The following is a 57,671-nucleotide window of genomic DNA, read 5'->3' on the forward strand; positions in this document are numbered from 1 at the left end:
AAACCTGGAAGTGGTCAATACTTATGAAGGTACCCATGATGTACATGCCCTAATTCTAGGTCGTGCTCAAACAGGTATTGCTGCATTCTCCAACTAAATGCAGATCAACTTCTAGCCAGCAATGCTGGCTAGTTTGTTTTGGCTGACTTTAATTAAAGTCAGCAAATCAAGTTCTGGGATGGTTTTTTAAAATCTAGTCAGTTTCAGAATTAAAGCTCAATTAAACATTCTATGTTTCATTTAATTAATTAGGTGAAACATAAACTTTTAAAAGGCACAGGAGTGCCAGCAAAGTGTAAAGGACATTATGAATACGCTTAATTCACAACAAAATCTTCTACCAGAAGAAAATATGCCTAAGAAAAAGGTCTGGATTCTGGCTTTTGTCTTTTCATTTTTAGCGTTATTGGTAGATGGTGCAGATCTTGCACTATTAGCCTACAGTCTAACCAGCCTCAAACAAGAATTTTCTTTAAGTAGTATTCAGGCAGGTGCACTTGGTAGCTGGACACTTGCTGGTATGGCCATTGGTGGCTTTTTTGGTGGCTGGGCTTGTGACCGCTTCGGGCGAGTTCGGGTGATTGTTGTTGCGATCGCTTTATTCTCTTCATTAACCTTCTGGCTAGGCTTTACTCAAAGCTATGAAGAATTCAAATGGTTGCGATTCTTTTCAGCAATTGGCTTAGGTGCCCTCTATATTGCCTGTAATACGCTAATGGCAGAGTATGTGCCAACAAAATATCGTTCTACAGTACTTGCTGCTTTAATGACAGGTTGGACACTTGGTTCAGTCGTTGCCACTGTACTTGCAGGATGGTTACTTCCAGAATTAGGCTGGCGTTACCTTTACTATATCGCCATTGTTCCGATTGTTCTTGCCATTGGCATGTTCTTCCTGGTACCAGAACCACAAGCCTGGTTAAAGGCGCGTCAAGAGAGACTGGCAGCCAAAGCCAGCGGCGTGGTGCAGGAAAAACCGAAGAATACGTTTAAAATGATCTTTGCCGATGCTTTAAGCCGTCGCATGTTCATCCTCTGGTCGTTCAGTACCGCATTTTTACAGTTTGGTTATTACGGTGTAAGTAACTGGTTACCGGCTTATCTGGAATCAGATCTCGGTATTAAATTTAAAGAAATGACCACCTATATGATTGGGACCTTCCTGATCATGATGTGTACCAAAGTGATCGCAGGCATTATTGCGGATAAAATTGGCCGTCGTGCAGTATTTGCTTTCGGTACCATGGGCACTGCAATCTTTATTCCAATTATTGTCTTTGGCAACACACCGGACAATATCTTATGGCTGATGCTGTTTTTCGGATTCCTTTACGGTATTCCATATGGCATTAACGCGACTTATATGACTGAAAGTTTCTCTACCAAAGTCCGTGGTACAGCTACAGGTGGTGCTTATAACATTGGCCGTCTAGGCGCAGTATTGGCACCTTTAACCATCGGTTATTTTGCGCAAGGTGGCTCAATTGGTACAGGTCTACTCATCATGAGTGTGGCTTATTTTATTTGTGGTTTGATCCCGGCCACTTTCATTAAAAACCGTTTATTTGACCCACAAAAAGCTGACTAATTAATTAATCAAATATTTATAAAGACAGGAAGATGCTAGGAAGCAATTAAATGAATAAAATCACACAGGATATCGAAACTATACTCAAGCAGATTCCAGATGGTGCGCATATTATGACTAGTGGCTTCGGTCTGGCAGGACAGCCAATCGAACTGATTGAAGCTTTGATTGATATTGGTCCTAAAGATTTGACCATCATCAACAATAATGCTGCTTCTGGTGACCGTGGCCTAACCAACCTGTTATTGTCAGGACTGGTGAAAAAAATGATCTGTTCATTTCCTCGTGCCAATAACTCAAAGGTGTTTGAAGAGCTGTATAAAGCTGGAAAGGTTGAACTAGAGTTGGTACCACAAGGCAACTTGGCTTGCCGTATTCAGGCAGCGGGTGCAGGTTTGGGCGCTATTTTTACACCTACAGGATACGGCACTAAGATTGCTGAAGGCAAAGAAACCCGCCATATCAATGGCAAGGACTATGTACTGGAATATCCAATTCATGCGGACTATGCCTTGGTTTATGGTAATCAGGCTGATCAATGGGGCAATTTAACCTATCGTAAAGCAGCCCGAAACTTTGGCCCGTTAATGGCAAAAGCAGCCAAAACCACGATTGCCCAAGTGCATGAAATTGTAGAACTAGGCGAGCTTGATCCAGAGATTATCGTGACGCCGGGTATTTTTGTGCAGCATGTGGTGAAGGTAGGAGATATCAAATAATGACAATTCAAAAACGTACACGCGAACAGATTGTAGAAAAAGTTGCACAGGATATTCCGACCGGTTCTTATGTGAATTTAGGCATTGGCTTACCAACACGCGTTGCTGGTTATTTAAAACCTGAACAGGATATTGTCCTGCATTCTGAAAATGGTATTCTGGGTTTTACCGCTTTAACTGATCCTGAACAGGCTGATGATGATCTGATTAATGCCGGTAAAGAACTGGTCAGCATGCTCGATGGCGGCAGTTTTATGAACTCTGCGGATTCCTTCGATATTATGCGTGGTGGCCATTTAGATTTCTGTATTATGGGCGCCTTTCAGGTTGCTGTGAACGGTGATCTCGCTAACTGGCATACCGGTGCACTGGATGCGGTTCCAGCGGTGGGTGGCGCGATGGATCTGGCGGTTGGTGCTCGCTGTGTTTATGTTTGCATGGAACATGTCACTAAAAATGGCGAATCACGAATTGTGGAAAAGCTGACTTATCCAATTACTGGTAAAAACTGCGTTGACCGCATTTATACCGATTTGTGCATTATTGAACTCAAAGATAATCAGGCTTGGGTGCTAGAAATGGTGGATGGCTTGAGTTTCGAAGAACTTCAGCAACAGACAGGTTGCAAGTTACTTGATGGCCGTGCAGCTGCACAGTTAAAAGCATCTGTATAATAATTCTATCAATCATTTAAACATGATTAGAAATCGCAGCTTAGGCTGCGATTTTTTTATGTGTTGTATTTTTTGCGCTAAGTTATGCATTCTAAAAGCGGACATTTCTATTTTTAGCTTACAATTAAATTTTGTATAATCGCCATTATGTTAAATGAGGAGCTATTACATCTATTTTATAAGTTCTTATAGCTGTAAAAAATTCTTCTGTTTAAACTACATTTTTCATGAAATATAAGAAATTATTTATATGCTCAATCAAGAACTTGGACTGACTTTTAAAGGCTTAATGTCACTTATAAAGAATAATCCGCTAAACGAAACTTCTAAAATTAAATATGTACGTCACAAGAGCAATGGAGAATTTTCAGAACTTTTTGATAATGTATTCTTGAACATTGCTGAGCTAGAGGAATATCAGAGAATACAAAGTAAAAGTGTATTTAAAAATATTGATTACATAATATCTTTTTTGGGTACAGAAGGACAAAAATCTTTATTTTGGGGAGTATTTAAGGTCATAAATGAAAAATATAGTGAAAATAATCTTTATGAATATGAACTAGAAGAAATGCCACAATTTAGTGAACTTAAGTTCAGAGTGGTAGTTGACTGGGGGAGAGCTACTCTATCTTGGCATCAGCACTATACCTCTGATAAACAAATCATTGAAATATTGCCTAAAGGCTCTCTAGATAAATTTCCTGGCTATGAAAACGTTCATCTATCATGGAAAGAACTTACCAGAGTAATTAGAACAGACTCTTGGAAGACTGCATTACAGAATCAAAAGGCAGTTTATTTAATTACAGATATTTCTAATGGGAAAAAGTATGTTGGTTCAGCTTATGCTGAAAATATGCTTCTTAATAGATGGCAAAACTATGCACAAAGTCGTCATGGGGGAAATCTTCAATTAAAGCAATTGCCGTTAGAGCATATTGAAAATAACTTTTATTATTCAATTCTTGATATTTTTAAAGCTAAAACAGACGATAAAGTTATATTGAGTCGAGAGAGTTGGTGGAAAAATACGTTATTAACAAGAAGATTTGGCTATAACTCCAATTAACTATTTATTTAATCTTTATAAAAATAACATAATACACGTTATACGGAAGTATTTTTATTTATCTTTATAAATCATAGTCTTACCCTATAAAAAAAGCCCAATCATCACAGATTGGGCTTTTTTTATAATTTTTCATGTTTCAGGTTCAATGAATAAGCAATGTTCCACGATTTTATGTAGTCTCATTTAACTATAAACGGAAAAAATGTCCCGATGCAATAAGAATAAATATCCAAGTAATTATGGTTTAGTAACATTCTCTATTTAAGTGTTAAGTGAAAAAAGAATTCAATACTTGACCTGAAAATGATGCTGGCAGGAGCCGAGTTCTTTTTAAACTGGGGAGCATTTCTAAATTTCACAGCAAAGAATTCAAAATAGAAATGCAGAGATAATGTGTCATGTACTGCGCACCCAATCTTATATTCTATGAGTGCACAATGTATGAGTCTAAATCGATTAGGATTGGGACTGAATATTGACCAGATTGCGTTCGCGGCTTAGGTCATAGCGGTTAATACTAAAGATGAGCAGGGCAAAGCCAAAGCCCAATGCAACACAGGCTGACCAACCATACATTTTCCATAGGTTTAGCGATAGAAATGCACCGATCCCGGCACCTGAAAAATAACAGGTCATATAGATTGCATTAATACGGGAACGGGCTTGTACCGAGATTCGATATACCAGATTCTGATTTAACACATGCAGTGAAGAAATCCCAAAATAAGCGGGAATTAATCCAATGATATACACCCATAAATAGCTTTGCGCAAAAAATAACGGAATCCAGGCCAGAATTAAACCCATGGTAGCAAGTTGTGCAACCCATTTTTCCCGATGTCGACCAATCATTTTACCGGTCCATTGTGATGACCAGATGCCAACCACACCAACAATACCCATTAACCCAATCTGGAAATCATTAAAATGATAGGGTGCTTCCGCCAGTACAAAAGTCATGGTGGTAAAAATAATACTCAGCATACCAAAGCCCAAACCACCAATGATGCTACGTCGGATCAGCATGGGTTCGGTTTTGGCAAAGGTAAATAGTGAGCGATAAATCTGTAAGATACTCATTTGTAATTGGCTCTTTGCTTTAGGTAACTGATACCACATAGCGATACTGAGCAAGAGAATAGAACAGCCACTCAAAAGGTAGACTGCATGCCAGGACCATAGGGTAGAAATCAGTCCTGATACAGTCCGGGCAAACAGAATACCGACCAGTACGCCACTCATCAGCAGACCAACCACTTCAGCACTTTTTTCTCGTTGGGAAAGGTTGGCAGCAAAAGGAATCAGAATCTGGGTGGTAATCGAACAAAAAGAAGCGAGCAGGGTAAAACCATACAGCATATGCAGGTTGGTACTGGCAGAAAGTCCGATTAGCGCCAGTCCGGTACATAGCATGAGGCTGCAAATATAGAGGCGTTTTTCAAACAAATCGCCTAAAGGCACAAACAAGAATAACCCAGTGGCATAACCAATCTGGGTTAAAACGACAGTCCAACCAGACTCAGCCACACTGATATGCAGATCTTCTGCGATAGAATAAATTAATGGCTGGTTAAAATAGTTACAACCCGCGCAGAGTGCGCAGGTCATGGCCATCATAAACATAAATTTTCGTGAAATTTGCCCTTGGGCTGACATCCTTGTCTCCTAAGGCTTTAGAAACTATAAGTCGCTGATAAATTCACACGAGAAACATCCGCTTCTCGATTATCAAAAGTTTCACGTTTGCCGTGGTGATATTCTGCGCCCAGATTAACCTTTGGAACTGGAGAATAAATCACGTTAGCCATATAGTCAGTTAAACGTTTATTGGTTTCAGGATTCGCGCGTGCATAGTCGCTGGAATCATCAAAATCTACCACGCTGGCATTAATGCTACTACGTAGTTTTGGCGTAAATTTATGCGTAAAGCCGATATTTAAACTATTAAACTCATTGAGTAAAAGTTCGTTATTGATTGGATCGACTGAATAATCTCCACCCCAAGCAGCACCATCGGTTGTTGAACCTTGAGTCAAGAAAGCTGCAATACGCTGGTCACCGACCATATGGAAATAGTTACCCTGGATCGAGTTTTGATCATTGAGATGATAACGTCCACCAAGACCTACACCCCAACCAACTTTTTCAATATCACCTGTATCAGTTTGCGCCTGCTTTTGATTGACAAAGCCTTGAGCTAATAAATGCAGCGGACCTGATTGATGAATATATTTAGTGGTTAAAGCAGGCAAGGCAGAAGAGCGATCGCCACCAGCCATATACTCCAGACCAACATTCCAAGTATTTTCCGGATCAAGTTTGAAAGCATAGCTGACTTGAGGCGTACGTAGGACCGACCCACCCAGTAATAAGCTGTAATCGACAGCTTCAGTACTAATTTCTGGTGTCGACATTAATGACCAGGCCTGACCAAAAGTCCAGTTATAGTATTTTAAATGTGCATGACGGATACGTAGTCCACCATCGCCTTTACCATTATTGGTCCAGAAGTCAGCTTCTAAACGTGCAGAAACATTTGGATTTCCACCCAAGCCTTTAGCCAGGAAACCAATTCGGCTGGCAGCAGCAGTAAAATCTGAACGGGTAGAGTCAGGTTCAGTAAAAGGCACTTTATTAATCTGGTTAATAGTACGGCCACGAGCTTCAGGGGTACTTTTGAAATCAACTGCGCCATCAAAGCGAATCAATCCATAAACATCGACATTATCCACCATCGAACTCAGCGTTTTAGAGTCTTGTGCTTTGGCTTCTTCTTGCTGGTTCTTTAACGCAAGTTGCGCGGCTTTCTGCTGTTCCAGTTCGGCCTGGATTTGCTTTAACTGTGATTCTAAAAACTGCATCCGGTCTTCTGACGCTTCTGCTGAAAATGCCTGTGCTGAAGCAATACCACATAATGTTGCTAAAACTAATTTTTTCATTTCTTAATCCCTAAAGAAATTTTCTGATATCTAAGAAGGAAAATCTTTCCTTGTCGTTGCTCTCATTGCTAAATGCAGAGATGCTGACTTTTGAATAATGAATACGAATCTCGTTCAACCAAGAAACATCCTGTTCAGGTCAAAGGGTATGTATTCGATATTTAAAGTCATAAAAATATAGATGAAGGAGGGCAGTAAATTTACCGCCCTCTTGAGTTAAAAGTTATTCAGCTTTTTGTGGATCGTATAAACGGTCCTTAATAAACAGGGCAGGAATCAAACCGCATAGGAAGTAAGCTGCACCCATCACCAATAGACCCGTACCGATCGAACCATTCATCGCAAGATAACCAATCGTAATTGGAGCGAAGATTGCACCGATACGACCAATATTGAACGCACCGCCAACTGCTGTACCACGTACTCCAGTAGGGAAACTTTCGGTTAGATAGGTTGCATTAATGGCATATGGAATACCGTACAGGAATCCGAAGATCAGCATCAGTACACCAATATTATCGGCATTGTGCATATACACCACGACAGGAATAAACAGTGCTGTTCCCATGGTGCCGAAAGCAAATACGATACGACGACCAATTTTGTCAGCCACATAACCTGCAATGATTTTGGCGAACATCATGGTGATAAAAGTACCTACCATGTATAGCGCCATTTCCTTGAATTTAATGCCTAATTCAGCTTCAAGATAACTTGGTAACCAGTTGCTTACACCGAAATAACCGAATAGCAGGAAACCAGAGCTGAAAGACCAAAGGATGAACATCTTGCCATGGGTTTTATCTTTAAGAATGGTGATATATGGGTTGCCTTTTTTGGCATCATTATCCACGATCTGACCAGTTCTTTTCATTTCACGGACACGTTTCCATGATTCTGGCTCTGGCACCATAAAGTGCATTAGGATACCTAAAGCTAATGGAGCAATCGTGATCCAGTACAGCATACGCCAGCCGAATTCAGGAATGATCCAGCCTGAAATCATGGTAATCACCAATGAACCTAAAGTGAAACCGGTCATCAATGTTGCCAGTACCGTAGTACGGTATTTGGTTGGTACATACTCAGACATCAGAGTATTACAGGCAATATATAAACAGCCCAAACCTAAGCACGAAAGGGTACGTAAAATCGCAAACTCTTGATAAGACTGGGCAAAACCTGAATAGGCAGACAAGATTGAGAAGGAAATAGTGGCCAATACGATGACACGTACACGTCCAAACTTGTCACAGGCCCATCCGCCAATAAAGCCACCGATCCCCATACCCAAAAGAGAATAACTTCCCAAGGCACCGGCCTGTACAGAAGTCAGCCCCCATTCTGCTTTCAAACTGGTCAAGCTGAAGGCCAGAATACCAATGTCTGCACCGTCACATAGTAAAATCAAAAAAGCAAAGACAAAGGCCGTCATCCACAGGCGTTTAGGTGCCTGCTTAATGGTGCCGTCGGAGGAGACCCCCGTTTTAGTTTCCTCAGCTACGATGGTATCGCTTGTCATTCTTATATCCTCTATATATTAAAGTAGCATTCCTCTGCTACCGCTAAATCCATTTTCTTCCTCACGGAAAAGCATTTTCCTCATCTAAGGTCTAAGCGTCTGTGCGCATTCGCCCTGTTACGATCAGGCTGGATCTGATTTTTCCGTTTCACCTTGAGTAAAAAATCACTGAACAACGTAGTATCCTTATGACGGAAATTAATTTTTTTATTTTGTATTGTGGTTAATATTTACATAAATAAATAACCAAAATTCGAATTAAATAATTAATTCCGTATTGCGAAATCAATTAATCATAAAATAACCAACTGAACAAGAGTTTTTACTCTAATTTTTATTAAAAAATAACTTTTTTACGTTTTTGAGAGAAAAAATCTTGATTTATGGGTCTAGAAACCGTAGTTTTATATAAAATAAAATTTCGCTATACAAAATAAATGGAGATTTTTGATGGAACAGGTAGTTCAAGTAGAGCAAATCTCGACACATGTGGCGATGGTCAAGATCCATCGTCCAGAAGCTAAAAATGCCCTGAATACAGAAGTGCGCCAGAAACTGGCTGCGGCTTTTCTGCAATTGAATGACGATGAAAATATCCGTGCCATTATTCTCACTGGCGGTGAAACTGATTTCGCTGCAGGCGCTGACCTTAAAGAATTAGCCAATGCTGAAACGATCCAGATGATGCAACGTCGTACTGAGCGTTACTGGCAAGCCATTGCGCAGTGTTCAAAGCCGGTGATTGCAGCAGTAAACGGTTATGCATTGGGCGGTGGCTGTGAACTGGCGATGCATGCGGACATTATTATTGCCGGAAAAAGTGCCCAGTTCGGTCAGCCTGAAGTCAAAGTAGGGGTAATGCCGGGTGCTGGTGGTACACAGCGTTTATTCCGTGCCGTGGGTAAATTCCATGCGATGCGTATCATCATGACGGGTTGTCTGGTACCAGCGCCGGAAGCTTATCAGATTGGCCTGGTGTCTCAAGTAACGGAAGACAGTGAAACCCTGGCAACAGCAATCAAAATGGCTGAAGGTCTGGCAAAAATGCCGCCAATCGCGCTTGAACAAATCAAGGAAGTGGCTTTACTGGCTGAAGATGTGCCACTCAATGCTGGCTTAATGCTGGAACGTAAATCTTTCCAGATGCTGTTTTCTTCAGAAGATCAAAAAGAAGGTATGCAAGCCTTTATTGAAAAACGTAAACCAAATTATCAGGGACGATAAGCATGAGCATTCAAATTCAGAAAATCGGTATTATTGGCGTAGGCACCATGGGTGCGGGCATTGCCCAGATCGCAATTCAATCTGGTCATGATGTGGTGCTGTTTGATGCCAAAGCGGGTGCTGCTGAACAGGCACAGGAAAAGCTGGCTAAAACATTAGATACCCTGGCTGATAAAGGTAAATTCAGCCATGAAAAAGCTGCTGAAGATCTTGCTCATTTATCCATTGCCCAGCAGATCGAAGACCTGAAAGATTGCGATTTAATCGTTGAAGCGATTATTGAAAATCTGGAAATCAAACAAAAGCTGATGCAGCAACTGGAAGGTATCGTAAAACCGGAAGCAATTCTGGCATCCAATACATCTTCACTGTCTATCAGTGCGATTGCCGCCAATTGCAGCCAACCGGAACGCGTTGCCGGTTATCACTTCTTTAACCCGGTTCCACTGATGAAAGTGGTTGAGGTCATTGAAGGCTTTAATACCCGTGCTGATATTGTGGATGCGCTTACTCAGTTATCTACAAAAATGGGACATCGCCCGGTAAAAGCCAAAGATACCCCAGGATTTATCATTAACCATGCTGGTCGTGCCTTTGGTAGTGAAGCCTATGCGATTCTGAATGAAAATGTCACTCCATTTTATGACATTGACCGCATCTATCGTGACGGCATCGGTTTCAAGATGGGACCATTCGAGTTAGGCGATCTGACCGGAATGGATGTATCTCATCCGGTAAGTGAATCAATTTATCACCAATACTATGAAGAAACACGTTACCGCCCAAGCGTGATTACCCGCCAGCGTTTTATTGCTAAACAGCTAGGCCGTAAAACTGGTAAAGGTTTTTACGATTATACCTCGGGGAGCAAAGTAGGTGATGTGGCTCCAACCTTGGTTGAAAAGCTGGATCAATATCCATCGGTTTGGCTGGGTACAGAATATAACGAAGACCGTCAAGCGCTTGAGCAATATCTACAGCAGTTCAACATCCAGATCGAGCAGACTGACGCACCTTCAGCAGATGCTTTAATCCTAATTGCGACTTATGGTGAAGATGCCACTTCAGCCGCAGTCCGCTATCAGGTGTCTCCGCAGCAAGTAGTCTGCATTGATCTGCTTTATGGCCTAAATAAACACCGTACCTTGATGCCAACGTTTGTCACCAAAGCTGAACTGGTAAACGCAGCGCAATCGATTTTCAATCTGGATGGTGTGACTGCAAGCACAATTCAGGAAAGCGTTGGTTTTGTAGCACAACGTGCTTTGGCCATGATTGTGAATCTTGGCTGTGATATTGCCCAGCAAGGTGTTGCAACCGTAGAAGATATCAACGTTGCCGTGAAGTTAGGCCTTGGTTATCCATACGGCCCAATTGAATGGGGCGATGTACTGGGTGCGGAAAAAATTCTGAAAATTTTAGACCGCATGACTGCAATTACCCGTGACCAGCGTTACCGCCCAAGTCCTTGGTTGCGCCGCCGCGTTCATCTCGGTTTACCTCTTGTTCATACTACACATTAATTAAAAAGTTAAAGGAATAACACTCATGTTAAATGCCTATATTTATGATGGTTTACGTTCTCCAATCGGTCGCCATGCAGGAAGCCTGGCAACTGTACGTCCAGATGATCTGGCAGCAACAGTCATTAAAAATCTGCTAGAAAAAACCGGTATTCCAGCAGCTGACGTAGAAGATGTAATCTTTGGTAGCACCAACCAGGCCGGTGAAGACAGCCGTAACGTGGCTCGTTTTGCGGCACTGCTTGCAGGTATGCCTGTGACCGTTCCAGGTCAAACTGTAAACCGTCTTTGTGCTTCAGGCTTGGGCGCTGTGATTGATTCAGCACGTGCCATTACCGCAGGTGAAGGCGAGCTGTATATTGCAGGTGGTGTAGAAAGTATGACGCGTGCACCGTTTGTAATGGGTAAAGCTGAAAGCGCGTATTCACGTGATGCCAAAATCTATGACACCACGATTGGTACACGTTTCCCAAACCGTAAATTTACTGATCAGTTTGGCGCGCACAGCATGCCAGAAACAGGTGATAACGTCGCTGAAGAGTTTGGCATTACGCGTGAACAGGCAGATACTTTTGCTGCTGCATCACAAGCGAAATATCAAGCTGCAAAAGAAGCAGGTTTCTTTGAAGGTGAAATTACCCCAATTGAAGTTTCACAAGGGCGTAAATTACCGCCTAAATTAGTGACTGAAGATGAACATCCACGTCCATCTTCGACATTTGAAGCATTATCCAAGTTAAAACCGCTTTTCGAAGGTGGTGTAGTCACTGCGGGTAATGCATCAGGTATCAATGACGGCGCTGCAGCACTGATTATCGGCAGTGAAAAAGTTCAGGAACAGTATGGCTTAAAACCTTTAGCTCGTATCCTGTCTTCTGCAGCCGCTGGCATTGAGCCACGCATCATGGGCGCAGGTCCAATCGAAGCAATCAAAAAAGCCGTTAAACGTGCAGGTTTGACGCTAGATGATATGGACATTATCGAAATCAATGAAGCATTTGCCAGCCAGGTGTTATCTTGCCTGAAAGGTCTGGATGTTGCATTTGATGATCCGCGTGTGAATCCAAACGGTGGTGGTATTGCGATTGGCCATCCATTGGGCTGTTCAGGTGCGCGTTTGGCCTTAACCGTCGCACGTCAATTACAGCGCACTGGTAAAAAATATGCCGTGATCAGTTTATGTATCGGTCTGGGTCAAGGACTGGCGATGGTGATTGAAAACCCTGAAGCTGCATAACAGCTTTAGTCATCGTATTAATGCCATGTATAGATAATATACATGGCATTTTTTATTAGACTATTTATATAGAAATAAAAATCCCTGCATATCGCAGGGATTAATTAAATCAGCGTAAGGATTATTTGCGGTCAGTGACCAATAAAGTTGCTGAACCAAAGGCATAAATTTTACCGTCTTTGTCGACAATTCGGCCTTCTGAGGTCAGCACATTGCGTCCGATCCGGATCACTTCACCAATGGCTGTATAAGTTTCACCATTTTTCATGGCTTTGAGCATTTTGACATTCAGGTCAATAGTGGAAAAACTGACACCAGCATCAACTGTGGTATGCACTGCTGCACCAGTTACGCTATCCAGAACAGTGGCGCAAAATCCACCATGAATGCCGCCTTGCAGATTGAAGTGACGTTCATCTGGATAAACTTCATATTCCACATAGTTTTCATGGACGACACTGAGTTTCATGGGAATCAGTTGTCCCATCGCTGAACCAGGCAATTCGCCATTTTTAATTGCGGTTAGATATTCAAGTCCATTCATTTGAGCTGTAGTCATATCGTTTCCCTTTAATAAAATATTTCGCTTTATGAAATAATATTCTGTTTTTATAAAATTATGATATAACAGATAGTGATCGAAATGCTATATTTTTCTAGGATGGAATGATGACAATAAAAAATCTCGTTACAGCTGCTGAATGGCAGGCACGCTGTGAACTGGCAGCGCTTTATCGCATTATTGCGCATTATCGGATGACTGACCTGATTGATACCCATATCAGTTTAAGAGTTCCAGATCAGCCTGACTGCTTTCTGATTAATCAATATGGGGTCGCATTTGAAAAAATGCGTGCTTCAACGCTGGTGAAGATTAATCATGAAGGACAGGTGGTAGAAAGCTATGAACAAGACAAGCCAGTCAATATGGCAGGCTTCGTGATTCATTCTGCGATTCATGAAGCACATCCTCATCTGAATTGTGTCATTCACACCCATACCGCGGATGGAATTGCTGTTTCTGCACAGAAACACGGGCTTCTCCCAATTTCCCAGCACGCCATGAAATTTTATCAGCATGTGGCCTATCACGAATATGAAGGCGTTGCGCTTTCAACTGACGAACAAGAACGCTTGATTCAGGACTTGGGCGACCATCGTGCCATGATTTTACGCAATCACGGACTATTAACGGCTGGGGAGACCATTGCACGGGCTTTTCATGAAATTTATTTTCTGGAACGCGCCTGTCAGGCACAGGTGAAAGCCTTAAGCGGCGGTGCTGAATTGCATTATCCAGCAGAAGAAGTCCGAATTAAAACAGCCAAGCAGTTCGCGAGTCCTCTCATTGAACCGATATTACAGCGTGCCTGGCAGGCCGCTTTGTCCCTGATTGAGCATCAATATACGGAGTATGCATCATGATTGTTATTTCCAGTTCTGTACCGAATATTGAGGTCATTCTGATCAAGTCTTTTCAAAAATATGCGCCTGCAGGCAGTTTCTGTACAGTGGACAGCCCTGAAGCTGAACGGGCAACCACAGTTGCTGCCTGGTTTCCAGATCTGGAAAAAGTGCAGCAGCTACCAAAGCTTGGCCTGATTCATTCGATTGCTGCTGGGGTAGAACATTTAAACTTAAATGCTGTACGCCCAGATCAAGCCGTTTGCCGGGTACTGGATCCACATCACCAAAAGGGCATGTTTGATTATCTGCTTTGGGGCGTGCTGTATTTTCAGCGTTATTTTGACTGCATGATCCAGCAGCAAAAGCAGCAGCTCTGGAAACAGTATCGTCAAAGTTATAGCCATCATATCCAGATCGGGATTATGGGACTGGGGCATATGGGCGGATACGTAGCAGAACGCTTTGCTGACATGGGCTATCAAGTCTCTGGTTGGTCGAATTCCCCAAAAGATATCAATCAAGTTAAAAGTTATGTGGGCCAAGAACAGCTTTCCGAGTTCCTGGCTCAAAGTCAGATTCTGATTAACCTGCTACCCCTTACCGAAGAAAATACCGGGATTCTTTCTGCTGAATTATTTCAGCAACTGCCTGAACAGGCAGTTTTGATTCATGTCGGGCGTGGCCAGCATTTAATCGAGCAGGATTTATTGGATGCACTGGATTCTGGTCATCTGCGTGGTGCGATTGTTGATGTATTTGAGCAGGAACCGCTGCCTGCTGACCATCCATTCTGGCAGCACGAAAAAATTGTGGTGACACCACATGTGGCCTCACATGCCCCAATGTCTGCGGTGGTAGAGCAGATTCTGGAAAATGACCGCCGTTTAAATCAAGGCCTGGATTTGTGTCATCAGGTGGATGTCAATAAAGGCTATTAATTGTAGGGATACAGATAAAAAAATAAGGAAATTGATGATGTGGGAAATGATTCAGACTCAGGTTCAGCAAGGCGTCGCTACTTTAAGTTTTAATCGGCCAGATTCACTGAACAGTTTTAACCGGCAAATGCATGAGGAAGTGCAACAGGTTTTGAAAAGCTGGAATACGAATCCGGATATTCGGGTGATTGTGATTCTGGGTAATGGCCGGGCATTTTCTGCGGGGCAGGATTTAAAAGAACGGGCTGGACAGCTTGGCAATGTACCTTTGCCACCAGAGGGTTCGCTGGCTAAATACTATAATCCTTTGATCAACCTGATTCGCAAAAGCCCTAAACCTGTGATTGCAGCGGTAAATGGTGTGGCTGCCGGTGCAGGGGCTAATATCGCACTGGCTTGCGATCTGGTCATTGCCAAGGAAAGTGCCAAATTTATTCAAGCCTTTTCTAAAATCGGCTTAATTCCTGATGCCGGCGGTACCTGGATGTTGCCGCGTTTAATTGGTTATGCACGCGCTATGGCATTAACCTTACTCGGTGAACCTGTGCATGCCAAAGAGGCTGCTGAAATGGGCATGATCTGGAAAATGATCCCTGATGCAGAATTTGATGCTTATATCGAAGAACTTGCACAGCGACTGGCACAACAGCCGACCTATGCACTGGCTTTAACTAAACAGGCGCTGCAACGCAGTGCTGAAAATAGCATGGATCAGCAACTGGAGCTGGAACAAAACCTGCAATATCTGGCCCTGAGTAGTCAGGATTATAAAGAAGGTGTACAGGCCTTTGTCGAAAAACGCCCCGCACAATTTACCGGACGCTAAGGAGAGCATTCATGAAAATTCAAACGCGTATTACCGAGCTTTTAGGCATTCGTTATCCGATTATTCAGGGCGGCATGATGTGGGTCGGTACTGCAGAAATGGCCAGTGCAGTCTCCAATACAGGTGGTTTGGGAACGCTGACGGCATTGACACAACCTACACCTGAAGCGCTGACCAAGGAAATTGCACGCTGCCGTGAAATGACAGATCAGCCTTTTGCAGTAAATCTGACTTTATTGCCCGCTGTAAACCCACCGCCGTATGCCGAATATCGACAGGCTATTATTGAAAGTGGAATCAAGATTGTAGAAACGGCAGGCAACAAACCACATGAACACATTGAAGCCTTTAAACAGCATGGCATCATTGTGATTCATAAATGTACCTCGGTACGTCATGCACTTTCAGCACAAAGAATCGGCGCGGATGTGATCTCGATTGACGGTTTTGAATGTGCTGGTCATCCGGGTGAAGACGATATTCCTGGACTGATTCTGATTCCAGCAGCCGCTGATCAACTCACTGTACCGATTGTAGCCAGTGGTGGTTTTGCGGATGGTCGTGGTTTGGTGGCAGCACTTGCTTTAGGTGCAGAAGGCATCAATATGGGAACACGTTTCTGTGCCACACAAGAAGCGCCGATCCATCCAAATATCAAGCAGTTTTATGTCGACAATGATGAACGGGCAACGCATCTGCTTTACCGTCAGTTCAGGAATACTGCGCGTGTTGCGAAGAATGCAGTATCTGATCTCGTCGTTAAAATGGGTGAAGATCCAAATCTGGAATTTGAACAGATTCGCCCTTATGTCAGTGGCTTAAAAGGCAAGCTGGCTTTGGAAAATGGCGATGTTAATGCAGGCATACTGACAGCAGGTCAAGTAATGGGATTGATCCATGACATTCCAACCTGTCAAATGCTGATTGACACTATCATGCAAGAAGCAGAACAGATTGTTCAGCAACGTTTGGCTCAGTTTTTCCCGCGCTAGATCGTTTCATTTTGATCATTTAATCAAAAGCCATTCATTACCGAATGGCTTTTTTATACCAAAGTTTTAATTTTTTAAATGTGATTTTTTATGTCATGACTAGATTTTATCCATGAACTTATATTATATTCGACCTAAAACATAATTTCGTATTATGAAATTAATTGTCATAAATATACAAATTAGAACTCATACAAGGGAATTACGATGAGAAATTATATTGCGCCATTAAAAGACATGAAGTTTGTCCTGAAAGATCTGCTCAATGTTGAACAGAAATACACAGGCTATGCAAAGTTTGCAGACAAAGTTTCTATGGATATTATGGAACAATATCTGGAAGTCGCTGCGGACTTTTGCCAAAACGAACTTCTACCGATTAATGCAACAGGCGACCAGCAGGGCTGCCGTTTGCAGGATGGCGTCGTAACTACACCGGATGGTTTTAAAGCGGCTTATGACAAATATGTAGAACTCGGCTTTACTTCATTAACTGGTGATGAAAAATATGGCGGCCAAGGCTTCCCGACTTTATACCGTATTGCCATTTCAGAAATTATCACAGCGACCAACTGGTCTTGGGGTATGTATCCAGGCCTGTCACATGGTGCGATGCGTACCTTGGAACATCATGGTAGCGACGAACAGAAACAGAAATTCCTGGTACCTTTAATTGCAGGCCGCTGGACAGGCACCATGTGTTTAACTGAATCACATGCGGGTTCTGATCTGGGCCTGATCCGTACCAAAGCGGTGCCAAATGAAGATGGTAGCTACAGCATCAGCGGTGAGAAAATCTTTATTTCTGCAGGTGAGCATGATCTGGCTGAAAATATCGTGCATATTGTATTAGCACGTTTACCGGATGCGCCTGCCGGCACCAAAGGTATTTCACTGTTCATCGTGCCTAAATACAATCTGGATGAAGCTGGGAATGTGGCTTCTCGCAATGGCGTGGTGTGTAGCGCGATTGAACACAAGATGGGTATTCATGGCAATGCGACCTGTGTGCTGAATTTTGACAATGCCAAAGGCTTCCTGATCGGGCCTGAAAACCGCGGCTTGAACTGCATGTTTACCTTTATGAACTCTGCGCGTATTGGAACGGCGATTCAGGGTCTTGCTGCAGCTGAATCTTCTTATCAAGGTGCATTGGCTTATGCCAAAGACCGTCTGGCGATGCGTTCACTTGAAGGTGCGAAAGAGCCAAATCTGCCTGCGGATCCAATCATCGTGCATCCGGCAGTACGTAATATGTTACTGACTCAGAAAGTATTTGCAGAAGGTTCACGTGCCTTGGCTTATTATCTGGCTACGTATGCAGATATTGCTGAAGCAACAGATAATCCTGAAGAGAAAAAAGCCGCAGAAGATCGTCTGGCATTATTAACCCCAATTGCTAAAGCATTAATGACTGAAACGGGTGTAGAAGCAGCCAAACACGGTATGCAGGTCTTTGGTGGACACGGCTATATTGCTGAACATGGCATGGAACAGATTGCCCGTGATGCACGTATTGCTAGCCTCTATGAAGGTACCACTGAAATTCAGTCTATTGATTTACTGGCTCGTAAAGTGCTGGGTTCGAAACTAGGTTTATTGACTGCATTAACAGATGAGATTCAGGGCTTTGTAAAAGAACATCAGCAACATGCCCAGTTTAACCAGCAAGTGGCACAAGTGAGCCAGTTGACTGAGCAATGGCTAGAATTAACCAAAACCATTCAGTCTCAGACGCAACAGTCTGCCAATGAAATCGGTGCGGCATCAGTCGATTACTTATATTTCTCTGGTTATGTAGTGTCTTCATATTTATGGCTAAAAATGGCGATTACGGCTCAGCAAAAGATTGAAGAAGGCAATACTGATCCGTTCTATGCAGCGAAGATCAAAACCGCACAATTCTTCTTTGCACGTATTCTGCCAAGAACTTCAAGCCACATTGCCAATATTCAGGCCGGTGGTGAGAGCTTGTTCCTACTGACTCCTGAAGAGTTTAAATTCGATTAATTCTTTTACCCACGATCAATCTCTCGATCGTGGGTCTTTTTTTAATTTCTATTTTTTCATCCTGCACAATATTCAATATCGATGGGTACTTTTCAGTATTACATCGGCCATAAAACAACAAGATCAGGAGTCTATATGGATTTAGACACGATTACACGACAATGTCCTTATGGTGATCAACAACTCACTTATCATGAAGTCGGACAGAAATCCTCATATCCCACCATTATTCTGATTCATGGCACAGGTGGAAATACCGACAAACATTTCAGTTATATTTTCCCCATGCTCGGTATTCATCAGCGGGTTTTATCCATTGATTTGCACACTCCAGATAAAGCCGATCTGGCAGTGACTGATTTTAGTCAACAAGTTGAAGCACTGATCCAGCATGCAGTTGCAGAAGATGAAGCAATTACTGTGATGGGTTATTCACTTGGTGCTGTGATTGCTGCACAAGTAGCTGCGAGTCTTAAACAGCGCGTGGCACGTTTGATCCTGTTGGCCGGTTGGGCAAAAACCAGCTCGGTGCAACAACTACGGACCACGATCTGGCAACAGCTATTTAACGATCAATCCGCAGCTTTACCGCATTTTGTGAATTATTGCCTGTATAGCGATGATTATTTGTCTGCACGTAGTGAACAGCAGGTGTTGGATCTGGCACGCTTCGTTAAGCCTTCTCAAGATGCAGCCAAACAGCGTGAACTGAATTATCGCATTGATATCACCGCTATTTTGCCGGACATCTCTGCGGAGACTTTGATCGTGGCTTGCCGTGAAGACCGGATGGTGCCTTTAGCACAAGCCAAATTACTGTTTGCTTCTATTCAGAACAGCCGCTATATCGAAATTTCTTCGGGACATGCAATCCATATTGAAGCGCCAGCAGAGGCAGTGCAACTGATCAACCAGTTTAGCCAGCATCCAGAGCAGTATCCGGCGAATCAAAAAATCCAGCCCATGATGCCTTAAAAAAGGAGAAAAATAATGCAAGCTCAAGGACAGCGCAGCAAGATTTTAATTGTAGGCAGCGGTTTTGGTGGCCTAGGAATGGCGATCCGTCTTAAACAGCAGGGCATTTACGATTTTAAAATCATTGAACGTGCAGCAGAAGTAGGCGGAACATGGCGGGATAATACTTATCCCGGTGTCGCCTGTGATGTACCTTCCCATTTATATTCTTTCTCGTTTATTAAAAATCCCAACTGGTCACGTGTCTTTCCGCAAGGGGCAGAAATTCAACGTTACTTAATTCAATGCTGTGATCAGGAAAATATCCGGCCACATATTGATTTTCATACTCAGCTCGAAAAAGCCAGCTGGAATACCGAAAAACGTATCTGGAATATTCAGACATCTAAAGGTTCTTATGAAGCAAATTTTTTAATTACAGCAACCGGGCATCTGGCAGATGAACATCTGCCACAAATTCCGGGACTAGAAGAATTTCAAGGTCAGGTCATGCATTCTGCACGTTGGAATCACGAAGTGAATCTGGATAATCAGCGTGTGGTTGTCGTGGGTTCAGGGGCTTCAGCTATCCAGCTTGTACCGGAAATTGCCAAAACAGCAAAAAGTCTGACCGTATTGCAACGCAGTGCGCCGTATATTTTACCGCGACCAGACCGGCCTTATTCTGAGTCAGAAAAACAGCTTTTCCGCAAAGAACCAGACAGCATGGCAGTGTTAAGACATTCTTTGTTCTGGGGCAATGAATACAATTTTGCCCAGCGCCGTAATCTGAAAAGTCAGATCGAGCGGGTCAAAAAAAACTGCCTGCAATTCTTGAAACACCAGATTTCAGATCCTAAATTACAGCAGAAACTCACACCGAATTATGAACCGGGCTGCAAGCGTTTATTGCTGTCCAATGATTATTATCCGACTTTTCTAAAACCCAATGTCACGCTTGAAGACTCAGCTTTGACTGAAATTACGAAAGATGGTGTGATCAGTAAGTCCGGCAATGAGTTTTCTGCAGATATCATCGTCTTTGCTACTGGATTTGAAGCAGCACGTCCACCTTATGCGGCAAAGGTGGTAGGTAAACATGGCTTAAGCCTTGAGCAGCAATGGTCTAGTGGTATGCAGGGTTATCAATCTACGACAGTCCATAATTTTCCAAACCTGTTCATTCTGAATGGTCCCAATACCGGAAGTGGGCATAACTCAGCGCTTTATTTCCTGGAAACCCAATTTGATCTGGTACTGGACGCCTTGCAATTTTTTGAACAGCAACAGATTCAGGTTTTTGAAGCCGATCAGAACGCCGAAAATCGCTATATGCAGGAATTACAGCAACTTTCCCAAGGCAGTGTCTGGTTATCAGAAAGCTGTCAAAGCTGGTATCTGGACCCGGTGAGTCGCAAACTGACTTTGGTCTGGCCGGATTATGCACATTCTTTCAGAGATAAAAACCAGCATTTTATTCGCAGTGGTTACCATTATGAATATATAGAAAATGCTCAGAGAAAAGTTGTCTGATTTTTAAATTTATTCATTAAAAAAACCAGTCTATTTGACTGGTTTTTTATCAAAAGATGATAGAGATTAATCTGCTTTTTGCGGATCATATAAGCGATCACGTATAAACAGTGCAGGAATCAGACCGCAAATAAAATAGGCACCTGCCATTTACCAGTAGACCCGTTCCAATTGAGCCTCCATGAGCAAAATAACCAATAGTGAGTGGTGCAAATACTGCTCCGATACGGCCTATATTGAATGCACCACCTACAGCCGTACCACGAATCGAAGTAGGGAAGCTTTCAGTCATATACGTGGCATTAATGGCAAATGGTATACCATACAAGAAGCCGAACATGAGCATCAGGTACAAAATATTGGTCGGTGTATTGAAATAAATTACAATCGGAAGAAACAGGGCTGTGCCCATGGTTCCAAAAGCGAACAAGGCACGTCGTCCGAAACGATCTGCCAGAATCCCGGCGACGATCTTGGCAAAAATCATGATCATAAACGTGCCAACCATATAGCCAGTCATGGCCTTAAAGCTGATGCCCAGATCCGATTCGAGATAGGCAGGTAACCAGTTACTTAAACCGGCATAGCCAAATTGCAGGGCACCTGCACTTAAAATCCATAGTAAAAATATCCAGCGGTGATTTTTATCTTTGAGAATGACTTTATAAGGATTCTCTTTTTTCACCTTAACTTTGCTAGCTGCTTCCTGACGTTTTAATTCACGTGAACGTAGCCATGAATCCGGCTCAGGAACAAGAAAATAAAGCAGAAAAGCCAGAACGATCGGGCAAATGGTAATCCAGTACAGCATACGCCAGCCATATTCAGGAATAATCCAGCCCGCCAGTAAAGTTGCACATAATGAACCTAAGGTAAAACCGGTCATAAGTGCCGCCAGAACAGTCGTCCGGTATTTTGTCGGAACATATTCTGACATTAAGGTATTACAGGCGATGTATAGGGAACCCAGTCCAATAGCTGCAATACTGCGGATAATTAAAAACTGATGATAAGATTCTACAAAACCCAAAGTGCAAGATAAAATTGAAGAAAGAATCATATAAAATACAATAACTTTCACCCGGCCAAAACGGTCACAGGCCCAACCGCCAATCACTCCACCGACCAGACTCCAGCTCCCTAAGGCACCTGCCTGAACCGTGGTTAAATTAAATTCAGCTTTGATACTGGTGAGGCTATAGGCCAAGAAAGCCAGATCAACACCGTCTGCAAGTAAAATAAGAAAACATAGAATAAACGCGGTCATCCATATTTTTTTAGGCTGAACTGTGGCCTGTTCAGCTTCTAGCACTGAAGTTTCATACGTCATCATCGACATCCTTTTCTTTTTACATTGTTGTTTTATAAGAATGAATCCACATTTTTTTGTTGCTTTTACTGATTTATTATTTCGCTATAAGAAATGTCATATTATTAATTGATAAAATATATCCAAATAATTAGCCATAAAATTCGTGATTTTATTTGTAAAAATTTGAAATTAGCCAAATATTGCATTGATTTGGGAGGAAAGATAACGTTATTATTTTTTAATCAAAATAAAGTTTCACGATACAAAATAAATTTAAAATCAAGGATAGGAGTGCTGTAATGACAAGTCAGCCATGGATGGAAGAATATAAAAAATGGAACGTCAATCCGGAATTTACCTGGCCTGACCCTGATAAAACTTTGAGCATGACAATTGCTGAGAATCTACTTAAGTTTAAAGATAAGACTGCATTTTTTTATCTGGATCGAAATTTCAGCTATCAGGAGATTGATGTTTATAGCCAGAAACTGGCTACTTACCTACAGAATCTAGGCTTGGCGGCCGGTAGCCGGATCGCTGTGATGTTGCCGAATATTATTCAATATCCGATTGCGACTTTCGCGATTATTCGCGCAGGTTATATTCTGGTGAATGTAAACCCGATGTACACCCAACGCGAGCTGTATCATCAAGTGCAGGATTCAGGAGCAGAAGCCTTGATTATTCTAGGCTCAACCTTAAAACAGTTAAATAATCTGGATGAATGTCCTGCACTGAAACATGTAATTTCTACCCATCCGCTCGATTTCATTCAGGATCAGCCTGTTTCAACTTATAGACAGGCTGCGCAATATTCAGGAAAACAGTTTTCTGACTTTAAACAGGCCATCGATCAGGTACGGGTCATTGATTTTGAAGCGCCTGTACAGCAGCAGGAAGATACCGTTATTCTGCAATATACCGGTGGAACTACAGGTGTTTCCAAAGGTGCTGAGCTCAGTCATCGCAATATCTTATTTAATATTGCCCAGAACAGTACGGTGTTTATCAGCCATTTTGGCGATCGTTATGCCACAGAAGATGAATATGTGTTTTGTGCCTTGCCGCTGTATCACATTTATGGTTTTACCATCTGCCTGTTCAGTTATGGACTAAGTCGAGGTTTTGCCAATGTGCTGATTCCAAATCCAAGAGATCTGGATGCTTTAGTCGATCAATATCATAAACATCCTCCGACGGTGTTTCCGGGCGTGAATACCATGTTTAATGCATTGGCTCATCATCCACGTTTCCGCGAGCTGGATCACTCACGCCTAAAAACCACGACAGGCGGTGGTGCATCTGTTTTAAAAAACACGGCAGAATTATGGTATGAAGTCACAGGCTGTCATATCTATGAAGGCTACGGTCTTTCTGAGACCTCACCAACGGCAACATTTAACCCGCCTTTAAGCAAGCGCTTTAGCAGTAGTATTGGCTTGCCATTGGCAGGCACAGAAATTCAGATTCTGGATGATGAAGGAAAACCTGTAGCACTTCATCAGGCTGGAGAAATTGCTATTCGCGGCCCTCAGGTGATGAAAGGTTACTGGAAGCAACCGGAAGCAACAGCACAGGTATTTACCAAAGATGGTTTTTTCCTGACAGGTGATATCGGCTGTATGGATGAGAAGGGTTATATCACCATTCTGGACCGTAAAAAGGACATGATTCTGGTCTCCGGCTTTAATGTCTATCCAAATGAGTTAGAAGGTGTTTTATCCAAACATCCGAAAATCCTGGAATGTGCTGTCATTGGGGTTAATGATGAAAAATCTGGACAAGTCCCGAAAGCCTTTATTGTAAAACAGGATACCAGTCTGACTGAGAATGAAGTCATGACTTATCTGAGACTACAACTGACCAGTTATAAGCTACCAAAATATATTGAGTTTGTGTCTGGATTGCCAAAGTCTGCAGTCGGTAAAATTCTACGTCGTGAGTTGCCTAAAACCGTGCAGCCGGATGCTAAAGCCTGTTAAGGAATGACATAGTCAAAATAAAAAAGGAATCTTTCGATCACTGCTGTCCCATAGTTTGCTTTAAATAAAAAAACCTGAGTCCTAACAGTTAAAATATGAGTGCAAACAAACTGCATCAACAGCAGCAGTAGCGAATTAGAATTTCGGCATAAAACTAATAAAAACCCTGATGTGACATCACATCAGGGTTTTTAACCAGTAAATAAATAACTGGCCTACAATGACTTATATCTGGATGAAATCTTATTTTAATAACTTTAACAGCGCCTCAGCCGTTGCGGCAGAAGATGCCGGATTCTGTCCGGTAATTAACAAGCCATCTTGCTGTACATGCACCTGCCAGTCCTCAGCCTTGGAATACTGTCCGCCTTTTTCTTTTAGTGTATCTTCAACTAAAAATGGCACAATATCAGTCAGGCCAACACCATCTTCTTCGGTATTACTAAAGCCAGTCACTGATTTACCTTCGACAATAGGTCGGCCTTCTGCATTTTTAACATCGCGAAGTACACCCGGTGCATGACAGACAAGTGCCACAGGTTTATTAGCCTGTAGAGACTGTTCAATTAAGGAAATAGAATTCTGGTCCTTGGCCAGGTCCCATAACGGTCCATGACCGCCCGGATAAAAGACCGCATCAAAATCCTGATTTAGCACTTCACTTAATTTATGCGTATTGGCAAGTGCCTGCATGGCTACTTCATCTGCTTCAAAACGTTTGGTTGTTTCGGTTTGTGCATCAGGTTCATTACTTTTTGGATCAAGTGGTGGCTGGCCACCAGCAGGAGAGGCTAATGTTACGTCTGCACCTGCATCAATAAAAGTGTAGTAAGGCGCGGCGAGTTCTTCGAGCCAGAATCCGGTTTTTTTTCCCGTTTCGCCAAGTTGATCATGTGAGGTTAATACAATCAGAATTTTCATATTTTTCCTTAAAATTATCTTGAATGACTTGATGAAATAACGAAACAAAGGAACGAATCTGACTTCCTAACGCAATCAGATTTTTTCGATTGTTTAAAAATAAAAAGAATAAAATCTGGATAGTTGAAATGATGCTAAATCAATAGCATCACTTTCCTTGAACTTTGGATAGCTCAGTTTTTCTTTTTCTTGCCACCGCCGTCTTGCTTATTCACAGTCGACCAGGCAATACGCTCTGCTTCGTCTTCAGAACGACCACGATCTTTTTCACTGTCTTCAATATGCTTAGCTTGCCGTTTTTGCTTTTCGGTATAAGCCGATTTATCACCTCTAGACATTTTACTATCCTCATCAGGTAGGGTCTGAAATCACTATAACAAGGGATGATTTTGGCGCGGGTAATCATCTGTCAGGATTTGTTTGAATTGTTTTATAGCTTTAAGATGAATTTTATTGATATTCATCAAATTCTATCCTTTGAAAGGTGTCTGAATCTAAAACATATCAAGTAATTAATAAAAAAGTAGATAACGACCTAAAAGACCGCTATCTACTTTCAAACTTTGATTAGCCGTTAATAATACTGCCGCCATTTACATGAATGACCTGACCTGAAATATAGCTGGCTTCTTCACTGGCCAGAAATAAATAGGCAGGAGCGACCTCACTCGGTTGTCCCATACGTCCCATTGGTGTCTGTTTACCAAAATCTTCCAGTTGTTCTTCATCAAAGCTACTTGGAATGAGTGGTGTCCAGATTGGGCCTGGTGCAACACCATTCACACGAATTCCGGTTTTATTTTTCGCCAGATTGGTAGATAAGCTGCGAGTAAATGAAGTAATCGCGCCTTTGGTACTCGAATAGTCTATCAACGTGTCATGCCCATGATAGCTGGTGATACTGGTCGTATTAATAATACTGTCACCTGCCTGCATATGCGGAAGCACCGCCTGAGTAAGATGGAACATAGACAGGATATTGACATTAAAGGTCTTGAATAACTGATCTGGAGAAATATCAGTAATACTGTCCTGCGGATACTGTACACCTGCATTATTTACCAGAATATTAATGGTTTTAAATTCCTGAAGGGTCTGCTCAACCATTTTTTTGATTTCATCAGGATGCTGTAAATCGCATTGAATCAACAGGCAACGACGTCCCTCTGCTTCAACCATTTTTTTGGTATCAAGCGCATCCCGGTCTTCATCCAGATAGCAAATGGCAATATCGGCACCTTCGCGGGCAAACAATACTGATACAGAGCGACCGATCCCGCTGTCACCACCTGTAATGAGTGCTACTTTGCCTCTTAATTTATCGCTACCTTTATAATTATCTTTAATGACTTCCGGGGTAGGATCCATTTTAGTCTGGTCACCCGGTTGATGAGCCTGGGTTTCAGTTGAAGCTGGAGTTTCAGGATAGTTATTCATATTTTTTCCTTGATTGCTCTTGATGAAAAAATATATTAGGAGCTTTTAGTTGGGTTTAAATTAGACTCAACATTTCATAACAGAACCTGTGCAAGATTTAGCATTTATACATTTAGCTTAAATTGACACTTTAAAACTGTATGTTCGAGTTATTTAAAGTCGACTTCTAGAATGAAATATCGGGTTTCTTTTTAAGAAATTGCTCGAGCACTGATTACAGAACCCGCCTTGTTACTGGCCGATGAACCGACCGGGAACCTGGATACCCAGACCGCGTCTGAAGTTTTTGAACTGTTTCGTAAAGTAAATAAGGAACAAGGCTGTGCCATTTTGCTGGTGACTCATGATCCGCGCTTGTCTGTTAGTTGTGATCGCACCATCAAGTTAGTTGACGGCCTGATTCAAAGTGATACCAGAACAGCTCCAGCAGATATTCCTGAAAATACTTAATTTTTAAATATTTTAAGAATTTGTATTCTCCAATTATGGATAAATAAAGATTTTTCTTATCACTTAAGCCTTGCAATAAAGCTGATATAAGGTTTGCATCAGGGTGAGTACTTTGGGGTCGGAAAGCTGATAGAAAATCTGCTTGCCTTCCCGACGCGTGCTGACCATTTCTGCTTTTCGGAGTACGGTGAGTTGTTGCGAGAGAGTAGGTTGGTGAATATCTGTTTGTAGCTCAATCTGTTGCACATTCATTTCACTATCGACCAGTACACATAGAATTTTCAGACGGTCAGAATTCGACAACACTTTTAAGCGTTCGCTCACCACATGAGCCTGAGAAAAATCAATACGTGTCTGAGATTCATCTGCTGTCATATAAGAAACCTGTATTAGTCACGCAATATTTAAAAACTGTCTTGATTAATATTTATAATTATATAATATAAAATTATATATTGTAAGTGGGATATGCTCATGCATGACTTTTTGGCAGCGTTTCTCGGTGGATTACTGCTTGGTCTTTCAGTGGTCGGCTATCTGTATGTCAATGGCCGTATTGCGGGCGTGAGTGGTTTGGTTGGGCAGGTACTTAATCGAAAGACGATTTTCAAAACTCCTGCGGTCTGGTTTTTAGCAGGACTATTTATAGTTCCATTTATCTACGGCGTTTTGTTTCAGCCAGAAATTGAGCTGAATGCCAGCCCATGGATGATGGTCATTGCCGGTTTACTGGTCGGCTTTGGTACACGTTTAGGTTCAGGTTGTACCAGTGGACATGGCATCTGTGGGATTAGCCGTCTGTCAAATCGCTCCTTTGTTGCGACCGGGTCTTTTATGCTGGCGGGATTTATCACGGTTTATGTTGTTCGTCATCTGGTTGGAGCTATCTAAATGAAAAATCTATTCGCTTTTCTATTTGGTGGCCTGTTTTCAGTCGGCTTAATGCTCTCAGGTATGTCTAATCCTGAAAAAGTTCTGGATTTTCTGGATCTGTTTGGGGATTGGGATGCCAGTCTTGCCTTTGTCATGATGGGGGCAATTCTGGTGGCTTTTATTCCTTTCCAGAAAGCTAAACATAATCCACATCCGACCACTTTATTTAATGAACCCATTGATTTACCAAAGAATCAAAAAATTGACCCTAAACTGCTTTCGGGTAGTTTATTATTTGGTATCGGTTGGGGAATTGCAGGCATTTGTCCGGCACCCAGTTTTACCCTGATTGGTTTGGGACATTATCAAGCCTTGTATTTTATTGCAGCTATGCTGCTTGGGGTCTGGATTCACCGTAAATGGGCAGGAGTATAAATATGACACAGCAGCCAAACGTCAAAGCGTTTTTTGATAAAAATACCAATACTTTTAGTTATGTGGTGAGCGATCCTCAAACTGCCCAATGTGCCATTATTGATAGCGTGCTGGATTACGATGCTGCGTCTGCCACTACATCGACCGAGCATGCCGATCAGATGATTGCCTATGTGAAATCACAAGTTTTGACCGTGGAATGGATTCTGGAAACCCATGTACATGCTGATCATCTGACAGCCGCCCCATATCTGAAACAGCAATTAGGCGGCAAGATTGCAATCAGTAAGAAAATTTCGCTGGCGCAGGAAACTTTTGCCGAGATTTATCATCTGGACATGAAACAGATCAATGCGCATCAGCCTTTTGACTATCTGTTTGAAGATGGTGAGCATTTCAAGATTGGAGAACTGGAAGTTTATAATATTCCTACACCTGGCCATACACCTGCCTGTTTAAGCTATATGATTGGTGATGCCGTCTTTGTAGGGGATACACTGTTTATGCCTGACTATGGAACGGCTCGTTGTGATTTTCCAAATGGCAGTGCCTCGGTTTTATATGATTCTGTTCACAAGCTATTTCAACTCCCGGAAAGTACCCGGGTATTTCTATGTCATGACTATTTGCCAGAGTCACGTCATGAATATCAATGTGAAACGACAATTCAGCAGCAAAAACAGCAAAACGTTCATATCCGTGAAGGGATTAGCAAATCTGAATTTGTACAGATGCGAGAGCAGCGTGATGCGGGTCTAACTATGCCTAAACTGATTTTGCCTGCGATCCAGATCAATATGAATGGAGGACAGTTTCCAATGCCAGAAAACAATGGTGTGTCTTATTTGAAGCTGCCGCTAAATTATTTTAAGAAGTGATCAATTTATCAGGAACAAAATATTAATCTTTAAATTAAGCGCTTATAGAGTTTGCGAATTTTAATATTCCACCTTATGCTATTTGGGTTAACTCATTTTTATATTTTCAGGGTGCATCGTGCTCAGACAGTTCTTTAAACAGATCTGGTTTGTGATGCTTATGGTCTTCGCCGTAGGCTGGAGCGGCATGTCTGTTGCTTCAGTAAAAACGATGCATCTGGAAACGTCAGCGAAGCAGATGAGTTCCCATTGTCAGGAAATGGCAAAAATAGAGAAGTTACATAGCCAGCATCAAGCTATGCATGGTTCTGCTCATGATATGAGTCAGGACATGGATTGCCACTCCGACTTAAACGAGCACAAAGATGACTGTCCGGATTGTATTTATAGCTCTTGCCATAACCTGAGTGGCTGGATCGATGTGGAAATTTCGAAGTTAACTCTCCCTGAGATTCATGCCTTAGAAACCACTTTTATCTCTAGTTATCAAGCCAAGCACCTTGCCGGGTATTGGCAGGAAATACTGCGCCCACCTAAGGCTTAATCCTCGTTATTTATATTTTAATAAATCAAGGATTAAGTTATGTCGATTAAAATTAGTCAAAGCCTATTATTGGGCTTAAGTTTAGTGATCTCTTCTTCATTATTTGCTGCTGTAAAAGAATATCAGCTGGTTATTGATGAAGGTCCAGTCAATCTCACCGGTAAAACGGTACAACGTATTACAGTTAACGGTAAATTTCCTGCACCTTTACTGGAATTTGAGGAAGGTGATGAAGCTGTTATTCGCGTCAAAAACAAGCTAAAAAATAAAGAAAGTTCTCTTCATTGGCATGGTTTATTGCTACCCGGCCTGATGGATGGTGTCCCGGGTTTTAACGGGTTTCAGGGCATTGCACCTGATCAGGAATTTGTCTATCGCTTTAAAATTCGTCAGAGTGGAACCTACTGGTATCATGCCCATTCCAAGGGTCAGGAACAGGACGGCCTTTATGGCGCCTTTGTGATCTATCCCAAAAACCAGGCGGAAGTTCCTGCACATGAGCATACCGAGCGTGATTATGTGGTCATGCTTTCAGAATTTCATGAGCAGTCCGGCCAGCAGATCATGAATAATTTAAAAAAATCTGCCGAGTATTATCAAAATCAGCGTGAAACTCTGGGCGATGTTTTTCAGCAAATCAAACGGGAAGGGCTTAAAGCCACCTGGAATGATCGCAAAATGTGGAATCAGATGCGCATGCTGAAAACCGATCTGTCTGATGTAACCGGCTATACCTTTTTGGTGAATGGAAAAACGCCTGAACAGAACTGGATGGCACAGTTTAAACCGAATGAAAAAGTGCGACTGCGTTTTATCAATGCCTCTGCCATGTCATTTTTCGATGTGCGTATTCCACAGTTAAAAATGACAGTGGTCAGTGCAGACGGGCAGCCTGTCAAACCTGTAGTTGTCGATGAATTCCGCATTGGTGCCGCAGAAACCTATGATGTGATTGTGGAGCCCGCTGCGGAACACTATCAGATTGAAGCTGAATCGATTGACCGTTCTGGTTTTGCGATTGGCAGCTTACAGAATGAGTTAAAGCCAGTTCATCATGCCATACACAAACCTATATCCCGTCCTCGTGCCTTATTGACTATGGAAGATATGGGACATGGCAACATGCAGGGTGAAGAACACGAGCAGATGAATCATCAGAATCATGCTAGTCATGACATAAATGTCAAAACAGCTACTAAACATTCGATGATGGGGCATGAGCAGCATGCATCAGCCAAAGTGATCGAGCAAGGGGAAGATAATCATGCCGAGCATTCAGATACTTCATCCGCTATAGATCATGTGAATCACTCAAATATGACCGGGCATATGCAACATGAAAAAGACGCCAAAACTTCTACGCAGCAACCAGTTTACGGCTGGGCTAATGCCTCTACACCGGTAGGGCATAAAGCTTTGCAATATAGCGATCTAAAATCTTTGACCCCGCAAAAAGATATTCGCGAAGCAGAAAGCGAATTGGTGATTCGTTTAGGCGGCACCATGGAACGGTATATCTGGACCATGAACGGCAAAAAATTTAATGAAGCAGAGCCGCTCAAAGTGAAATTTGGGGAACGGATCAGGCTGAAATTTATCAATGACAGTATGATGGCGCATCCAATGCATTTACATGGCATGTTCATGCAGCTCGAAAATGGCCAGTCTGCAATAGATATGCCGAATAAACATACAGTGATTGTCCCACCTGGAAAAACCGTTACGACTTTGCTGACTGCAAATGAACTAGGTGAATGGGCGATTCATTGTCATCTGCTGTATCACATGACTGCCGGCATGATGAATAAACTGATTGTAGCAAATGTTCAGGAAAATGGCGTTTCGACTCAGGATACTGTGCGAGAAGATCATTCCAATCATCACATGCCAAAACCAGCAGAAAAACAAGGAGATGCTCATGCGCACCATTAATCTTTGTTTGAAACCTGTTTTGGCTAGTGTATTGGCGTTGGGAAATATTGCTGTTTTTGCTGAAGAAAGTTCTCAACAGCATGCTGATCATTCGATGCATCATCAACAATCACTCCAATCGTCAGAGCATCATTTAACTTCAGTAGCACCGGAAATTACTGAAAATTTAATTCCAGATTCAGCTTCAACCTATTCCAGCGAACATGATCATCGCAAGGAACATGGAGGGCAAATTTATACGCGGGTCAAACTGGACAATAAATGGATCAAAAACTCAGAAGGTGAGGAAGGCTTACAGTCTGAGAATGAGCTTCGGATTGGCACGGATGAAAATAAACTGTTCATTAAACTCAAAGCTGACAAGCAGGAATCCAGAGCAACAGAATATGCAGTCCAAGCTCTGTATAGCCGGAATATTTCAGATTTCTGGGATGCTCAGGCGGGTCTTCGCTACCGTCAGGAAAATTTGGGTCAGCCTAATGCTGGGCAAAATATTGAACATGTAGATGCAATATTTGGATTCCATGGGTTGGCGCCGTATTTCTTTGAAACCAATGCACATCTGTATCTTGGTCAAGATGATTTTATCGGACTTGAGCTAGAAACAGAACGTGATCTGCTACTCACACAAAAACTGATTTTGCAGCCTTATTTTGAAGTTGACCTCATTCTGAAGGATAAAGCAGCCAATGCCAAAAAGACTGGAATAAGTCATGCGGCATTCGGTCTGGAAACTCGTTATGAAATCAATAAAAAGATCATGCCTTATCTTGATATTGCTTATGAATATTCCAAGGGCAACGAGAAAACTGCATGGCAGGACGCATCTGATTCTGAACAGGGCTGGCGTTATGGAATCGGTTTAAGAATGATGTTCTAAACAGATATGTATGTAAGCTAATATTTATGAGGCGGGAAAATCATTTTCTCGCCTCATATACTTAGTTATATCTTATTCTTAAGGCCTCTATAAACTTTTATATTTTTCTTTGTTTTAAATTATTCATTTTCAGAATAAATATAAATACGATTGGACTTATAACAACCCAAAGTGCCATAAAGCTAATACTACTACTAAATTGAGTTCGTAAAAGGAACAATACCAACAGTAAAAGACTGCCTGAGATCAATTTAACGATGACCGGATAACTCACCAGAAAAGAATATCGAGACTGTCTGGTTTTTAAAATCTGTTTTTCACTCACTGCATAAAAACCAAAACAGGCCATCCAGATCAGTCCTACTATTGCCATCCATATCATGAAGAAGACTCCTGCTGTGCAGTTTTAAGCTTGGCCTGAATTTTATGAACAGCTTTTTGCTGGATAGGTGTAATTTTCTGATGTAGGAAGTAAGCGAGAAGTGCCAAGATCCAGAGCATCAGATCGATACGCAAAAACAGCCAATAGTTCGCAAAAGAATCCAGATAATGCTGGGACCACAAATAATACAGGTCGATGAGTGGAAGCATAAAAGCGGCACAGATGAGAATTTTAAGCTGCGTTTTCCATAAATGCTGTTGTGGCGTTAAACAGGCCAAGATAAAACTACTCAGCCAAATACTAAAGAAGATATAGATTTCATAATTTGTGGTGCCCACAGGAATGTGAATCAAACGGTTTGCATAAAGATAAGCCAGCATGGCAATAGGTAAACCAATTATCATGGTGATATTCAGACGATTCACCAGATAATATCCAAAGTGAAAACGATCCGATTTTTTCTGCATCTGTCGTTTCAGGCTCCAGAGCAATAATCCGGAAGCGATCATGGCACAGCCTAATATGCCTGAGAAAAATAGGGCGAAACGTAAAACAGGTTCGGCAAAACGTGCCATATGCAAACCATATACTCCAGCATTCAGGGTAGCAATTGCACTGTCATTACGGGTGTTTTCAAGCAATTTGCCTGTCGTCGCATTTAATACGAGTTGTGCCTGATTGCGGGTAATAGAATGATCTTTCAATTCGGTTAAGGTAATCTTTGCCAGCTGGGTATTCGGCTGCTTCACGGTAATATTGTCAAATTCTGATTTTCCCCAGTGCTGCTGCGCCGTAGTGATAAAATGTTGAATCGGTAACATCTCCGTTTTAATGGGCACAGCAGAGGGAGCAAGCACATTTTTGGTTCGGATTTCTTCAAAATATTGAAATGGATTTTCTGGATATAGCTGCTTCATGCCAGAAGGCAAAACAATATAAAAGAAAATAGCCAGTCCAGTAAAAGTCATAGTTAAAAAGAACGGTAGCGCAATGACGGAACTGACATTATGAAAATCCAGATAGGAACGTTGTCCTTTAAAAGCTCTCAGAGTAAAGAAGTCGGTCAGAATTTTTTTATGAGTAATGATTCCGGAAATCAGGGTCATCAACATGATGAATGCAGCAATGGTGACAATCAGACGGCCAATGGTATAAGGTACGCCATATAGCTGAAAATGAAAGTTATAGAAAAAATCTCCGCCCTGTGTAGCCGAAAGCGTTAATTCCTTACCTGTCATAGCATCCAAGGTTTTAAGTTGATAAGCACCCTCTGCAGTTTGCCAATAAATTTTATTAACCGGTAAATCCTGATTCGCTACCCCGATATACCAGTTCTGTGCATCAGGTGCATGTTGCTGTAAATAGCTATAAGCAGTTTTTAAAGCTGTTTCCTGGTTCACCTGCATCATGACAAATTGTGGCTGCATCCACATTGTAATTTCATGGCGATAATAGGTAACCGCACCTGTTAAAAAGATCGCGAAGAGGAGCCAGCCAAAACTTAAACCTAGCCATGAATGTAGCCATGCCATAGATTGACGGACAGATTTATGCATGGTTTAACCTATGAAGCGGGAAATGACAAATAAAACAATGAGAGGAATCAGGCTATAGACTGAAAGTGTTTTAAGACTTTGGATACAGAAGATTCCAATCACAAAACAGACATAAAAAATGAGGGCAATAAAGGCAGCCAGATAAACCGATTCAGCTTTGGGTAAACTCGCCTGTAAAAAATAGGCCAGATCGAGAGCAATCAGATAACTACATAAATAACCAATACCAAAGCTCATGCTTAATCGATACAGGATAGCAAGGGGCTGAAAGGTAGAAATCATGGAAAGGCCTTTATATGAATCTGTATAAATAAATATTGAGGTAACTTAATGCACGAAGCTTAAGGTCGTGACCAGGTACTGTTTCTTATACACTTGCTGATTCAATTTTCCTGTCTTGTCTATTTCTTGACTCACCTCTAGTACATATTGACCCTTCCATGGCGTAGCAATATTAATTTGGCCCTGCTTGTTGGTCGTATAATTTTTAAGCCAGTGTTGTGGGGAATAGACAGTCACTTTGACATCCGCAGCTGGTTTACCCTGATACATGACTGTAAAATTATTACTGTTCGGCTGAACCGGTACGATATCCAGCTCTGAGTCTGCTTTCAGGTTTTGTCTGCCGGATTTCGCATGATAGCTGAGTAAGGATTCCCCATAGATCAGTTCATGATGGAGCTGTACATCTGCTTGATCTTTTGTAGAGTAGACCAGATGATCCTTGTGTAGTTGGGGACTAAATTGTTTTTTAGTCTGAATCGCTTTTGCTTGGCTGAATGACTTTAAGGCACCTTCTTGAGTCTCTTTGAGCTGTTCACTATATTCACCAAAGAATGCATGTGTTTTTGCATCTGAAGCACGTTCTAGCCAAAGCATATGTGCCTGAGTAGAAAGGGTCATTGACAGTCCAATTGTCAAAGTAATGATTTTTTTCATGAATTTTACCTGATTATTGTTTAAATATAAGAAAATGAGCTCCGAATATTCTTTCAAAGCTCAAGCGAAAAATTAATATTTGAATTTTACGGCCACACTGTAATTTGCCGGTGCACCATAGAAGCCTTGCTGATTCGGGAAATTAAATAAGTATTTTTCATTGGTCAGATTATTCCCGTTGGCCTGCAAAGTAATGTGATCATTGAGTTCATAACTGGCCATCAGATTCACAAGCGCATATGCATCCTGTTTGATAATGCCTGCTTGTTGGGTAACAACACCCTCTGTAGCAGCTTCAGGAACTTCTAGATAAGTTTTATCCTGCCATTGCACACCAAGGCCCAGTTTCAGTTTTGGAATCTGTGGCACCTGATAGGTGGTCAGAAGATTGAAAGACTGATTAGGATTAAAAGTACGAGCATCACCACCATTGATCAGATCTTTAAGACTAAACTGAGTGTAGCCAAAGCTTAGATTTAAATGATCCGTTAACTGACCAGCCAAACCAAATTCATAACCTTGTGAACGTAGATCACTCACCTGGGTTTTACGTAAAGTCGGGATACCGTCAGAATCTCGCAAAGGATAATTGCTTTGCTCTGTTCTGAATACGGCCATGCTGGCGGTGAGCTTATCATCTAGCCAGGAACTTTTGACTCCGACTTCATAGCTTTCACCTTCGATCGGTTTGTTAATGCTGCCATCATCTGCTTTGGTGGTTTGCGGACGGAAAATCGAGGTATAACTCAGATAGCCTGTATATTCAGGGCTAAAATTATAGGTCAGACCGGCATAGGGTAAAACTTTATCTTCATCATAAACAGTATCTTTTCCATAACTACTGCCACTGCTTTCAGCCTGAACGTAGTTCACACCTAAAAGCAGTTTCAGATCATCATTCAGATGCAGTCGAGTCGCAGCATAAAGGCTCTGGTTCTTCTGCCGGATATGCATTTCACCCCTGGTTTTCGACATATCCCAGCTTGGTTCTTCGGGTGTAAAGCTGGCTAAATCTGTGGTCAGCGGATTGACAAAGCTGCCAGCATAACCCAATTCATCCAGACGATTTTTGGCCCAGACATAGCCCAATGAGGCTTCATGGCGTTGTCCCCAAAGCGGATAGGTGCCGCTAAAACTCAGGCTGGCTTGTTGTTCTTTATTGTCATCAATATACATGCCTGGATATAAGAAAATACCTGAAGTACCGTCAGCACCAGGTTTACCGGACAGGAATAAAAGTTTTGAATCCCGGTCAGTCCGTTTTTCCTCATAACTCAGTTTAGCTTTCCAATCAGCACCAAGTTGTTGTTCGATCTCGGCAAAATAGTTTTTAATATTACTGTCCCAGTAGGCCCAGTCCGGACTGTAATTATAATTTCTTGAATAGCTTAACTGTTCACCTTCAGTATTGATTAAAGGATTGGAACCCCAATTGACACCATTTGGATTATGATTCGTTTCGGTATAACCAGCAGTTATTAAGGTCGAATCAGTCAGGTCAGCCTCAACAACTGCACCAATGCCATTTTTTTCGAGTTCATAGTGATCCAGATAACTATCACCTGTCTGCTGATAGCCAAATACTCGGCCTCTGATTTTTCCATCCTGTGTCAGGGGAGAGGAAACATCTGCTTCATAACGTTGGGTATTCCATGAACCATAACTGGTATTAAACGCGGCTTGAAGCTCCTGAGTAGGGCGTTTTCGAATCATATTAATGGTAGCGCCCGGATCGCCAATACCATTATTTAAGGCATTTGCACCTTTAACGATCTCAATACGGTCAAATAAAAAGCTGTCTGGATTGTCATTATTGTAGTTATAGCCTTCAAGCGGAATCCCAACGCCGTCTACCAATACGTTTGAGATTTCAAAACCACGTGATAGATAGGAAGTTCGTTCGGTCTCCTGGTTACTTACAGTGATCCCCGGTGAGTTACGGAGTACATCACGGGTATTATCCAGTGCAAAGTCATCTAATTGTTGACGCGTCACTACATTCACTGTTTGTGGCGTTTCCTTAAGAGGAATATTTAGTTTAGAAGCTGTTGCAGAATTTTGAATAATATAGCTTTTAGTCTGTTCAGAGCTTTCTGTTGTTTGTGCTGCATCAGTGACTATCGTGATGGTAGGAAGCTGCTGACTATTTTCTGCAAAACTTTGCTGGGTCAGCAAAATGGCAAAACTGAGCAAAGATAGCTTGAAAGTTGGATGATTGGTATAAAACATTTTAATGAATGTAAATGATAATAATTATCGCTAATGTTATTGATTAGATATTTTTAAATCAATCTAAATACAATAGGAAATTTAAATTAAAAAATACTCATTGATAGAGGAATACTTTGCAGTTAAAGCAGATTAAAAGAAGGGATTAAGATTTTGCTTAAAATAAAAACGATTCATTTCAGTAAAATAATATTTAAATTATTGATTTCATATTAATTTTAAATTTATAAAGTATTTGCTAAATATTTTTCATGTATAGAATGCGATTAATGCTCAAATATAAAAAGAAAAATGAAATAAAAAAAAGCCATCACATTGATGGCTTTTTATAAATGATATTGATCAATAAGTTTTATAAGGTAAGAACTTGCCAGACAATACGACATTGACGCGGTCGCCATTCGGATTTTCTTCGCGTTGAATATCCATACTAAAATCAATCGCGCTCATAATACCGTCACCGAATTCTTCATGAATCAGTTCTTTAATGGTAGAACCATATACATTCACCACTTCATACCAACGGTAAATTAAAGGATCAGTCGGTACGCTGGTTGGCAGGGAACCTTTATATGGCACGATCTGTAGCCATGCAACAGCTTCATCACTTAAGCCAAAAATCTGACCAATCTTTTCTGCTTGCTCTTTATTAAACGCCATCTGACCTAAACATGCAGCGGTTACCCATTCTTTAGAAAGACCAATCTCTTTGGCAACATCTGACCACTTAATTGACTTTAAAACTTTCGCTGAAATGATCATGTCAGTTACTTGTTGACGATGGGTAATCATAATCCTCTCCAAATTATTCTCAAATGAATGTATGCAGAACGGATAATGCAGATATCATGCCAACAGCATTCTAGAGTTCATGCTAAATAGAAAATGAATATTTAAGCGATTGTTAATTATTTGTGGCACAGCTTTTGCTTCTGTTTCGATATACATGGCAACGACGCCATTCACCATTACCTGTTCTAATATTCAAGGCAACGGCGCCTAAGGTCTTCAGTGATCTTAGGCGTCTTTTTTCGAAAAACAGGTCCGTATATTGAAAAAGAGGACGACAACATGGCATATCTTGCTCCTGCGGAGTTTGCAAAAAAAGTAGTAGATGCGGGTGAATCCAAGCTTCATATGGCAACCCGTGATGTTCTGATTCGTGCCTTTATGGCAGGTGCGATTTTGGCCTTGGCAGCCGTATTTGCAATTACGATTGCAGTGCAAACTGGTGTGCCACTGATTGGCGCATTACTGTTTCCTGTTGGCTTCTGCATGTTGTATTTATTGGGCTATGACTTGCTGACTGGGGTATTTGTATTGACACCGCTGGCATGGCTGGATAAACGTCCTGGCGTTACCTGGGCACGCATTTTAAAAAACTGGGGGCTGGTATTTTTAGGTAACTTTACTGGGTGTTTAGTCGTTGCAGTCCTGATGGCTGTGGTTTATACCATGGGCTTTGCAACTGATCCGAATCCAGTTGGTGAAAAAATTTCTCATATCGGTGAAGACCGGACCTTGGGTTATGCGGCTTATGGTTTCTCAGGTTGGATGACTATTTTTATTCGCGGCATGCTGTGTAACTGGATGGTGTCTTTAGGTGTGATTGGCGCAATGATGTCAACTACGGTGAGTGGCAAGTTCATCGCAATGTGGATGCCAGTGATGCTGTTCTTTGCCATGGGCTTTGAACATTCAGTGGTAAACATGTTCCTGTTCCCATTTGCCATGATGATGGGTGGTGACTTCTCGATTGCAGATTATTTCCTGTGGAATGAATTACCGGTTGCTTTAGGTAATCTGGTTGGTGGTTTAGCCTTAACAGGTCTGGCACTTTACACCACACATGTACGTACTGGCGCGAAAAAAGAATTCTAATAATGAATCATTTTTAAAGGGATTAATATGATCCCTTTTTTGAGTTTTTAATATGAAAAAAACATTAAAAGTCGCTATTGGACAATATTCTGCGGCTGGTATTAAAGATCAGAATCAGGATTTTTATGGCATCTTTTTACCAGAAGGTCATGTACTGAAGCAAAAAGGTATAGCTTGTGCGATTGCCGACGGGATCGGTAGTAGCAATGTCAGTCATATTGCCGCAGAAACAGCCGTTAGCAGTTTTCTCTCTGATTATTATTCGACTTCGGATGCCTGGAGTACTCAGACTTCAGCAGCACGGGTGATTCGTGCCACTAATTCATGGTTATATGCACAAACTCAACAAAGTCAGGGACGTTTCGATAAAGATCGGGGCTATGTCTGTACCTTATCCGCACTTATTTTAAAGCAGCATCAGGCGCATATTTTTCACGTCGGTGATAGTCGTATTTATCGAATCCGAGATGGTGAAATTGAATTATTAACCCATGATCATCGCGTCTGTCTGTCTTCGACAGAACATTATCTCAGTCGTGCCTTAGGCGTGGATTATCGTATTGAAATTGATTATCAAAGCCTTGAACTAAAAGAAAAAGATGTCTTTCTACTCATGACTGATGGGGTTTATGAGTTTGTTACAGACCAACAATTATTAGATTTCACCTTAGCAGCAGATCACTTAAATCAGCTTGCCAAATTCCTGGTTGAACAGGCTTTAAAACAGGGCAGTGATGATAATTTAAGTCTTCAAGTGCTCCGTATTGAGCAGTTGCCTGAACCAGATCAGTTTTATATGCACCAGGATTATGTCTTTCCACCCCAGCTCAGCAAAGGTGAAGCATTTGAGGGCTATGCCATTGACAAAATCCTGCACCAAAATCACCGCAGTTGCCTGTATTTGGCACACGATCATGATCGGCAACCGCTAGTGATTAAAACTCTGGCAGTAGATTTACAACAAGATGAACAGGCTGTTGAACAGTTTCAACTTGAAGACTGGGTTTCAAAGCGTCTTAAGCACGAAAATCTGCTGCAATGTTATACGCATCAATCAGAGAAAAAATATTTATTCCAGAGTTATGAATATTTGCAGGGAGAAACCTTAGATCGCTGGCTGCATCAACAGAAAAAGCCTTTGCAGATGGAAGATATTCTCCCTATTTTGCAGCAAACAGCATTGGCCTTAAATGCAATGCACCGACTGGAAATGTTGCATCAAGATGTACGTCCTGAAAATATCATGGTCTTAAACGTTGATAATACACTTAAAGTCAAACTGATTGATTATGGTTCAACTGCTGTACGAGGTTTAGTCGAAATTAATCCTAAACATGTGGATCGGCCACTTGGTACCTTGGCATTTATGGCACCTGAATATTTCATTGAACATTCACCATCCGTGCAGTCGGATCAATTTTCTTTGGCGGCAATGGCTTATTATTTACTGACTAAACAGCTTCCTTATGGTACAGATTTGGCTCGTTGTAATACGCTGAAGCAGCTGAAGAAAGTTCAATATCATTCCATTCAAAAATATCGGCCAGATTTACCACTTTGGTTAGACCAGATTCTAAAAAAGGCTCTGAGTATCGAGCCAGTGTATCGTTATGAGGCATTGACTGAATTGATCCATGATCTGGAACACCCACCCAAGGAATTATTAAAATCCAAGGCCCCTACCATTATTGAACGTGATCCTTTACGTTTCTGGCAAATCAGTTGTGCTGTATTAGGACTTTTACTTTTATTAAGTATTGCATGGCCATTTATTTAAAGGTTGGAGTGAATATAAGTAAAAAATTAGACCGTGTTCTATGCTTTGGACAGCTTGCCTCACTAGTATATTTATGGCAATCAATCCACAACCAGAAACTACAAGAACTATATCATTACAACTTCAACCACCTTTTAAAATGGGAGAGATAAAAACAAAAAGCAAGGAACTACCATGGCGGTTCAATTTCTCCTATCAGCCTTAAGTACCGTAATCATATTGGCATTTACCGGCTGTACAGTTTCATCCAAAACACCTGCAACAGATAGTTATGGCTCCCAGCCGTCTTTACCTGAACCAAAATCAAGACTGTTTCCGGTCGTCAACATTGCCCCTGCAAAAGGTTGGCCTGAAGGTGTCATGCCGACGCCAGCACCAGGTTTAAAAGTGCAAGCATTCGCACAAGGCCTTCAACACCCGCGCTGGTTATATGTATTGCCGAATGGAGATGTACTGGTGGCTGAAACTGATGCTCCACCTAAGCCTGAAGACAGTAAAGGGATTAAAGGTAAAATCATGAAAATGGTGATGAGAAGAGCAGGATCATCCTATCCAAGCGCCAACCGTATTAGCCTGCTGCGTGACAGTAATCAAGACGGCATTGCTGACCAGAAAACGGTATTTCTGCAAAATTTAAACTCGCCGTTTGGAATGACCTTAGTGGGTAATATGCTTTATGTCGCAAATACAGATGCTTTAGTGCGATTCTCTTATCAGCCAGGTATGACCCAGATCAAAGAAAAAGGAACTAATGTATTAGACTTGCCTGCAGGCCCTTTAAATCATCACTGGACGAAAAATGTTATTGCCAATCCTGCAGGCAAGAAGCTCTACATTACGGTAGGCTCTAATAGTAATGTGGCTGAAAATGGCATAGCTCAGGAAGAAGGACGCGCCCTGATCATGGAATTGGACCTTTCTACAGGTCAAGCCCGGCCGTTTGCTACAGGCCTGCGTAATCCCAATGGCATGGACTGGCAGCCTCAGAGTGGAGCCTTATGGACTGTAGTGAATGAGCGTGATGAGCTGGGCAATGATCTGGTTCCTGATTATATGACCTCAGTAAAAGATGGCGCTTTTTATGGCTGGCCTTATAGTTATTATGGCCAGCATGTGGATACCCGGGTAAAACCGCAAAAGCCTGAACTGGTCGCGAAAGCAATTAAGCCAGATTATGCCTTGGGAAATCATACTGCATCACTGGGTCTGACATTTTATAAGGCTAATTTAATATCCCAATATCGTGATGGTGCACTCATTGGCCAGCATGGTTCCTGGAATAGGAAACCTCATAGTGGTTATAAAGTTATTTTTGTGCCATTTCAAAATGGTCAGCCTTCTGGTCAGCCTCAAGAGGTTCTGACCGGATTTTTAAGCAAAAATGGAGATGCATTTGGTCGGCCTGTGGGTGTAGCTACAGATGCTCAAGGCGCAATATTAGTTGCTGATGATGTAGGGAACGTGATTTGGCGAGTATCACCGAATCAATAAATAAGTAGATGCTAATAAAATAAAAGCCTTATAGTCTCTCCCAAAACTATAAGGCTTAGCGGCTGTAGTCTCTACTTTTATCACTTACCATCCCAGTAAGTTCGCTGTCTTTCGACTTTATTATCATTGTAATGCGATTATTATCAGCTTTCCTTGCTGACTCTTTATGTGAAACATAATGTCAAAAATTGAGGAAACAGGATATAGAGTATTTGCTCCAATCTATGTAAGTCAAAACTTACAAAAAATAATATATTTATACAAAATTTAACATTATGTGAATATTCTTATATTTTACAAAGGTTTTTGAAGATAAAAATCAGTCAATAGTAGTGTATAAATAACTATTTTCCAGTTATAAACGGCATTAAAATTAAAAGATATGATTTAAAAATCATCTTTTGCTTCAGGTTTGGCAGCTAGGGTTCCAGTTTATAGAAGATATTTATGAACACTTTAACTAAGGTAATTGATGGATCTGATTTCTCTGCCATATATGTGGTCGGGGATCTGCATGGTTGTTACAGCTTGCTCATGCAAGAACTGGAGAAAGTTCATTTTAATTTTGAGAAAGATCTACTGATTTGTACCGGAGATCTGGTCGATCGTGGTAATGAAAATCTAGAATGTGTTTCATTGGTTAGTCAACCCTGGTTTTATTGCGTTCGCGGTAATCATGAGGAAATGTGTATTAAGAGCCGTGACGATGCATGGATTCAAGATATACATGCACAGAATGGCGGTGAGTGGTTCTATCTTTTATCAACCGAAAAACAGGATGAACTCAGTGAAATTTTTTCGGCACTTCCTTTGGCCATTGAACTAAACCTAAAACATAAAAAGATTGGAATTTTGCACGCAGATATTGCGCTAAATGACTGGAATGTATTTAAAAAGAAAATTGCAAAAGGTGAAAGTAGAATTCCAGGCTTAACTTCAGCATATACCAATGCACTTTGGGGTAGAGGGAGAATTCGCAATCATTCTTATCGCTATGGAACCGTTAAAAATATCGATGAGATCTATCTGGGTCATACGATTGTAAAAGAACATATCCAAATTGATAATTGCCACTATATCGATGTCGGTTCTGCTTATACGCAGAAGTTATGTGCTGTTAAAATAAAAGATGCAAACTAGGTACTATTGCTAAGAACCAGCTGTAAAAATATATCAATAACTTCTGCCTTTAAAATTAACTTGATAGCTCATTTTTACAAAAGTCGATCTACATTAATGTTTGAATGAGAAACTGTATTTTGTCCTATTTAATTTTAAGTAAGTATTCATACAAATAATTCGGCTATAGTGAATTTATCTCATCTTTGTTTTACGGCATCTGCGGTATGCAGCGTGACCGATACGCCACCGACATTGCTGGTCTGTATGAATCAGTCATCTCGATCACATGTGCATTTTATTGAGAACAAAATTTTGTCAGTGAACGTCTTAGGTCCACAGCACGAACAGATTTCCAATGCATTCGCATCCAGCAAATTCAGTTCTGAACGAAGATTTCAATTAGGTTCTTGGACACCGCTAAAAACAGGTTCACCTGTATTAGACGATGCATTAGTGAGTTTTGACTGTGAAATCGAGAATATTCAACAAGTAGGGACACACAGTATCTTGATGTGCCGAGTGGTTGCGATTCAACGGAGCGAACAGGATCAGAGCCTGGTGTATTTTAATCGTACTTACCATTCGGTTGGACAATTAGAATTTGCTTGAATATAAATGAAAAAAATGACAATAAGATAATGTGGATTTTCTCATTTTTAAGATTTGTATCGAATTTAACAAATCAAAAGCAATCGGTATTCACCCTCATTTTCAACTGGAGCCCGATGTACACAAGGTAGGGCTCTTTGGGCTGGATGATCGACTGCCAAACGCCAAAGATGGCCTTGACCTAAATTGACAGGTTTGGCATCAGGCTTAGGTTGATAATGCAGATCAAAGAAATATTCTTCCAGAAAATCTTCAAATCCGGCTTCTGGGCCATCATATAATTCTTTCAGCTTTGCCCTGATTTCTGAAATCAGAATCTTTTGTTCCACCTGATCATTAGGCAAGATATCGCTTGCAGCACCATGATAGGTACATAAGAAAGTATCTGTTTCAATCGGAGAGCGATCGACATGGAATGAATAGACATCTGTAGTAATGAAATCGAGCTCATTATCCCGTTCATAGCATTTGAGCAGATTGAGTGAAGGGGAAGCGCCGTAGTCAGTTAGTCGCTGTATATCTTCTAAGATAATCTTTCTTGCCAGATGACCGCTTTCTGACAGCTGGAGTTTCATAAGATCATCAATTGAAACTTCAGTCATATTTTCCTGTAAATGAAGCTTATTCACGATCTCGGCAAAATCACCCGCTAAATTTCTAGACCAGCAAATCGCATTCATCGCACCCTTAAAATCCGAATTAACGAGTTCTGAAAAGTTTGAGACTACACGAATTTGTTTATTGCCTGAAAATTGATTATGCATGCTTAAGTGAAATGACTTATGAACTATGCCTAATATTACCCTTAGATTCCTCAAAATAACTTTATGAGCTCATAAAAAAAGAGATTTTAAAACCTAAAATCTCTTTCCTTTCACAGTATCTTAATTTTCAGCTTGTGCTTTGGCTGCAATATTACTTTTATAGATAAAAAATAGTGCAACAGCTAATAGGGCAATTGCTGCTAGTCTGGATCCATCTAAATGAATCACCGGGTTATTCAACCATCCAAAATGATCGATGAGCAGACTCATTAATAACTGGCCACTAATGACGGCGACAGTGGTGGCAGCAGCGCCCAGTCTAGGCATAGCAAATACAATCGTAAGCATATAGGCCACGCCAAAAAATGCACCTGTTAATTGCCATCTTGGTGCGGTGAATAAATTCAATGCATGGTTGGGTTCAAGAAAGAAAGCGATTAGAAAACTGACTAGAGCACCTAAGACAAATGTCAGCCAAGAACTTTCTAATACACCTACTTTAGCACCCAAACGACCATTAATTGAAGATTGAGCACATAAAACTGCTCCGCCAAAAATAACGACTAATAACATTATATAAATCATGGAGAAGCTTCCTTATTGAATAAGCCATAATGCAGCTAAAATAGCTACTAGCGCGCCAATACGATATTTGTCTACAGCCCGTTTATGGCTACCTAACAAACCCCAGTGATCAATAATAAGACTGGTTGCAACCTGGCCAAACAGGATGCCCACCATGGTCAGGCCAACGCCAATATGAGGTGTCGCTACAGTTAAAGCCACTACATATATAGGGCCTAATATACCGCCAGTCAGTTGCCACCGTGGCTGCTTGAACATGAGAGAAAGCTTTGGACGGCTGAAGATCAACCCCAAGGTTAAGAGCAGTGATCCGATCGCGAAAATTCCCAAGGTCGCCCAGAAATGCCCAATTTCTTCCCCGAGTGGACCCAGTAAACCCGCTTCAACAGATAACCCCATACCTGCAAGAACGACTAATGGGAAAATCCACAACTGTTTCATATATGCTTTCCAAAGGAAGAAAGCAACGAATTATATTCTCTTATTTAAAAGCTACAATTACGCAATTTTTCAAAACATAATTGCTATTATGACAATAATAAAATGATTGAATTAAATTCAGGGATAGATCAAGTATGCAACTCAATGCATTACGCTATTTTGTGATGGTGGCAACGACAGGCAGTTTTTCAGCTACGGCAAAGCATTTTCAGGTTCCATCTTCCTCAGTATCTCGTTTTATTTCCAAACTTGAACAGGAAATTGGGCAACAACTTTTTTATCGTAATACACGCTCTGTTCGGCTAACTGACATAGGAGAAAAGTACTTTGTGCAAATTAAGGAAGTGCTTGATACGCTAGATCTGGCCAATGAAGAAATTTCTGGTAAAAATGCGATCAGAGGGTTAATTCGTATCAATACAGCGGTTGCGCTGGGAAGGCTACATATATCGCATATAGTGAATAAATTGCATGATAGCTTTCCAGATCTTTCAGTCGAGCTGATCTTGACGGATACTTTTATTGACCCTGTACAAGAAGGTGTAGACATTGCCATACGGATTGGCTCATTACAAGATTCAGCATTAATCGCACGCAAGATCTGTGATCAACAATATGTGCTGTGTGCGAGTCCTGCATATCTTGGAAAGTATGGAACTCCACATTCCCCACACGAGATTCAGAATCATCAATGTTTGGTGTATAAGGGCGTTTCAGGCAGCCAACGTTGGTATTTCCGTCAGCAAGAGCATGACACTCCGGTTTTAATTGAGCCACAAGGGCCTTTAAGAAGTAATAATGCAGAAGTCTTGGTAGATGCGGCATTGGAAGGACGGGGGATTGTATTATTTCCAACCTGGATTTTTACGGAAGACTATTTTAAAACCCATAAACTGGTTCAACTTCTTCCTGACTGGATCAGTACAGTAGAGCCTTATTCTATAGGGATTCATCTGGTTTCTCCTGAAAACAGAATTCGTTCGCAAAAGGTTAGAACTGTGCTTGATTTCATTTTAAAAGAAATTGGAGATCCGCCGTACTGGGATAATATTCTTAAGTTTTAAAATTTTTATGATCCAATTATAAAAAGCTTAATTGGTTTCTTAGTTATCTTTTTTGATCAAGAAGGATTCTAAGGAAGAGCTAAGATGAAAAGCATAAAATGGAAGAACTTATATGATTTCAAATTTCTAACTTTAGATTTTATCTACACATCGCAATTGTAAAATTCTTAAATTTCCTTAAATGTATCTGCATTATTGCTATAAATCCAAAATTAAAATAAAAAAGCCTATCTCATTCGAAATAGGCTTTTTTACCTCTGAGGAATCTTCTCGCCATTTAATTCAGTAAGAATACTATGGCTTAAAGACTGATAATCATATTATGAGAATATGAATAGTTTTTCAAACATAATTTAAATTTTATTTGATTAAATTATTACGAATATCACTGGTGCTTTCAGGATGGTGGAGGAACTTATTTTCAATAATCTGTGCTTTCTCCTGAAGAATTTGTACTAATTTTTCCAGATTTACGAAATCAAATCTATTCTTTGAAGCTAATAAAGTAAGCGCTAAGGGCGGTTCTTTAAGAGAGAATTTAACTGGTACAGACAAACCTGCAACTTGAGGATCAAGTTCACCACTAGAATAATAATACCCCTGTTTTTTGATCTTTCTCATTTGTTCCAGAAAAGCGGTTTCATTCTGCACAAATCCCACTTCTGCAAATGCATCGGCATAACGTTGGTAATAGTCAAGCAACGCTTGTTTCGGTAAATGCGCCATGATGACTTTTGAAGATGAACCTACATAGACCGGACGTGGACAACCGCGTCCAAATGAAAGCAGATGTGCATTTTTAAAGACTTCGTCATGTAAGTCGATACACGAATCATAATTGAGATGAGTCAATATACAAGAGAACTCAGTCCGTTCGACGATTTCCTGCATAAAGGGAATGCTGATCTGTACCAAAGGATCAGTTTTTCTTGAAATATAATCCAGAACAGCAATTTTTGAACCCAATGTATAGTCACCGGATGTGCCACTGATTCGCTGTAAAAGTTCAGCCGATACTAATTCTTTTAAATAGCGATAACTGGTGGGTTTGGAGAGGTTTAATTCTTCACTGATGATATCTACATTAATCACTGAACGTGATAACGAAAATAGATCGAGAACAGTAAGAATTTTTCCAAAACTTGCTTGCGCCATAAAAAAACCTGAAGTGCTGACAATTGAAAAAGGTTATGACTCACTTTAGCTTAAAAGAGGGTAGTAGAGGCAACTATTTACCTAAAATTCTCGAATCATGAGGATATAGGAAGAAAAGAGACAAATATTCAGCATAATGGCCTATGCAATGATAAAAAATCATACTTATTCTCATATAGAGATATTTTTATTGACAATAAAGCGTTTATTTGAAAAAATTAATTAAGTAAATATCCAATGATGAATAATTAAGCAAAGTGTTCTCTTTTGCTTTTTATATTTTCATCAACCAGTTTCAGTTTAATCAGCTGAATATTCTAATTTTATTGACTTTCAACAAGTAAAAATTTTGTCACTGAGTTCTTTGGGCTTGGTGGGCAGGTTATTTGCTTTAGAAAATAAAATAAGCTTTTAGAGAGAAACCATGCTGCTTATAAAATCTTTACTCGCATTTCGTCCAAATAAAATGGACTGGATTTTTGCGACTAAAACGTTTGTGGCTGGTATTTTGGCGCTCTACGTTGCGTTGAGTTTGGATCTTGCTTATCCGATTTGGGCTATTGGCACAGTTTTCGTTATTGCCAATCCTTATACGGGTATGACCGCTTCAAAAAGTATCTATCGTGTACTAGGTACTTTATTAGGCGCAATTGTGGCAGTTGCAGTTACTCCTTGGCTAATCAATACACCGTGGTTGTTTACGCTGTTTTTATCCTGCTGGGTTGGCCTCTGCTTATATTTCTCTCTGCTTGATCGTACACCGCGCAGTTATATACTGATGCTGGCTGGATATACAACTGTCATTATCTGCTTCAATATCATTTACTTTATTGATACTGCTTCATTATTTGATATGGCAGTAGGACGCTTTCTGGAAATTACAATTGGCGTCGTTTGCAGTGCGATTGTGACAACGACGATATTTCCAATGCATATTGGCCCCGCAGTGAAAAGTCGTGTCAGTAAAACCTTAGTGGATACTCAGCAGATTTTTAATAAAATTCTATTAGAACCACGTCAAGACCAGAACTATACAAAAGCTTTAAGCCAATTGGCTGCAGATATTGCAGATATTCATGTCATGGCTGTGCATTTAAGCTATGAAAAGTCGGCTCTACAGGGAATGACCAAACCACTGCAGGAAATGCTGAATCAGATCACAATGCTGGTGAGTAATTTGGTGGCAATGTCAGAACGCTTGCAACAGTTAGACTTCATTGATACAGGATATCGCCAGTCATTAGCAGATTTACATTCCAAAATTAATAAATATCTAACTGATGAACATGCATTAAAAGAGTCTGAACTGAATCAGCTTCCTGCTGATTTTGAAACAGATTTCCTGAAAATTTTTGAACATTCAAAAGATGATCAAATTGTGATATTGAAAAGCTTGAAAATGGATATCCGCCATTTCATTCAGAATATCCATGCAATTAAGTTGATCTGGCAGCGAATCCAACAAGGGGATACTTCACTGCCTGAAATGATTGTTCCACTTACTACAAACTATCCAACTCTGCATCGTGATCATGGCGTAGCAGTGCGGGGCGGGGTTTCTGCATGCCTCACTGTTTTTATTGCTACTGCCTTTTGGATCTTAAGCGGCTGGAAAGCTGGATTTATGCTGGCTGAAATGGCTGCGATCAGTGCATGTATATTAACGGCGCTGGATAATCCGGTGCCTGCATTAAAGCTGTTTATTCGTAGTAGCTTATATGCTTCGATCGTGATCTTCATATATGCCTATGGAATTTTTCCAAATATTATAGAGTTCTGGCAGTTAGCACTTGTACTTGCACCATTCTGCATATATTGCCTGATGCTTTTTTTGCATCCACCCTTGGTTGGAATTGGTTTGCCTTTGTTGATGGGTACGATCATGGGGCTGAATTTTCATAACCGTTATACCCTGGATCAAATTTCTTTCTTCGATGCAGCGATTGGTACAGTGATTGGGCCAATCATCGCTGTATTTATTATCCATATGATCCGTGCAATGTCTCCAGATATAACCGTACAGCGCATTTTGGCCATTCATAACCGAGCCATTCGTCAGGCACTGTATATTCCTTATGGGGTACGGTTCCGTATTCATTTACGTACGATGATTGACCGCATCGGGGTATTAAATACTAAAACAGTAGAATCTGAAGATCTAAAAAATAAAATCAATCAAGCACTCATTGAATCCAGCGCCGTCGTGGATCTGGCACGGTTACAAGAACTCATACTCAAGTTACCTGAACAGCAGCCTTTGACACAGCAACTCGAAGATCTTCAAATACAGCTGGATGAATATTTTCGTGCCAAAGAAATTGGACAAAATTATGATGCTGCCTTCACACAGTTAATTAACAAAATACAGGCTTTGGAAGCAGATCTCATCATGCAGGAACATACAGATGTTGTAGAACGGCTGCATATTTCACTCAACAATATTCGTAGCAGCTTATGTCATATCAAGACACCGCCAAGATATGCAGGCGCAGGAGATTAATACATGGGAGAGCTGAATATCTATGGTGTGTATGTGCCGATTTTATTGATTCAAGCTGTGATTGCCTATGTACTGCTCAGAATCTTGATGAAGTGGCTAGACAGACTAGTCGCAAATGACTGGATCATCATGCCGAATATTTTCTATTTATGCACTTACGTACTTTTGCTGGGCGCCGTCCATTGGGCAGGCTTATTACTATGAGGTCTGATATTAAAATGATTGAGGAAAACCGTATATGACATCTGTCAATTTACGCAAATATTTGCGACCTGTACTTTTGACGGTAGTGGCTGTTCTCGCCATTTTAGTGATTCGACATATCTGGAATTATTATAATTCTGAGCCATGGACGAGGGACGGGCGTGTACGTGGTGATGTAATTCAGGTGTCATCAGATATTTCAGGCCTGGTCACAGAAGTCCTGGTGCAGGATAACCAGACCATCAAGAAAGGGCAGCCTTTATTTAAAATTGATGTTGAACGTCAAGAACTGGATGTTCAAGAAGCTCGTGCGGATCTTGCGAAAGCAAAAGCAGGTCTAGCGCAAGCTGAGGCTGAACTGGTGAATGCTAAAGCCAATGTCGTGAAATCCCAAGCAAATATTCATCTGGCAGACAAGAATGCAAGTCGTTATTCAAGCTTAATGGATGGTGCTATTTCAAAACAGGAACAGGATCAAATTTTTGCTGCACGAGATGAATCACATGCCGAGCATGAGCAGTCCTTAGCTGCAATGGAACAGGCCAAAGCGAATATCGAACAGCAAAAAGCATTAATACAAGTCGCCGAGAATAACCTCAATCTCGCGCAACTTAATTTACATCGTTCAGAAGTTGTTGCCCCGGCAAATGGGACATTATCAAATTTTGAATTAAAAGAAGGGAACTATGTCAAAGTTGGCCAAGCAGTTGCCGCATTACTAGATCGCAAGCAGCTCTATGTAGTGGGTTATTTTGAAGAAACCAAACTGGATAAAATTTACGTGGGAGCACCAGCTACAATTCAGCTGATGGGTGATTCGCAAAAACTTAAGGGCCATGTGCAAGGTATTGCCTCGGGGATTGAAGATCGTGAGCGTACTGCTGGTTCAGGACTTTTAGCGAATGTGAATCCAACTTTTAGCTGGGTGCGTTTAGCCCAACGTGTCCCTGTTAAGATTATTCTGGATGAGTTACCAAAGAATGAACTTGCCTTCGTTGCAGGGCGAACAGCAACAGTACATATAGAAAAGCAAGAAAAATAAACTGACCTGTAATTCAATAACACAAGGTTCTTTACGAAAAGAGAGCCTTGTCATGAATCCTGATTTAAAAGATCAAATAGCTATATAAAAACAGTAATAATAAGAAGTATGTAATTTGACCATTAAATTACCTTGTCATTACATTTTTATTGACCATTCGTTCAAATTTTTATATTTTCGTATGGATCTTTTTAAGCAGGAGGAAATTTTTATTATGAATGATGTAAGGCTTTTATATGTAAGTAAGTTCAAAGATGAGAGATACTCTACTTCTGAACTTTATAATATTTTAACAGAAGCCTTAGAATTTAATGAGTTACACAAAATTTATGGCGCACTCTATTTTGGTAATAATTATTTTGTCCAGTGTCTGGAAGGTACTGAAGAAGATGTAAAAGACCTTTTCTACAATCGAATAGTCAAAGATCCACGCCATAAGAACTGTGAAATTCTCTCTTATGAAATAATCGACTCATATCTTTTCTCCAGTTGGCACATGAAGTATGCCAATGTCCATAATGATTTCATTGAGTTCTTTATCAAGAATCATCATGATGGATTTAATCCTTATCTCCTGGAACCAGACACTATTCCTGCTTTTATAGAATTACTCAGACAGCACGAAGATGATTTATACAAAGCTCAGGTGATGGCTTAATCAGATTAAGATGTAACATGTGATATGTTATTTTAAAGAAATTGTTATATTACATGTTATATTTATAATTTTAAGTTTTTGAAATTTATAAAATAATTAAATTTTCAGTTTAAAAAATAGAGATGGTTAACCATCTCTATTTCTAATGGATGTAAAATTCCGAGACAACTTAAATAAATTTCAGCACTTCAAGTCTCAGTATTTAAAATATTTCCTGATTACATATTTCTATTCTTGAAATAAAATCGAGAGGCATAGTTAGTCTTTCAGCAGTTATTGTTTCAAAATGAACCCAAATAGCTGCGTCTCTATTTTCAAAACTAATACTTACAAGCTTAACCAAGTCATAAGGTTCAACATTGTGAGTTAAGATAATATTATAAAAGTGATCTGAGCGTACGTAAGAGATAAGCATTTGATGAATAGCTACTTGTTCATCACTACTTAGCTCACTATATTTACTTAGTTCAGGTAAATCATGTTGTCTGTTCACTTTAGTCCTTATCAATCTTCAAGTTTTTTATAGAGGACCAGAATTTTAACAATTTAGACAGGGCAGCATTTAGTTGTTTTGTATAAATAATTGAACTTTTTATGAATGATGCTGAACAACAATGCCAGCCAGATTAAAGCCCACACTATAATTAAAACTGTAACTATAAGAGCGTAGAAAACAATGTCTCAAGTAAAAATTTATGCTTTAAATGAAACAATCGAAGTATATTGAATAAAGCTATCCATCAAGCTTTAATCAAAGAGCTAAGTTATCTCGAGGAAAATATTTTTCAACGATTTATACCTTTAGAGTCTGAAATTTTATTTATCCAAAGGATCGATCTAGATTTTATATCATTATCGAGGTTTCAATGTTTGAAGGAAGAACGAAGAGACCAAAAGAGTATTTATTTAGGCTTTTATTAAAAATATAAGTCATTTATGTGGGATTAAATCTAATGATATTGAAATAACCATATTTGAAACTTTTAAAGAAAACTGGGGGGTATTCGAGGAAAAATTGCGGATGAGCTTCATCTAGGTTATGAGGCAAATATTTAAGTGATTTATATAAAGAAAACCTTAAGACTAATCTTAATATCTACGTTCAACACGAATAGGATGAAAAAGAGATATTAACTAATTGGTGAGTGCTGCATACAGAAATAGGCTATATGCATAATATTTTATTTAACATAATATACATTATACGAAATGAATTGTATATTAGCTTTAAATAGAAATGTCCGCCTTAGATTTGCACTTATTGCTTATCTTGGCGGACATTCACATGTGAACATGAATCTTGAATAAATTGAGAAAGCTTAAATCAGATTTAAATTAAAACTGTTTTGTCACGCTTAACCCAGCACTCCAGTTACGACCTTCTGCAGGTTCATAGAAACGACCATTGCTTTCATTGACAATGACTGAACCTGAATAATCCTTATCAAACAGATTATCAACGCGTGCAAACGTTTTTATAGACAAATCTTTGACATTCCAGTTATAGCCTACATTAGCCCCAGCAACGGTATAACTTGGTGCATATTGTGAGTTAATGTCGTTAACATAAATTCGGTCTGAATAACGCACATCTATACCGGCACTTAAACCATTTTCAGGTTTCCAGCCTAGACTGACAAAAGCCTGACTTTTAGCAATCCCGGGAATATAGTTTCCTGCGGCAACTCTAGATACTGCAACTTTTCCTTCATCATCAAGAAGCTCTGGAATATCTGCATCAAAAGTTGCATCAATATAGCTATAGCTGGCTTGAGCTGTCAGATCTCGCCAGAGGTCTTTACTCCAAGATAGCTCTAATCCTTTTCTTAGAGTTTTATCTGCATTACGAAACGTTGAGCGCCCGCCATCACTTCCCGCAGAAACAATGTCATTTTTGGTTTGAGTCTGAAATGCTGCTAAGGTCATATCACCAAAGCGATTAGCAGATTTTAATCCTAGCTCATAAGTTTCGCTTTCAGCAGCTTTTAAACCAAAGGTTTCATTAGTGTCATTTGCTGGGTAAGCCATTTCAGTAAAGGTCGGTGTTTCAAAACCTTGTGCATAGCTTGTATAAGCCATTAACTTAGGGATAATTTTCCAGCTTAATGCAACTGAAGGCAGTAATTTCTCATAAGTCGTTTTACCTGAATTATCGCCATTCAACTCGGTAATATAATGATCTTCTGATTTAAAATGCACATTGCTATAACGTATCCCGGCATCCAGCGTCCAATCAGGTGCAAAGTTATAAGAAGCTTGTAAATAAGGATCTGCATTCCAAAGCGTATTGTCTTCATTACGACGGAGTTCACCTTTAACGCCTAAAGTATTACCGACAAAGTTTTGATAGCCTTTACGGTCTTCGGTCATGCCATCAATCGCCACCCCAGCAATCAATTTTAAGTTAGGTATAACCTCTTTACCCATCCAACGGATATCTGCACCATAAAAGTTACGATCAAAATCAATGACACCACCCGCATGCTTTTTACCCAGCTGGATTGTATTAGGGATACAAACATCTGTGTCCTTAACATAAGCACATTTAGGCGTTGATTGATATTGGGTTACAGAACGCTGACCAGCATAGACCATTGCATAAATTTCATTTAATTCATTGATGGGTTTATTCCATGTTAAGCCAGTTTGCACTTGCTCAATTTCTTTACGTGCATTATATAGCAACACATTCGCTGCGACCTGTTTAGAATTTTCTCGCCATTGATCTCGAGTTAAACCACCTGGATCATCTGCTGCAATTTTGACATAGTTATTGACCCAGTTAATTTTAGAACCATCCTCCAGATCCCAAGTCAGCTTGGCATTGTTTAGTACTTTATGTGCACCACTATGATCACGGAAACCATCCGTATCAAAATAAGATGAACTGATGATATAGCTTGGTTCAGAAGCATTTTCTGAACCACCTTGTAGTACCAGATTAGTTTGGCCTTTATTCTGACTGCCACCCGAATATCCCAAAGTGACTGAATCAGGTCCCTGCCCTTCACGGCTTTGTGTCAGGATGGTTCCGCCAGAAGAATTACCATATAGCGAAGAAAATGGCCCACTCAACACTTCAATATGATCCAGACTATTCAGGTCAATATTCGAGGTTTGCCCCTGCCCATCCGGCATAGTCGCAGGAATACCGTCTACATATAAACGTACTCCTCGCACACCGAAAGTCGAACGTGCACCGAAGCCCCGCATTGAGATCTGTAAATCCTGAGCATAATTTTCGCGGTTATTCAGTTGTAAACCTGGTACACCTTTTAAGGTTTCAGACAGATTCACATTCAGGCTATTCTGTTGTTCCTGATTCAGATAATAGGTAGATGCCGGTGTTTCCAGAATGGCACGATCTGTACGGGTTGCTTCAACCACAATGGGAGCCAGTCGCTGTACCTCTGTAACCGGTTCTTCCGCATAAATTCCTTGACTGATACAAGCAATCAGACAGGATAAAGTCGATTTCATCGGCAACCGCGTGGTATGAAGGTGCATAGCTAATATTCCTGATATCTGGCATTCACTCATGCCATGGGAGTTCAAACGTTTTAAAAGTGTCTTATTAATTTTAAAGACTCAGCATCTGCATAAGATCAAACTGAATACTTGCAGGAAAGCTGAGCTAAAGGTTCATGATTTTCTAATCAAGCTTTATTGTCATAACAGCCTGTATTTTGCATAAAAAAGCCTGACGAATCAGGCTTTTTTACTTAACTATAAAACTTCATTATTTATTGTCAGGTAGTGCATAGGCAACCAAAGAGTCACCCATTTTGGTACCGAAGGAACCGTGACCACCCGCCATAATCACAACATACTGCTTACCATTGGCTTCATAAGTCATTGGCGTCGCTTGACCACCTGCAGGTAGACGACCTTTCCACAGCTCATCACCATTAGTCACATTGATCGCACGGATGTAATTGTCTTGAGTTGCACCGACAAACATCACATTACCTGCAGTCGAGATTGGACCACCTAACATTGGTACACCCATTTTAAATGGAGGCAATGGAATGCCCGGCATACTGTCACGAATCGTACCGATACGACGTTTCCAAGCGATTTCATGATTGGTCAGATCAACACCAGCCACATAACCCCATGCAGGTTGCTTACATGGTAAGCCGAATGGAGAGAGGAAGGCACTGATTTCAACACCATAAGGCACGCCATACATTGGCTGTACCCCCGCTTCAGTACCTGCACCTTTGGCAGTCTGCTTACGGTTCGGATCTTGCGGAATCAGACGAGATACAAATGGCAAACCAATTGGGTTGGTCAATGCAATTTGACGGTCTGGATTCACAGACATACCGCCCCATTCGAATACCCCCAAGTTACCCGGGAAGACCAGCGTCCCGTTTTCAGAGGGTGGTGTATAAATACCGTCATAGTTCAGTTTTTTGAACGATACACGACACATTAACTGATCAAACATAGTGGCACCCCACA

51 protein-coding genes and 4 pseudogenes (1 of these 55 running past the window's edge) are annotated in these 57,671 nt (G+C 40.8%); 34 read left to right on the top strand and 21 right to left on the bottom strand.

Features of this window, described 5'->3' with window-relative positions:
• The 5 genes from RJ01_RS16555 to RJ01_RS09350 form a co-directional block, all read left to right on the top strand.
• Positions 1-97 (top strand): hypothetical protein (locus tag RJ01_RS16555; protein WP_227504418.1); only part of this gene is annotated, 97 nt, incomplete at its 5' end.
• 210 nt (positions 98-307) lie between these two features.
• Positions 308-1,588: an MFS transporter gene (locus RJ01_RS09335; RefSeq protein ID WP_034170866.1), complete on the top strand. Its 1,281-nt coding sequence runs from the start codon at positions 308-310 to the stop codon at positions 1,586-1,588.
• A gap of 50 nt (positions 1,589-1,638) precedes the next feature.
• Positions 1,639-2,307: a 3-oxoacid CoA-transferase subunit A gene (locus RJ01_RS09340; protein ID WP_005235708.1), complete on the top strand. Its 669-nt coding sequence runs from the start codon at positions 1,639-1,641 to the stop codon at positions 2,305-2,307.
• Positions 2,307-2,981 carry a 3-oxoacid CoA-transferase subunit B gene (locus tag RJ01_RS09345; protein ID WP_034170867.1) on the top strand — a complete coding sequence of 225 codons (675 nt, stop codon included), beginning with the start codon at positions 2,307-2,309 and terminating at the stop codon, positions 2,979-2,981. Before RJ01_RS09340 ends, RJ01_RS09345 begins: the two co-directional genes overlap by 1 nt.
• 250 nt (positions 2,982-3,231) lie before the next feature.
• On the top strand, positions 3,232-4,053 hold the full coding sequence (locus tag RJ01_RS09350; protein WP_034170868.1) for a GIY-YIG nuclease family protein: 822 nt from the start codon (positions 3,232-3,234) through the stop codon (positions 4,051-4,053).
• A gap of 459 nt (positions 4,054-4,512) precedes the next feature.
• Here the strand turns inward: RJ01_RS09350 and RJ01_RS09355 are convergent, their stop codons facing one another.
• The 3 genes from RJ01_RS09355 to RJ01_RS09365 all read right to left on the bottom strand — a co-directional run bounded on the left by RJ01_RS09355 (position 4,513) and on the right by RJ01_RS09365 (position 8,517).
• Positions 4,513-5,712: an MFS transporter gene (locus tag RJ01_RS09355; protein ID WP_034170869.1), complete on the bottom strand. Its 1,200-nt coding sequence runs from the start codon at positions 5,710-5,712 to the stop codon at positions 4,513-4,515.
• 17 nt (positions 5,713-5,729) lie between these two features.
• Positions 5,730-6,995: a DcaP family trimeric outer membrane transporter gene (locus tag RJ01_RS09360; RefSeq protein ID WP_034170870.1), complete on the bottom strand. Its 1,266-nt coding sequence runs from the start codon at positions 6,993-6,995 to the stop codon at positions 5,730-5,732.
• A 223-nt stretch (positions 6,996-7,218) separates the two neighbouring features.
• Complete coding sequence (locus RJ01_RS09365; protein ID WP_034170871.1) at positions 7,219-8,517, bottom strand: MFS transporter; 1,299 nt, start codon at positions 8,515-8,517, stop codon at positions 7,219-7,221.
• Positions 8,518-8,967: 450 nt separating this feature from the next.
• Here RJ01_RS09365 and RJ01_RS09370 point away from each other — a divergent pair, with 450 nt between their 5' ends.
• From RJ01_RS09370 to RJ01_RS09380, 3 genes are read left to right on the top strand one after another with little or no spacing between them, the layout of a single operon-like run.
• Positions 8,968-9,741 (top strand): enoyl-CoA hydratase, encoded by a 774-nt coding sequence (locus tag RJ01_RS09370; protein ID WP_004785705.1) that lies wholly within the window; start codon positions 8,968-8,970, stop codon positions 9,739-9,741.
• A 2-nt stretch (positions 9,742-9,743) separates the two neighbouring features.
• A complete protein-coding gene (locus tag RJ01_RS09375; RefSeq protein WP_034170872.1) occupies positions 9,744-11,264 on the top strand; it encodes a 3-hydroxyacyl-CoA dehydrogenase in 1,521 nt (506 codons plus the stop codon).
• A gap of 25 nt (positions 11,265-11,289) precedes the next feature.
• Positions 11,290-12,501: a 3-oxoadipyl-CoA thiolase gene (locus RJ01_RS09380; RefSeq protein WP_005235695.1), complete on the top strand. Its 1,212-nt coding sequence runs from the start codon at positions 11,290-11,292 to the stop codon at positions 12,499-12,501.
• Between the two features lie 121 nt (positions 12,502-12,622).
• On the opposite strand, the gene RJ01_RS09385 is transcribed toward RJ01_RS09380, so the two are convergent.
• Entirely contained in the window at positions 12,623-13,060 is a 438-nt protein-coding gene (locus tag RJ01_RS09385; RefSeq protein WP_004785711.1) for a PaaI family thioesterase, read from the bottom strand.
• A 110-nt stretch (positions 13,061-13,170) separates the two neighbouring features.
• On the opposite strand from RJ01_RS09385, the gene RJ01_RS09390 reads away from it, so the two are divergent.
• The 7 genes from RJ01_RS09390 (at position 13,171) to RJ01_RS09420 (ending at position 21,161) form a co-directional block, all read left to right on the top strand.
• Positions 13,171-13,926, top strand: a complete 756-nt coding sequence (locus RJ01_RS09390; RefSeq protein ID WP_004785712.1) for a class II aldolase/adducin family protein — start codon at positions 13,171-13,173, stop codon at positions 13,924-13,926.
• Positions 13,923-14,846 carry a glyoxylate/hydroxypyruvate reductase A gene (locus RJ01_RS09395; RefSeq protein ID WP_034170873.1) on the top strand — a complete coding sequence of 308 codons (924 nt, stop codon included), beginning with the start codon at positions 13,923-13,925 and terminating at the stop codon, positions 14,844-14,846. Before RJ01_RS09390 ends, RJ01_RS09395 begins: the two co-directional genes overlap by 4 nt.
• 37 nt (positions 14,847-14,883) lie before the next feature.
• Positions 14,884-15,672, top strand: a complete 789-nt coding sequence (locus RJ01_RS09400) for an enoyl-CoA hydratase-related protein (RefSeq protein ID WP_005235693.1) — start codon at positions 14,884-14,886, stop codon at positions 15,670-15,672.
• Between the two features lie 11 nt (positions 15,673-15,683).
• A complete protein-coding gene (locus tag RJ01_RS09405) occupies positions 15,684-16,664 on the top strand; it encodes a nitronate monooxygenase family protein (RefSeq protein WP_005235692.1) in 981 nt (326 codons plus the stop codon).
• Between the two features lie 207 nt (positions 16,665-16,871).
• The gene (locus tag RJ01_RS09410; protein ID WP_005235691.1) at positions 16,872-18,674 is read left to right on the top strand and encodes an acyl-CoA dehydrogenase C-terminal domain-containing protein; all 1,803 of its coding nucleotides are present in this window, start codon (positions 16,872-16,874) and stop codon (positions 18,672-18,674) included.
• A 135-nt stretch (positions 18,675-18,809) separates the two neighbouring features.
• A complete protein-coding gene (locus RJ01_RS09415; protein WP_034170874.1) occupies positions 18,810-19,649 on the top strand; it encodes an alpha/beta fold hydrolase in 840 nt (279 codons plus the stop codon).
• A gap of 15 nt (positions 19,650-19,664) precedes the next feature.
• Positions 19,665-21,161 carry an NAD(P)/FAD-dependent oxidoreductase gene (locus RJ01_RS09420; RefSeq protein ID WP_034170875.1) on the top strand — a complete coding sequence of 499 codons (1,497 nt, stop codon included), beginning with the start codon at positions 19,665-19,667 and terminating at the stop codon, positions 21,159-21,161.
• Positions 21,162-21,227: 66 nt separating this feature from the next.
• Here the strand turns inward: RJ01_RS09420 and RJ01_RS09425 are convergent.
• Positions 21,228-22,491, bottom strand: a pseudogene (locus RJ01_RS09425) (MFS transporter).
• A gap of 281 nt (positions 22,492-22,772) precedes the next feature.
• Here RJ01_RS09425 and RJ01_RS09430 point away from each other — a divergent pair.
• Entirely contained in the window at positions 22,773-24,455 is a 1,683-nt protein-coding gene (locus RJ01_RS09430) for an AMP-binding protein (RefSeq protein WP_034170876.1), read from the top strand.
• A 243-nt stretch (positions 24,456-24,698) separates the two neighbouring features.
• On the opposite strand, the gene RJ01_RS09435 is transcribed toward RJ01_RS09430, so the two are convergent.
• The 3 genes from RJ01_RS09435 to RJ01_RS09445 form a co-directional block, all read right to left on the bottom strand.
• Positions 24,699-25,376: a type 1 glutamine amidotransferase domain-containing protein gene (locus tag RJ01_RS09435; RefSeq protein WP_034170877.1), complete on the bottom strand. Its 678-nt coding sequence runs from the start codon at positions 25,374-25,376 to the stop codon at positions 24,699-24,701.
• Between the two features lie 173 nt (positions 25,377-25,549).
• Complete coding sequence (locus tag RJ01_RS16290) at positions 25,550-25,714, bottom strand: hypothetical protein (protein ID WP_005235678.1); 165 nt, start codon at positions 25,712-25,714, stop codon at positions 25,550-25,552.
• A gap of 229 nt (positions 25,715-25,943) precedes the next feature.
• Positions 25,944-26,813 carry an SDR family oxidoreductase gene (locus RJ01_RS09445; RefSeq protein ID WP_005235676.1) on the bottom strand — a complete coding sequence of 290 codons (870 nt, stop codon included), beginning with the start codon at positions 26,811-26,813 and terminating at the stop codon, positions 25,944-25,946.
• A 198-nt stretch (positions 26,814-27,011) separates the two neighbouring features.
• Between RJ01_RS09445 and RJ01_RS09450 the strand changes: the two are divergent.
• Positions 27,012-27,263, top strand: a pseudogene (locus tag RJ01_RS09450) (ABC transporter ATP-binding protein); the annotation flags it as partial.
• A 63-nt stretch (positions 27,264-27,326) separates the two neighbouring features.
• Here RJ01_RS09450 and RJ01_RS09455 read toward each other — a convergent pair.
• On the bottom strand, positions 27,327-27,638 hold the full coding sequence (locus RJ01_RS09455; protein ID WP_034170879.1) for a metalloregulator ArsR/SmtB family transcription factor: 312 nt from the start codon (positions 27,636-27,638) through the stop codon (positions 27,327-27,329).
• 99 nt (positions 27,639-27,737) lie between these two features.
• Between RJ01_RS09455 and RJ01_RS09460 the strand changes: the two genes are divergently transcribed.
• The 6 genes from RJ01_RS09460 (at position 27,738) to RJ01_RS09485 (ending at position 32,805) form a co-directional block, all read left to right on the top strand.
• On the top strand, positions 27,738-28,154 hold the full coding sequence (locus tag RJ01_RS09460; protein WP_034170880.1) for a YeeE/YedE family protein: 417 nt from the start codon (positions 27,738-27,740) through the stop codon (positions 28,152-28,154).
• Positions 28,155-28,571 (top strand): DUF6691 family protein, encoded by a 417-nt coding sequence (locus tag RJ01_RS09465; protein WP_034170881.1) that lies wholly within the window; start codon positions 28,155-28,157, stop codon positions 28,569-28,571.
• A 2-nt stretch (positions 28,572-28,573) separates the two neighbouring features.
• Entirely contained in the window at positions 28,574-29,449 is an 876-nt protein-coding gene (locus RJ01_RS09470; protein WP_034170882.1) for an MBL fold metallo-hydrolase, read from the top strand.
• 118 nt (positions 29,450-29,567) lie between these two features.
• Positions 29,568-29,993 (top strand): hypothetical protein, encoded by a 426-nt coding sequence (locus RJ01_RS09475; protein WP_034170883.1) that lies wholly within the window; start codon positions 29,568-29,570, stop codon positions 29,991-29,993.
• Between the two features lie 39 nt (positions 29,994-30,032).
• Positions 30,033-31,925 carry a copper resistance system multicopper oxidase gene (locus tag RJ01_RS09480; RefSeq protein ID WP_034170884.1) on the top strand — a complete coding sequence of 631 codons (1,893 nt, stop codon included), beginning with the start codon at positions 30,033-30,035 and terminating at the stop codon, positions 31,923-31,925.
• Entirely contained in the window at positions 31,912-32,805 is an 894-nt protein-coding gene (locus RJ01_RS09485) for a copper resistance protein B (RefSeq protein WP_034170885.1), read from the top strand. Before RJ01_RS09480 ends, RJ01_RS09485 begins: the two co-directional genes overlap by 14 nt.
• Before the next feature lie 378 nt (positions 32,806-33,183).
• Here RJ01_RS09485 and RJ01_RS09495 read toward each other — a convergent pair whose 3' ends face one another.
• The 5 genes from RJ01_RS09495 to cynS form a co-directional block, all read right to left on the bottom strand.
• Positions 33,184-34,743: a PepSY domain-containing protein gene (locus tag RJ01_RS09495; RefSeq protein ID WP_034170887.1), complete on the bottom strand. Its 1,560-nt coding sequence runs from the start codon at positions 34,741-34,743 to the stop codon at positions 33,184-33,186.
• A gap of 3 nt (positions 34,744-34,746) precedes the next feature.
• Entirely contained in the window at positions 34,747-35,025 is a 279-nt protein-coding gene (locus tag RJ01_RS09500; RefSeq protein ID WP_034170888.1) for a hypothetical protein, read from the bottom strand.
• A 45-nt stretch (positions 35,026-35,070) separates the two neighbouring features.
• The gene (locus tag RJ01_RS09505) at positions 35,071-35,682 is read right to left on the bottom strand and encodes a DUF4198 domain-containing protein (protein ID WP_034170889.1); all 612 of its coding nucleotides are present in this window, start codon (positions 35,680-35,682) and stop codon (positions 35,071-35,073) included.
• Between the two features lie 72 nt (positions 35,683-35,754).
• On the bottom strand, positions 35,755-37,911 hold the full coding sequence (locus tag RJ01_RS09510) for a TonB-dependent siderophore receptor (protein ID WP_034170890.1): 2,157 nt from the start codon (positions 37,909-37,911) through the stop codon (positions 35,755-35,757).
• 342 nt (positions 37,912-38,253) lie between these two features.
• Positions 38,254-38,703, bottom strand: a complete 450-nt coding sequence (cynS, locus tag RJ01_RS09515; protein ID WP_004785763.1) for a cyanase — start codon at positions 38,701-38,703, stop codon at positions 38,254-38,256.
• A gap of 279 nt (positions 38,704-38,982) precedes the next feature.
• Here cynS and RJ01_RS09520 point away from each other — a divergent pair, with 279 nt between their 5' ends.
• From RJ01_RS09520 to RJ01_RS09540, 5 genes and pseudogenes are all read left to right on the top strand, one after another.
• Positions 38,983-39,792: a formate/nitrite transporter family protein gene (locus RJ01_RS09520; RefSeq protein ID WP_004785766.1), complete on the top strand. Its 810-nt coding sequence runs from the start codon at positions 38,983-38,985 to the stop codon at positions 39,790-39,792.
• Between the two features lie 52 nt (positions 39,793-39,844).
• The gene (locus tag RJ01_RS09525; RefSeq protein WP_034170891.1) at positions 39,845-41,569 is read left to right on the top strand and encodes a bifunctional protein-serine/threonine kinase/phosphatase; all 1,725 of its coding nucleotides are present in this window, start codon (positions 39,845-39,847) and stop codon (positions 41,567-41,569) included.
• Positions 41,570-41,743: 174 nt separating this feature from the next.
• Positions 41,744-43,060: a sorbosone dehydrogenase family protein gene (locus RJ01_RS09530; RefSeq protein ID WP_034170892.1), complete on the top strand. Its 1,317-nt coding sequence runs from the start codon at positions 41,744-41,746 to the stop codon at positions 43,058-43,060.
• Between the two features lie 447 nt (positions 43,061-43,507).
• The gene (locus tag RJ01_RS09535) at positions 43,508-44,200 is read left to right on the top strand and encodes a metallophosphoesterase (RefSeq protein ID WP_034170893.1); all 693 of its coding nucleotides are present in this window, start codon (positions 43,508-43,510) and stop codon (positions 44,198-44,200) included.
• Between the two features lie 189 nt (positions 44,201-44,389).
• Positions 44,390-44,791, top strand: a pseudogene (locus RJ01_RS09540) (flavin reductase); the annotation flags it as partial.
• Between the two features lie 65 nt (positions 44,792-44,856).
• On the opposite strand, the gene RJ01_RS09545 reads toward RJ01_RS09540, so the two are convergent.
• The 3 genes from RJ01_RS09545 to RJ01_RS09555 all read right to left on the bottom strand — a co-directional run bounded on the left by RJ01_RS09545 (position 44,857) and on the right by RJ01_RS09555 (position 46,581).
• Positions 44,857-45,555 (bottom strand): DUF1826 domain-containing protein, encoded by a 699-nt coding sequence (locus RJ01_RS09545; protein ID WP_034170894.1) that lies wholly within the window; start codon positions 45,553-45,555, stop codon positions 44,857-44,859.
• 120 nt (positions 45,556-45,675) lie between these two features.
• Positions 45,676-46,140, bottom strand: coding sequence for a DMT family transporter (locus tag RJ01_RS09550; protein ID WP_034170895.1), 465 nt, complete (start codon positions 46,138-46,140; stop codon positions 45,676-45,678).
• A gap of 12 nt (positions 46,141-46,152) precedes the next feature.
• A complete protein-coding gene (locus RJ01_RS09555) occupies positions 46,153-46,581 on the bottom strand; it encodes a DMT family transporter (RefSeq protein WP_034170896.1) in 429 nt (142 codons plus the stop codon).
• A 134-nt stretch (positions 46,582-46,715) separates the two neighbouring features.
• Between RJ01_RS09555 and RJ01_RS09560 the strand changes: the two genes are divergently transcribed.
• Positions 46,716-47,645, top strand: a complete 930-nt coding sequence (locus tag RJ01_RS09560) for a LysR family transcriptional regulator (RefSeq protein ID WP_034170897.1) — start codon at positions 46,716-46,718, stop codon at positions 47,643-47,645.
• Positions 47,646-48,005: 360 nt separating this feature from the next.
• Here the strand turns inward: RJ01_RS09560 and RJ01_RS09565 are convergent, their stop codons facing one another.
• Entirely contained in the window at positions 48,006-48,800 is a 795-nt protein-coding gene (locus tag RJ01_RS09565; RefSeq protein WP_034170898.1) for an IclR family transcriptional regulator, read from the bottom strand.
• Between the two features lie 424 nt (positions 48,801-49,224).
• Here RJ01_RS09565 and RJ01_RS09570 point away from each other — a divergent pair, with 424 nt between their 5' ends.
• The 4 genes from RJ01_RS09570 (at position 49,225) to RJ01_RS09585 (ending at position 53,204) form a co-directional block, all read left to right on the top strand.
• Positions 49,225-51,300 carry an FUSC family protein gene (locus tag RJ01_RS09570; protein WP_034170899.1) on the top strand — a complete coding sequence of 692 codons (2,076 nt, stop codon included), beginning with the start codon at positions 49,225-49,227 and terminating at the stop codon, positions 51,298-51,300.
• 3 nt (positions 51,301-51,303) lie between these two features.
• Entirely contained in the window at positions 51,304-51,504 is a 201-nt protein-coding gene (locus RJ01_RS09575; RefSeq protein WP_005235637.1) for a DUF1656 domain-containing protein, read from the top strand.
• Positions 51,505-51,538: 34 nt separating this feature from the next.
• Positions 51,539-52,546: an HlyD family secretion protein gene (locus RJ01_RS09580; protein WP_034170900.1), complete on the top strand. Its 1,008-nt coding sequence runs from the start codon at positions 51,539-51,541 to the stop codon at positions 52,544-52,546.
• A 214-nt stretch (positions 52,547-52,760) separates the two neighbouring features.
• Complete coding sequence (locus RJ01_RS09585) at positions 52,761-53,204, top strand: BLUF domain-containing protein (protein ID WP_005235635.1); 444 nt, start codon at positions 52,761-52,763, stop codon at positions 53,202-53,204.
• 202 nt (positions 53,205-53,406) lie between these two features.
• Here the strand turns inward: RJ01_RS09585 and RJ01_RS09590 are convergent, their stop codons facing one another.
• Complete coding sequence (locus RJ01_RS09590; RefSeq protein ID WP_004785797.1) at positions 53,407-53,697, bottom strand: hypothetical protein; 291 nt, start codon at positions 53,695-53,697, stop codon at positions 53,407-53,409.
• Positions 53,698-53,880: 183 nt separating this feature from the next.
• On the opposite strand from RJ01_RS09590, the pseudogene RJ01_RS16560 reads away from it, so the two are divergent.
• Positions 53,881-54,260, top strand: a pseudogene (locus tag RJ01_RS16560) (tautomerase family protein).
• 279 nt (positions 54,261-54,539) lie between these two features.
• Here RJ01_RS16560 and RJ01_RS09595 read toward each other — a convergent pair.
• Positions 54,540-56,711 carry a TonB-dependent receptor gene (locus RJ01_RS09595; RefSeq protein WP_034170901.1) on the bottom strand — a complete coding sequence of 724 codons (2,172 nt, stop codon included), beginning with the start codon at positions 56,709-56,711 and terminating at the stop codon, positions 54,540-54,542.
• A gap of 232 nt (positions 56,712-56,943) precedes the next feature.
• Positions 56,944-57,671, bottom strand: the 3' end of a protein-coding gene (locus RJ01_RS09600) for a glucose/quinate/shikimate family membrane-bound PQQ-dependent dehydrogenase (protein ID WP_034170902.1). The gene runs 1,675 nt beyond the window's last position; the window shows 728 of its 2,403 coding nt (coding positions 1,676-2,403); the start codon falls outside the window, past its right edge; it ends in the stop codon at positions 56,944-56,946.

This window comes from Acinetobacter sp. YZS-X1-1, assembly GCF_000804305.1.
Lineage (GTDB): Bacteria > Pseudomonadota > Gammaproteobacteria > Pseudomonadales > Moraxellaceae > Acinetobacter > Acinetobacter variabilis.

Coding starts and splice junctions, on each gene's coding strand:
- RJ01_RS09335 (WP_034170866.1), top strand. CDS start 308: ATGAATACGCTTAATTCACAACAAAATCTTCTACCAGAAGAAAATATG.
- RJ01_RS09340 (WP_005235708.1), top strand. CDS start 1,639: ATGAATAAAATCACACAGGATATCGAAACTATACTCAAGCAGATTCCA.
- RJ01_RS09345 (WP_034170867.1), top strand. CDS start 2,307: ATGACAATTCAAAAACGTACACGCGAACAGATTGTAGAAAAAGTTGCA.
- RJ01_RS09350 (WP_034170868.1), top strand. CDS start 3,232: ATGCTCAATCAAGAACTTGGACTGACTTTTAAAGGCTTAATGTCACTT.
- RJ01_RS09355 (WP_034170869.1), bottom strand. CDS start 5,712: ATGTCAGCCCAAGGGCAAATTTCACGAAAATTTATGTTTATGATGGCC.
- RJ01_RS09360 (WP_034170870.1), bottom strand. CDS start 6,995: ATGAAAAAATTAGTTTTAGCAACATTATGTGGTATTGCTTCAGCACAG.
- RJ01_RS09365 (WP_034170871.1), bottom strand. CDS start 8,517: ATGACAAGCGATACCATCGTAGCTGAGGAAACTAAAACGGGGGTCTCC.
- RJ01_RS09370 (WP_004785705.1), top strand. CDS start 8,968: ATGGAACAGGTAGTTCAAGTAGAGCAAATCTCGACACATGTGGCGATG.
- RJ01_RS09375 (WP_034170872.1), top strand. CDS start 9,744: ATGAGCATTCAAATTCAGAAAATCGGTATTATTGGCGTAGGCACCATG.
- RJ01_RS09380 (WP_005235695.1), top strand. CDS start 11,290: ATGTTAAATGCCTATATTTATGATGGTTTACGTTCTCCAATCGGTCGC.
- RJ01_RS09385 (WP_004785711.1), bottom strand. CDS start 13,060: ATGACTACAGCTCAAATGAATGGACTTGAATATCTAACCGCAATTAAA.
- RJ01_RS09390 (WP_004785712.1), top strand. CDS start 13,171: ATGACAATAAAAAATCTCGTTACAGCTGCTGAATGGCAGGCACGCTGT.
- RJ01_RS09395 (WP_034170873.1), top strand. CDS start 13,923: ATGATTGTTATTTCCAGTTCTGTACCGAATATTGAGGTCATTCTGATC.
- RJ01_RS09400 (WP_005235693.1), top strand. CDS start 14,884: ATGTGGGAAATGATTCAGACTCAGGTTCAGCAAGGCGTCGCTACTTTA.
- RJ01_RS09405 (WP_005235692.1), top strand. CDS start 15,684: ATGAAAATTCAAACGCGTATTACCGAGCTTTTAGGCATTCGTTATCCG.
- RJ01_RS09410 (WP_005235691.1), top strand. CDS start 16,872: ATGAGAAATTATATTGCGCCATTAAAAGACATGAAGTTTGTCCTGAAA.
- RJ01_RS09415 (WP_034170874.1), top strand. CDS start 18,810: ATGGATTTAGACACGATTACACGACAATGTCCTTATGGTGATCAACAA.
- RJ01_RS09420 (WP_034170875.1), top strand. CDS start 19,665: ATGCAAGCTCAAGGACAGCGCAGCAAGATTTTAATTGTAGGCAGCGGT.
- RJ01_RS09430 (WP_034170876.1), top strand. CDS start 22,773: ATGACAAGTCAGCCATGGATGGAAGAATATAAAAAATGGAACGTCAAT.
- RJ01_RS09435 (WP_034170877.1), bottom strand. CDS start 25,376: ATGAAAATTCTGATTGTATTAACCTCACATGATCAACTTGGCGAAACG.
- RJ01_RS16290 (WP_005235678.1), bottom strand. CDS start 25,714: ATGTCTAGAGGTGATAAATCGGCTTATACCGAAAAGCAAAAACGGCAA.
- RJ01_RS09445 (WP_005235676.1), bottom strand. CDS start 26,813: ATGAATAACTATCCTGAAACTCCAGCTTCAACTGAAACCCAGGCTCAT.
- RJ01_RS09455 (WP_034170879.1), bottom strand. CDS start 27,638: ATGACAGCAGATGAATCTCAGACACGTATTGATTTTTCTCAGGCTCAT.
- RJ01_RS09460 (WP_034170880.1), top strand. CDS start 27,738: ATGCATGACTTTTTGGCAGCGTTTCTCGGTGGATTACTGCTTGGTCTT.
- RJ01_RS09465 (WP_034170881.1), top strand. CDS start 28,155: ATGAAAAATCTATTCGCTTTTCTATTTGGTGGCCTGTTTTCAGTCGGC.
- RJ01_RS09470 (WP_034170882.1), top strand. CDS start 28,574: ATGACACAGCAGCCAAACGTCAAAGCGTTTTTTGATAAAAATACCAAT.
- RJ01_RS09480 (WP_034170884.1), top strand. CDS start 30,033: ATGTCGATTAAAATTAGTCAAAGCCTATTATTGGGCTTAAGTTTAGTG.
- RJ01_RS09485 (WP_034170885.1), top strand. CDS start 31,912: ATGCGCACCATTAATCTTTGTTTGAAACCTGTTTTGGCTAGTGTATTG.
- RJ01_RS09495 (WP_034170887.1), bottom strand. CDS start 34,743: ATGCATAAATCTGTCCGTCAATCTATGGCATGGCTACATTCATGGCTA.
- RJ01_RS09500 (WP_034170888.1), bottom strand. CDS start 35,025: ATGATTTCTACCTTTCAGCCCCTTGCTATCCTGTATCGATTAAGCATG.
- RJ01_RS09505 (WP_034170889.1), bottom strand. CDS start 35,682: ATGAAAAAAATCATTACTTTGACAATTGGACTGTCAATGACCCTTTCT.
- RJ01_RS09510 (WP_034170890.1), bottom strand. CDS start 37,911: ATGTTTTATACCAATCATCCAACTTTCAAGCTATCTTTGCTCAGTTTT.
- cynS (WP_004785763.1), bottom strand. CDS start 38,703: ATGATTACCCATCGTCAACAAGTAACTGACATGATCATTTCAGCGAAA.
- RJ01_RS09520 (WP_004785766.1), top strand. CDS start 38,983: ATGGCATATCTTGCTCCTGCGGAGTTTGCAAAAAAAGTAGTAGATGCG.
- RJ01_RS09525 (WP_034170891.1), top strand. CDS start 39,845: ATGAAAAAAACATTAAAAGTCGCTATTGGACAATATTCTGCGGCTGGT.
- RJ01_RS09530 (WP_034170892.1), top strand. CDS start 41,744: ATGGCGGTTCAATTTCTCCTATCAGCCTTAAGTACCGTAATCATATTG.
- RJ01_RS09535 (WP_034170893.1), top strand. CDS start 43,508: ATGAACACTTTAACTAAGGTAATTGATGGATCTGATTTCTCTGCCATA.
- RJ01_RS09545 (WP_034170894.1), bottom strand. CDS start 45,555: ATGCATAATCAATTTTCAGGCAATAAACAAATTCGTGTAGTCTCAAAC.
- RJ01_RS09550 (WP_034170895.1), bottom strand. CDS start 46,140: ATGATTTATATAATGTTATTAGTCGTTATTTTTGGCGGAGCAGTTTTA.
- RJ01_RS09555 (WP_034170896.1), bottom strand. CDS start 46,581: ATGAAACAGTTGTGGATTTTCCCATTAGTCGTTCTTGCAGGTATGGGG.
- RJ01_RS09560 (WP_034170897.1), top strand. CDS start 46,716: ATGCAACTCAATGCATTACGCTATTTTGTGATGGTGGCAACGACAGGC.
- RJ01_RS09565 (WP_034170898.1), bottom strand. CDS start 48,800: ATGGCGCAAGCAAGTTTTGGAAAAATTCTTACTGTTCTCGATCTATTT.
- RJ01_RS09570 (WP_034170899.1), top strand. CDS start 49,225: ATGCTGCTTATAAAATCTTTACTCGCATTTCGTCCAAATAAAATGGAC.
- RJ01_RS09575 (WP_005235637.1), top strand. CDS start 51,304: ATGGGAGAGCTGAATATCTATGGTGTGTATGTGCCGATTTTATTGATT.
- RJ01_RS09580 (WP_034170900.1), top strand. CDS start 51,539: ATGACATCTGTCAATTTACGCAAATATTTGCGACCTGTACTTTTGACG.
- RJ01_RS09585 (WP_005235635.1), top strand. CDS start 52,761: ATGAATGATGTAAGGCTTTTATATGTAAGTAAGTTCAAAGATGAGAGA.
- RJ01_RS09595 (WP_034170901.1), bottom strand. CDS start 56,711: ATGCACCTTCATACCACGCGGTTGCCGATGAAATCGACTTTATCCTGT.